Annotated in this window: 51 protein-coding genes and 1 pseudogene (1 of these 52 running past the window's edge); 40 read left to right on the top strand and 12 right to left on the bottom strand. The window is 42.9% G+C overall.

Annotated elements, in window-relative coordinates:
- On the bottom strand, positions 1 to 624 hold the 5' portion of the coding sequence (locus ACI4L0_RS10610; protein ID WP_439800145.1) for a 2-hydroxyacid dehydrogenase. 384 nt of this gene lie to the left of the window's left edge; only the first 624 of its 1,008 coding nucleotides appear in the window; the start codon lies at positions 622 to 624; its stop codon lies beyond the left edge, outside the window.
- A 231-nt stretch (positions 625 to 855) separates the two neighbouring features.
- On the opposite strand from ACI4L0_RS10610, the gene ACI4L0_RS10605 reads away from it, so the two are divergent.
- The 12 genes from ACI4L0_RS10605 to rho all read left to right on the top strand — a co-directional run bounded on the left by ACI4L0_RS10605 (position 856) and on the right by rho (position 13,920).
- Complete coding sequence (locus ACI4L0_RS10605; RefSeq protein WP_439800144.1) at positions 856 to 1,461, top strand: flavin reductase; 606 nt, start codon at positions 856 to 858, stop codon at positions 1,459 to 1,461.
- 312 nt (positions 1,462 to 1,773) lie between these two features.
- Positions 1,774 to 3,456 carry a 2-isopropylmalate synthase gene (locus ACI4L0_RS10600; protein ID WP_439800143.1) on the top strand — a complete coding sequence of 561 codons (1,683 nt, stop codon included), beginning with the start codon at positions 1,774 to 1,776 and terminating at the stop codon, positions 3,454 to 3,456.
- A 187-nt stretch (positions 3,457 to 3,643) separates the two neighbouring features.
- A complete protein-coding gene (locus tag ACI4L0_RS10595) occupies positions 3,644 to 4,957 on the top strand; it encodes an MATE family efflux transporter (protein ID WP_439800142.1) in 1,314 nt (437 codons plus the stop codon).
- 181 nt (positions 4,958 to 5,138) lie between these two features.
- Positions 5,139 to 5,630 carry a hypothetical protein gene (locus ACI4L0_RS10590; RefSeq protein ID WP_439800141.1) on the top strand — a complete coding sequence of 164 codons (492 nt, stop codon included), beginning with the start codon at positions 5,139 to 5,141 and terminating at the stop codon, positions 5,628 to 5,630.
- Positions 5,631 to 5,637: 7 nt separating this feature from the next.
- Positions 5,638 to 7,098: an SPOR domain-containing protein gene (locus tag ACI4L0_RS10585; RefSeq protein ID WP_439800140.1), complete on the top strand. Its 1,461-nt coding sequence runs from the start codon at positions 5,638 to 5,640 to the stop codon at positions 7,096 to 7,098.
- A 381-nt stretch (positions 7,099 to 7,479) separates the two neighbouring features.
- The gene (locus ACI4L0_RS10580) at positions 7,480 to 9,411 is read left to right on the top strand and encodes a glycosyl hydrolase 53 family protein (protein WP_439800139.1); all 1,932 of its coding nucleotides are present in this window, start codon (positions 7,480 to 7,482) and stop codon (positions 9,409 to 9,411) included.
- A gap of 27 nt (positions 9,412 to 9,438) precedes the next feature.
- Positions 9,439 to 10,203, top strand: coding sequence for a lysophospholipid acyltransferase family protein (locus ACI4L0_RS10575; RefSeq protein ID WP_439800138.1), 765 nt, complete (start codon positions 9,439 to 9,441; stop codon positions 10,201 to 10,203).
- Between the two features lie 208 nt (positions 10,204 to 10,411).
- A complete protein-coding gene (locus ACI4L0_RS10570; protein WP_013701598.1) occupies positions 10,412 to 10,585 on the top strand; it encodes a hypothetical protein in 174 nt (57 codons plus the stop codon).
- A 46-nt stretch (positions 10,586 to 10,631) separates the two neighbouring features.
- Entirely contained in the window at positions 10,632 to 10,910 is a 279-nt protein-coding gene (rpsT, locus tag ACI4L0_RS10565) for a 30S ribosomal protein S20 (protein ID WP_439800137.1), read from the top strand.
- 108 nt (positions 10,911 to 11,018) lie between these two features.
- Positions 11,019 to 11,345 carry an HU family DNA-binding protein gene (locus ACI4L0_RS10560; protein ID WP_439800136.1) on the top strand — a complete coding sequence of 109 codons (327 nt, stop codon included), beginning with the start codon at positions 11,019 to 11,021 and terminating at the stop codon, positions 11,343 to 11,345.
- 23 nt (positions 11,346 to 11,368) lie between these two features.
- Positions 11,369 to 11,785, top strand: coding sequence for a bactofilin family protein (locus ACI4L0_RS10555; RefSeq protein ID WP_439800135.1), 417 nt, complete (start codon positions 11,369 to 11,371; stop codon positions 11,783 to 11,785).
- 368 nt (positions 11,786 to 12,153) lie between these two features.
- Entirely contained in the window at positions 12,154 to 13,920 is a 1,767-nt protein-coding gene (gene rho, locus ACI4L0_RS10550; RefSeq protein WP_439800134.1) for a transcription termination factor Rho, read from the top strand.
- Positions 13,921 to 14,031: 111 nt separating this feature from the next.
- Here rho and ACI4L0_RS10545 read toward each other — a convergent pair whose 3' ends face one another.
- Complete coding sequence (locus ACI4L0_RS10545) at positions 14,032 to 15,324, bottom strand: glucose-1-phosphate adenylyltransferase (RefSeq protein WP_439800133.1); 1,293 nt, start codon at positions 15,322 to 15,324, stop codon at positions 14,032 to 14,034.
- 470 nt (positions 15,325 to 15,794) lie between these two features.
- Here ACI4L0_RS10545 and eno point away from each other — a divergent pair, with 470 nt between their 5' ends.
- A complete protein-coding gene (gene eno / locus ACI4L0_RS10540; protein WP_439800132.1) occupies positions 15,795 to 17,090 on the top strand; it encodes a phosphopyruvate hydratase in 1,296 nt (431 codons plus the stop codon).
- A gap of 24 nt (positions 17,091 to 17,114) precedes the next feature.
- A complete protein-coding gene (locus ACI4L0_RS10535; protein WP_439800131.1) occupies positions 17,115 to 17,741 on the top strand; it encodes a class I SAM-dependent methyltransferase in 627 nt (208 codons plus the stop codon).
- Between the two features lie 31 nt (positions 17,742 to 17,772).
- Here ACI4L0_RS10535 and ACI4L0_RS10530 read toward each other — a convergent pair whose 3' ends face one another.
- Positions 17,773 to 18,552, bottom strand: a complete 780-nt coding sequence (locus ACI4L0_RS10530) for a ZIP family metal transporter (protein ID WP_439800130.1) — start codon at positions 18,550 to 18,552, stop codon at positions 17,773 to 17,775.
- Between the two features lie 235 nt (positions 18,553 to 18,787).
- Positions 18,788 to 20,233 (bottom strand): putative bifunctional diguanylate cyclase/phosphodiesterase, encoded by a 1,446-nt coding sequence (locus ACI4L0_RS10525; protein ID WP_439800129.1) that lies wholly within the window; start codon positions 20,231 to 20,233, stop codon positions 18,788 to 18,790.
- Positions 20,234 to 20,483: 250 nt separating this feature from the next.
- On the opposite strand from ACI4L0_RS10525, the gene flgF reads away from it, so the two are divergent.
- From flgF to ACI4L0_RS10435, 18 genes and pseudogenes are all read left to right on the top strand, one after another.
- The gene (gene flgF / locus ACI4L0_RS10520) at positions 20,484 to 21,284 is read left to right on the top strand and encodes a flagellar basal-body rod protein FlgF (RefSeq protein WP_439800128.1); all 801 of its coding nucleotides are present in this window, start codon (positions 20,484 to 20,486) and stop codon (positions 21,282 to 21,284) included.
- A 19-nt stretch (positions 21,285 to 21,303) separates the two neighbouring features.
- The gene (gene flgG, locus ACI4L0_RS10515; RefSeq protein WP_439800127.1) at positions 21,304 to 22,098 is read left to right on the top strand and encodes a flagellar basal-body rod protein FlgG; all 795 of its coding nucleotides are present in this window, start codon (positions 21,304 to 21,306) and stop codon (positions 22,096 to 22,098) included.
- A 261-nt stretch (positions 22,099 to 22,359) separates the two neighbouring features.
- Entirely contained in the window at positions 22,360 to 23,787 is a 1,428-nt protein-coding gene (locus ACI4L0_RS10510) for an ABC transporter permease (RefSeq protein WP_439800126.1), read from the top strand.
- Positions 23,784 to 25,073 (top strand): ABC transporter permease, encoded by a 1,290-nt coding sequence (locus ACI4L0_RS10505; RefSeq protein WP_439800125.1) that lies wholly within the window; start codon positions 23,784 to 23,786, stop codon positions 25,071 to 25,073. Before ACI4L0_RS10510 ends, ACI4L0_RS10505 begins: the two co-directional genes overlap by 4 nt.
- Before the next feature lie 115 nt (positions 25,074 to 25,188).
- Positions 25,189 to 25,971 (top strand): outer membrane lipoprotein-sorting protein, encoded by a 783-nt coding sequence (locus ACI4L0_RS10500; protein ID WP_439800124.1) that lies wholly within the window; start codon positions 25,189 to 25,191, stop codon positions 25,969 to 25,971.
- 2 nt (positions 25,972 to 25,973) lie between these two features.
- Complete coding sequence (locus tag ACI4L0_RS10495) at positions 25,974 to 27,269, top strand: hypothetical protein (RefSeq protein WP_439800123.1); 1,296 nt, start codon at positions 25,974 to 25,976, stop codon at positions 27,267 to 27,269.
- A 179-nt stretch (positions 27,270 to 27,448) separates the two neighbouring features.
- Positions 27,449 to 27,790, top strand: a complete 342-nt coding sequence (locus ACI4L0_RS10490; protein ID WP_439800122.1) for a hypothetical protein — start codon at positions 27,449 to 27,451, stop codon at positions 27,788 to 27,790.
- Positions 27,791 to 27,844: 54 nt separating this feature from the next.
- Positions 27,845 to 28,384 (top strand): hypothetical protein, encoded by a 540-nt coding sequence (locus ACI4L0_RS10485; protein ID WP_439800121.1) that lies wholly within the window; start codon positions 27,845 to 27,847, stop codon positions 28,382 to 28,384.
- Positions 28,385 to 28,529: 145 nt separating this feature from the next.
- Complete coding sequence (locus ACI4L0_RS10480; protein ID WP_439800120.1) at positions 28,530 to 29,570, top strand: aldose epimerase family protein; 1,041 nt, start codon at positions 28,530 to 28,532, stop codon at positions 29,568 to 29,570.
- Between the two features lie 39 nt (positions 29,571 to 29,609).
- Positions 29,610 to 30,215: pseudogene (locus tag ACI4L0_RS10475) on the top strand (V-type ATP synthase subunit E); the annotation flags it as partial.
- A 119-nt stretch (positions 30,216 to 30,334) separates the two neighbouring features.
- Entirely contained in the window at positions 30,335 to 30,883 is a 549-nt protein-coding gene (locus tag ACI4L0_RS10470) for a hypothetical protein (RefSeq protein WP_439800119.1), read from the top strand.
- A complete protein-coding gene (locus tag ACI4L0_RS10465; RefSeq protein ID WP_439800118.1) occupies positions 30,880 to 32,649 on the top strand; it encodes a V-type ATP synthase subunit A in 1,770 nt (589 codons plus the stop codon). Before ACI4L0_RS10470 ends, ACI4L0_RS10465 begins: the two co-directional genes overlap by 4 nt.
- Positions 32,649 to 33,944, top strand: a complete 1,296-nt coding sequence (locus ACI4L0_RS10460; protein WP_439800117.1) for a V-type ATP synthase subunit B — start codon at positions 32,649 to 32,651, stop codon at positions 33,942 to 33,944. The genes ACI4L0_RS10465 and ACI4L0_RS10460 overlap by 1 nt, the downstream gene beginning before the upstream one ends.
- A 23-nt stretch (positions 33,945 to 33,967) precedes the next feature.
- Positions 33,968 to 34,579, top strand: coding sequence for a V-type ATP synthase subunit D (locus ACI4L0_RS10455; protein WP_439800116.1), 612 nt, complete (start codon positions 33,968 to 33,970; stop codon positions 34,577 to 34,579).
- Complete coding sequence (locus ACI4L0_RS10450) at positions 34,579 to 36,510, top strand: V-type ATP synthase subunit I (RefSeq protein WP_439800115.1); 1,932 nt, start codon at positions 34,579 to 34,581, stop codon at positions 36,508 to 36,510. Before ACI4L0_RS10455 ends, ACI4L0_RS10450 begins: the two co-directional genes overlap by 1 nt.
- Before the next feature lie 70 nt (positions 36,511 to 36,580).
- Positions 36,581 to 37,003 (top strand): V-type ATP synthase subunit K, encoded by a 423-nt coding sequence (locus tag ACI4L0_RS10445; protein WP_439800114.1) that lies wholly within the window; start codon positions 36,581 to 36,583, stop codon positions 37,001 to 37,003.
- Positions 37,004 to 37,243: 240 nt separating this feature from the next.
- Entirely contained in the window at positions 37,244 to 38,341 is a 1,098-nt protein-coding gene (gene ispG / locus ACI4L0_RS10440; protein ID WP_439800113.1) for a flavodoxin-dependent (E)-4-hydroxy-3-methylbut-2-enyl-diphosphate synthase, read from the top strand.
- Between the two features lie 4 nt (positions 38,342 to 38,345).
- Positions 38,346 to 39,452, top strand: a complete 1,107-nt coding sequence (locus tag ACI4L0_RS10435; RefSeq protein WP_439800112.1) for a tetratricopeptide repeat protein — start codon at positions 38,346 to 38,348, stop codon at positions 39,450 to 39,452.
- Positions 39,453 to 39,465: 13 nt separating this feature from the next.
- Here ACI4L0_RS10435 and ACI4L0_RS10430 read toward each other — a convergent pair whose 3' ends face one another.
- The 8 genes from ACI4L0_RS10430 to ACI4L0_RS10395 all read right to left on the bottom strand — a co-directional run bounded on the left by ACI4L0_RS10430 (position 39,466) and on the right by ACI4L0_RS10395 (position 51,798).
- A complete protein-coding gene (locus ACI4L0_RS10430; RefSeq protein WP_439800111.1) occupies positions 39,466 to 41,082 on the bottom strand; it encodes a hypothetical protein in 1,617 nt (538 codons plus the stop codon).
- Between the two features lie 3 nt (positions 41,083 to 41,085).
- Positions 41,086 to 42,525, bottom strand: a complete 1,440-nt coding sequence (gene wbaP, locus ACI4L0_RS10425; protein WP_439800110.1) for an undecaprenyl-phosphate galactose phosphotransferase WbaP — start codon at positions 42,523 to 42,525, stop codon at positions 41,086 to 41,088.
- A gap of 131 nt (positions 42,526 to 42,656) precedes the next feature.
- The gene (locus tag ACI4L0_RS10420; RefSeq protein WP_439800109.1) at positions 42,657 to 43,679 is read right to left on the bottom strand and encodes a glycosyltransferase family 4 protein; all 1,023 of its coding nucleotides are present in this window, start codon (positions 43,677 to 43,679) and stop codon (positions 42,657 to 42,659) included.
- Positions 43,676 to 46,375: a membrane protein insertase YidC gene (yidC, locus tag ACI4L0_RS10415; RefSeq protein ID WP_439800108.1), complete on the bottom strand. Its 2,700-nt coding sequence runs from the start codon at positions 46,373 to 46,375 to the stop codon at positions 43,676 to 43,678. Before yidC ends, ACI4L0_RS10420 begins: the two co-directional genes overlap by 4 nt.
- Entirely contained in the window at positions 46,368 to 47,024 is a 657-nt protein-coding gene (gene rdgB / locus ACI4L0_RS10410) for an RdgB/HAM1 family non-canonical purine NTP pyrophosphatase (RefSeq protein ID WP_439800107.1), read from the bottom strand. The genes yidC and rdgB overlap by 8 nt, the downstream gene beginning before the upstream one ends.
- 46 nt (positions 47,025 to 47,070) lie before the next feature.
- Complete coding sequence (locus ACI4L0_RS10405) at positions 47,071 to 47,985, bottom strand: hypothetical protein (RefSeq protein WP_439800106.1); 915 nt, start codon at positions 47,983 to 47,985, stop codon at positions 47,071 to 47,073.
- 445 nt (positions 47,986 to 48,430) lie between these two features.
- Complete coding sequence (locus ACI4L0_RS10400) at positions 48,431 to 49,471, bottom strand: IS30 family transposase (RefSeq protein WP_439800105.1); 1,041 nt, start codon at positions 49,469 to 49,471, stop codon at positions 48,431 to 48,433.
- A 272-nt stretch (positions 49,472 to 49,743) separates the two neighbouring features.
- Positions 49,744 to 51,798, bottom strand: coding sequence for a DNA topoisomerase (locus tag ACI4L0_RS10395; RefSeq protein WP_439800104.1), 2,055 nt, complete (start codon positions 51,796 to 51,798; stop codon positions 49,744 to 49,746).
- Between the two features lie 518 nt (positions 51,799 to 52,316).
- On the opposite strand from ACI4L0_RS10395, the gene ACI4L0_RS10390 reads away from it, so the two are divergent.
- From ACI4L0_RS10390 to ACI4L0_RS10355, 8 genes are all read left to right on the top strand, one after another.
- Positions 52,317 to 52,865, top strand: coding sequence for a hypothetical protein (locus ACI4L0_RS10390; RefSeq protein ID WP_439800103.1), 549 nt, complete (start codon positions 52,317 to 52,319; stop codon positions 52,863 to 52,865).
- Positions 52,862 to 53,065, top strand: a complete 204-nt coding sequence (locus ACI4L0_RS10385; RefSeq protein WP_439800102.1) for a hypothetical protein — start codon at positions 52,862 to 52,864, stop codon at positions 53,063 to 53,065. The genes ACI4L0_RS10390 and ACI4L0_RS10385 overlap by 4 nt, the downstream gene beginning before the upstream one ends.
- A 103-nt stretch (positions 53,066 to 53,168) precedes the next feature.
- Positions 53,169 to 53,423, top strand: coding sequence for a DUF6290 family protein (locus ACI4L0_RS10380; protein ID WP_439800101.1), 255 nt, complete (start codon positions 53,169 to 53,171; stop codon positions 53,421 to 53,423).
- On the top strand, positions 53,420 to 53,680 hold the full coding sequence (locus tag ACI4L0_RS10375) for a type II toxin-antitoxin system RelE family toxin (RefSeq protein ID WP_439800100.1): 261 nt from the start codon (positions 53,420 to 53,422) through the stop codon (positions 53,678 to 53,680). The genes ACI4L0_RS10380 and ACI4L0_RS10375 overlap by 4 nt, the downstream gene beginning before the upstream one ends.
- Before the next feature lie 479 nt (positions 53,681 to 54,159).
- The gene (locus ACI4L0_RS10370) at positions 54,160 to 54,687 is read left to right on the top strand and encodes an ImmA/IrrE family metallo-endopeptidase (protein WP_439800099.1); all 528 of its coding nucleotides are present in this window, start codon (positions 54,160 to 54,162) and stop codon (positions 54,685 to 54,687) included.
- Complete coding sequence (locus tag ACI4L0_RS10365) at positions 54,668 to 55,642, top strand: hypothetical protein (RefSeq protein WP_439800098.1); 975 nt, start codon at positions 54,668 to 54,670, stop codon at positions 55,640 to 55,642. The genes ACI4L0_RS10370 and ACI4L0_RS10365 overlap by 20 nt, the downstream gene beginning before the upstream one ends.
- Before the next feature lie 10 nt (positions 55,643 to 55,652).
- On the top strand, positions 55,653 to 56,831 hold the full coding sequence (locus tag ACI4L0_RS10360; protein WP_439800097.1) for a hypothetical protein: 1,179 nt from the start codon (positions 55,653 to 55,655) through the stop codon (positions 56,829 to 56,831).
- 116 nt (positions 56,832 to 56,947) lie between these two features.
- Complete coding sequence (locus tag ACI4L0_RS10355) at positions 56,948 to 57,577, top strand: type IV secretion system protein (protein ID WP_439800096.1); 630 nt, start codon at positions 56,948 to 56,950, stop codon at positions 57,575 to 57,577.
- The last annotated feature ends 94 nt before the right edge of the window (positions 57,578 to 57,671 follow it).

The raw sequence follows: 57,671 nt of genomic DNA, 5'->3' as shown, positions 1-57,671 counted from the left end.
TGTGATTACATCGCTTTTCTGGAACAGCTCGATTAGCGGAATATATTTGAATCCCTTTTGATCTGCCCACTCATTATCAGGGTATGCGTCGTACATGATGATATTCATTCCGATGCCGGCCAGACATTCAGCCATGACCTTTCCTATTTTTCCTGTTCCTATTACGCCTGCTGTAAGACCGTTCAAGTCCCGGCCTGTCAGTCCGCTGAGCATGAAATTTCCTGAGCGGGTTCTAAGATATGCCTGGGGAATTTTCCGTGTGAGCGCAAGCAATATGGCAAGCGCGTGTTCTGCCACTGAATGTGGAGAGTATGAAGGAACTCTTGCAATTTTTATTCCGGCTTCTCTTGCGCTGTCAAGGTCAACATTGTTGAATCCTGCGCAGCGGAGGGCTATCATTTTTACACCGCATTTTTTTAGTGTGGCTATAACCGCTTTGTTAAGAGTGTCATTTACAAAAGTGCAGACCACATCGTATCCGGCTGCGGTCAATGCTGTTTTTTCTGTCAGATGAAAATCAAAGAAATCGATTGAAAATAAAAAATTCTTGTTCTGCTCTGAAAAAGACTCTTTGTCGTAGCTGCAGGCATCATAAAAAGCAATCTTGGTTTTTCCTGTTTCCATAAAAATCCTCCTGTCTGAAATTTCATTAATCCGCCTTTGAAAAATTATTGAAAGAAAATTTTTTAGGCGCCATTTTAAATATACTCATTTTTCAGGTGCAATGCATGATTTTGATTTTTTTATTTTCCGGGAATTTGCAAATTTTCATGATTTTTATTAGTATGAAGAGTGATTGCAGGACAATGCGAATTCGGATTTCCCTGTGTTTCTTAAAAAAAATTGGAGGCTTTTATGGATTCAAAGACTATGTTTAATTTAACTTATGGACTTTTTATTTTGACTGCAAGAAACGGCTCAAAGGATAACGGCTGCATTGTAAATACTGTGGGGCAGGTTACTTCACAGCCTAACAGAATTTCACTTGCGCTCAACAAAAGTAATTACACGCATGACATGATTATGCAGACAAAGGAATTCAATGTTTCCATTCTGTCTGAAAATTCAAAATTCGAAACATACAAGCACTGGGGATTTCAGAGCGGAAAGGATACTGATAAGATGCAGGCGGTTTCGTTTAAGAGATCTGACAACGGGCTTGTTTATATTCTTGAAGAAACAAATGCATTCCTGAGTGCAAAAGTTGTTTCTTCTGTCGACCTGGGAACGCACACTCTTTTTATTGCTGATGTTACTGACGGAGCAGTGCTGTCTGATGCTCCTTCTGCAACCTATTCATTTTATCAGAAAAATATCAAGCCGCGGCCTTCTTCAGCTGAAAAGAAAAAGGGATTTATCTGCACTGTATGCGGTTATATTTATGAAGGCGAAACGCTCCCTGATGATTTTATATGCCCGGTGTGCAAGCATCCCGCTTCTGATTTCAAGCCGATTGAATAACGGGAGCTAAAAAAGGTCTGTTGAAAAAACTCGGAATTATCCAAAATGCCTCTGATAAAGAAATCCGTGACAGAAAAAAAATTCATTTTACGGAATGTTTTCAGCAGTGCGAAGTTTAAAAACTGTTTTGCTGATGCATTGACATTGATGCTCTGTTTACGGTACAGTCTATCTATATGAAAAGAAAGCTTCTTCTACTAGCACTTGGTTTCTCATTTTTATGCCGGACTGACGGTTGCTGGTAGGCTGCTATGCTGTAAATCACAGACCTGTCGTTTGGCGGCAGGTCTTTTTTTTTCAAGAGAGGTGAATATGAAAACAAGTATGAATCCGATGGGAAAATACGCCCGCGTGGGTGATATTGATTTTCCTGAAAGAAAATGGCCTTCGAATAAAATAACAAAGGCTCCTGTATGGTGTTCTGTTGACCTCAGGGACGGCAACCAGGCACTTGTGAATCCCATGGGAATTGACACAAAGCTTGCTTTTTTTGATTTGCTCGTAAAGCTTGGGTTCAAGGAAATTGAAGTTGGATTTCCGGCTTCAAGCGACACCGAATATGAATTCATCCGCCGCCTGATTGAGGAAGACCATATTCCCGATGACGTTACCATTCAGGTTCTTTGCCAGGCCAGGGAGGCTCTTGTGCGAAAGACAATGGAGTCGCTCAAAGGCTGCAAACAGGCGATTTTCCATATCTATAATTCAACTTCACCGGCGCAGAGAAAATATACATTCGGAAAATCAAAGGAAGAAATAAAGAAGATTGCAGTTGACGGAGTTAAGTGCATAAAATCATGCCTTTCAGAAGAGGACCGCCGCAGAATCCGCCTTGAATATTCGCCGGAAAGCTTTTCTCACACTGAAATAGATTTTGCGATTGAAATCTGCGAGGCTGTGAAAAATGAATGGGGCTGCTCTCCGGACAGCAAGGTTATTTTGAATCTTCCTACAACGGTTGAGTGCTACACGCCTAATGTATATGCCGATGCGGTGGAGTATTTTTCGCGGCATATTTCCGGCCGGGAAAATGTAATTATAAGCACGCACTGCCACAATGACAGGGGAACTGGAGTTGCGTCCTGCGAGCTTGCTCTTCTTGCCGGAGCGGACAGAGTTGAAGGCTGTCTCTTTGGAAACGGTGAGCGCACGGGCAACCTTGATATTGTAAATGTTGCGCTCAATATGTTCAGCCAGGGAATTGATCCTTGCCTTGATTTCCATGATGTTCAGAGCATCGGGGAGCTTTATACAAAATTTACGGAAATGGAAATAAATCCGCGCACTCCCTATGTCGGAGAGCTTGTGTTTACAGCTTTCAGCGGAAGCCATCAGGACGCTATCAGAAAGGGAATGGCAGCCCGCGCCGGTATGCCTGCAAATGCGCTTTGGGATGTTCCTTACATTCTTATTGATCCGCATGACATCGGCAGACAGTACGAAGGCATAATCAGAATAAACAGCCAGTCTGGAAAGGGCGGAGCGGCATATATTCTTGAGCAGGACTATGGAATTTCCCTTCCAAAGGCAATGCACCCGGAGCTTGGAGCGCTTATAAAGGCCGCTGCGGACAAGGCTCAGCGTGAGCTTGGCAAGGAAGAAATATACAATCTTTTTGTAAGCAACTGGCTTGAGGCAAAAGGCAAGCTGGCGATAATAGACCTCGCGGAAACTCACCTTGAGGGAAAGGAAAGCTCTGAGTCCACTTCATGCCGCGCTGTTGTCGAATGGGAAGGCAAGCGTTATTCAATAGGAAAAACCGGAAACGGTCCGCTTGATGCGTTTGCAGGCGCGCTTTCTGAAACTCCGGCTCCGAAATTCAGCATAACGGCTTTTCATGAGCACAGTATCGGCACTGGAAACGATACTTCCGCAGTTGCGTACGTGCAGATTACCTGTGAGGACGGAAAACAGTACTGGGGAGCAGGAAGATCAACCAATGTCGGAAGGGCAGGCGTTGACGCTGTGGTAAGCGCATTGAACCAGATTCACTGACTTTTTGGACACTGAACAAGGCGAATGTCAGTTTCAGTGTTCATCCTAATGCTTTGAGCTTGCCCCGTAAAGTTTTGAATTTCCGGGGCAGTTTTTTGCGCTGGCGGATTTTCTTCCATTTGACAAACATCTTAAAAATGCATATATCTATTTGCAAATGACAAAGGATTTGACATCAGGAAGCCCCATGCGGCTTATTTTGGAATTTGCAGTTCCTGTTTTTTTAGGCTATCTGTTTCAGCAGTTTTACAACCTGGCTGATATTTTTATAGTGGGAAAATGTCTTGGCGTTTCTGCCCTTGCCTCGGTGGGCTCTACAGGCGCGGTTTGTTTTCTTATAATCGGCGGCTGCATGGGAATCTGCAATGGTTTTGCAATTCCTGTTTCTCAGATGTTCGGCGCAGGGGATTATTCTGAGATGCGCAAATTTATTTCAGGCGGAATTAAGCTTACTGTGTGCGCGGCGGCTGTTGTTACGGCGGTTACAGTTGTGTCCTGCAGGCCGCTTCTTGTTCTTATGAAGACTCCGGATGATATTTTCAGCGGCTCATACGGCTATCTTGTGATAATTCTTGCAGGAATTCCTGCTTCTCTTGCCTACAATCTGCTTGCGGCCGTTATCCGCTCTGTTGGGGACAGCCGGACTCCGCTTGTTTTTCTTGTGGTTTCCTCCGTCTTGAATATTGCGCTGGATCTTTTCTTTATTCTTGCGCTTGGGCTTGGAGTAGAAGGGGCTGCTCTTGCGACTGTGGTTTCGCAGTCGGTTTCCAGTATTGCCTGTCTTCTTTTTATTCTGAAAAATTATCCTGTGCTTCATCTTTCCCGCGAGGACTGGAAGACTTCCGCGCGCCATCTTTATATTCTGCTTTCCATGGGAATTCCGATGGGGCTCCAGTATTCCATTACGGCTGTCGGAAGCGTTCTGCTTCAGTCTGCTGTGAATGCGCTTGGCTCTGCGGCTGTTGCCTCTGTTTCGGCGGCTAGCAAAATTTCGATTTTCTTCTGCTGTCCTTTTGATGCAATGGGAACCACAATGGCGACCTATGCCGGGCAGAATACAGGTGCGCACCGGTTTTCAAGGCTGAATCCGGGGCTTTTCAGCTGCGGTTTGCTGGGACTTGTGTATTCGGCGGCGGCGTTTATGGTTATGCTTGTGTTCGGGCGGAGGCTTGGAATGATTCTTGTGGATGCTGGGAAGACTGAAATTCTTGCCAATGTCTATAAATTCCTTGTTGCGAACAGCGCGTTTTATTTTCCTCTTGCGCTTGTAAATATTGTGCGCTTTATGATCCAGGGAATGGGCTTTACGCGGCTTGCGCTTTTTGCCGGGCTTTTTGAACTTGCGGGGCGCGGAATGTTCGGGCTGTTTTTTGTGCCGCTGTTCGGATATACCGCCGCATGTTTTGCTTCTCCCTCTGCATGGATTCTTGCCGACTGCTTTTTGATTCCCGCCTATTTTTTCTGTAGAAAACGCCTTGAGTCTTCATCCTTCAAGTCATGATTTTTTTGTCTTTTTCAGTATAAGGGAAGCGCAGAGAATGAAGTTTCTGGAGCTTCCCATAAAATGCTTAACCCATTGAAGAAAAAAGCCGATGAATAATTGAGAGCGCGGTTTTCAGTTTTCTAAGAAAGTGCTGATTAACACTCAAAAGAGATTAATTGCCATAAAAGAGGTTTTTCCTATGGGTTTCAAAAGGATAGCATTGCTGTTCATCTTGTCTTGTGCTGTGTTCTGCGCTGAGGCGCTTTCTGTTGCATTTCAGGTTGTACAGCACGGGGATCCTGAAATCCGCAGTTCTTCTTTTACCATAGAAGACAGCATGTTTGATTTTTTCTTTGGAAAGGGAATCATTGTTTCAAATTCTCCTCCCGTTGTTTCCGATGCGGAAGAGAAGGATGCTTCGTTTTTCAAAAAATCTATGCAGGAAGCATGGGAAGGCGGCGTTGATTATTTTGTGGAGATGACGGTGTTTTTCACTCCGCAGAATTCAACAAATCCGGATTCAGACCAGCTTGCGAACATAGGCTCCGTTTCATGGAGGCTTGTTCATGTAGGCTCTGGCTCGGCTCTCGGCAGCGGAAAGAAAAATCCTCATGCCGGAAAAAATTATGCAGGGCTTTCTGATTTTATCTCTGACATAGCAGACGATATATATAGAATCATCCGTAGGTAGGGGACGTATGAAAAAAATTTTATCTGGAATTTTAATTTTATTGTTTTCAGTTTCTCTTTTTGCCGAGCCGCAGGGAGCTGTGGAGGGCATTATTGAGGTTGCCGGCAAAGACGATCTTCCGGCGGGATATTTTGGAAAAACCGCTGGCTATCTTCCGGGAGACAGCGTTTCAATAACAAATCCTAAGACAGGAATCACTTTGCAGATTCTGAATCTTGGAACTTTGGATGCATCCGACGGAATCGCAGTTCTTATTTCAGAGGAATCCGCAAAAAGCCTTGGAATTGAGCGCAATTCTGGAGTAAGGGTAAAGCTTGCCCCTCGCTCGGGATTTTTTGATGAAACCGTGTCGGGAAGCGCAGTGCTTGATGAAAAAACTTTGCCTGCTGAAAATGCTCCTGCCGCTGCTGTGCCAGCTGAAGTTGTGTCCGCCGAACCGGATGTGTCTGCCGCCGCAGCTCCAGAAGCACCTGTTGAAGCGCCGGCTGTTTCCGTTGCTGGAATTCCTCTGTTTGATGACGGGGACTCAGAAAATGCGCCGGATGAGATTCCTGATGAAGAGCCGCTGGAAAGCGCACAAGAAGCCGAGGCTGATTTTTCAACTGAACCAGAGCCTGAAATTGTTCCATTACAGGAAGATTCCACTGACGATTCTGTGATTGAAGATATTGAAGATTATGAGGTTATGGACGAACCTTGCGAAGAAAATACAGAGCCGGAAGATTCCGCCGAGCCGCTTGAGGATTATGAAAGCGTTGAGGATGGATTCCTTGAGTCAAAGAATGCAGTTGAGCAGCCGTCTCCTGCTGAGGAAAGCGAAGCTGAAGCTGTGCTTTCAGAAGAACTTTCACCTGTAGAAGAAGAAGCCGAGGCTGAAGAATTCCAGGACGAAGAGCCTGCTTGTGCAGAAGAAGATGATGAATTAGAATCCGAAGAATTTGAGGCAGAGGAAGTTTCGCCTGTAGAAGAAGAATCGCTTTCTGTAGAGGAGACTTCTCCTGTGGAAGATGTTTCAGAAGTGGAAGAAGTCGAGGAAGTTAAGGACGTAGAGGAAGTTGAAGAAACTGTTTCTGGCAGCGATGAATATGCTCCGATTATCCTTGTTCCGTCCGAGCCTGAAGCTCCAACGCCTGTCGAGCCTTCCAAGGAGCAGGTTGTGGAAATTGTTCCTGTTGAAGTAAGCCCTGTGCAGTCTGCTGTTGAATATCCTGTGAACATCAGGGACTATGTAAAGGCTTCGGAATCAGAACTTTCAAAGGGATGTTACTATGTTCAGATTGCAACAATGAGCAGTGACAAGAATATAGAAAAGCTTATTGTAAAGTATTCTAAATATCCTGTTGTGCTTATTCCGGCCGGAAAAAATTACCGTGTTCTTATAGGACCGCTTTCCGTTGATGAATACGGCGCAGTTCTTGCAAGGTTCAAGGATTTCGGCTTCAAGGATGCCTTTGTAAAGAAATTTTAACAGCAGAGCGTTTTCTAGTTCTTTATAGTTTTTGAATAGACTGTTCAATAGGCAGCGTTTTTCTGGAAGTTTTCAGATTCGCGCTTGGCTTATTGAGCAGTTTTTTGTTTTAAAAAGAATTTGCCTTATGGAATTTTATGATGTATAATATTTAATCAACTCGTGTTGATTTTTATTTGCGGTCTTTTTCCGCGCTTTGGAGGCTTTATGAATTCTTTGTGTAGAAATTTTTTTATTTGTGCTGAGGGCTTGATATCCCGCTGCTTGCATCGAAATCCGGCTGCGATACCTTCTAAGAATCAACATACTTCGCTGCTTGAGGTGAGGTTGTTGATTTCGCTGTTATGCTGCTTTTGTTTTTTTTCGGTTGGCTGCGGAGCTTTGGGCGGCAAGAATGAAAAAATAACAGTTCTTCCTGTGGAAAATCTTGCGGAAGATTTTATAATGGGCGCAGATGTGTCATCGATGATTTCAGTGGAAAAAGCCGGCGGAGTTTTTTATGATTCCAAGGGAAAAAAACAGGATCTTCTTAATCTGCTGAAAAGCGGCGGTGTGAACTGTGTCAGAGTGCGTGTCTGGAATGAGCCGTTTGACAAAAACGGAAATGGATACGGCGGCGGAAACTGTACCGTTGAAACTGCCGTGGAAATCGGAAAAAGGGCAGCGGCAGCCGGCCTTGATGTTTTGATTGATTTTCATTATTCAGATTTCTGGGCGGATCCAAACAAGCAGTCTGCTCCGAAGGCATGGAAGGATTTTTCGCTTGACCAGAAAAAATCTGCGGTGTCTTCTTTTACTTTGGAAAGCCTTCAGGCTTTGAAAAACGCCGGTGTAAATGTAAAAATGGTTCAGGTGGGAAATGAAATTAATAATGGAATCTGCGGCGAAATTTATGACGATGCTGTCTGCGCTCTGGTAAAGGCCGGATGTGACGCTGTTCGCTCGTTTGACAGCGGAATTCAGATTGCCGTTCACTATACTGATCCTCTTTCGGACGGCTATCTTGAAAAAAAGGCTTCGATGCTTGAAAAGTACAAGGTTGACTATGACATTTTTGCAACTTCCTATTATCCGTTCTGGCACGGAGATGTTGACAAGCTTTCTGTTGTGCTGAAAAAACTTTCAAATATATATGGTAAAAAAGTCATGGTCGCGGAAACTTCATATCCTTTCACGGACGAAGACGGGGACGGCTTTGGAAATGTTGTTTCTTCAATGTCAAGCAACCAGGAATTCCGCTATCCTATTTCAGTTGAAGGTCAGGCTGTTGCGGTCAGGGATGTGATTGCGGCTGTTGCTTCGGTAAAGAAGGGCGTGGGCGTGTTTTACTGGGAGCCTGCCTGGATTCCTGTGAAAAAATATGATCCGGCTGCTCCTGGCGCCGCCGATGTTCTTGCGGAAAATGCGCGATCCTGGGAAAAATTTGGCTGCGGATGGGCAAGTTCGTTTGCCGCGGAATATGACAGGGAAGTCGGCTCCGGAATGAACGGCGGAACATGGGATAATCAGGCGCTCTTTGATTTTGACGGAAAAGCCCTTGAGTCGCTGAATGTGTTCAAATATGCGCGGACAGGCTCCAGGGGAAAACTCGGTATAATACGCATTGAATCTCCGTCTGTTGAATTCGCATTCGGAAAACAGGGCGCGCTTCCTGGTACTGTCAGTGTTCTCTACAATAACGGCGAAGTAAAAAACGAGAGCGTTGAATGGGATGAAAAATCCGCCTCTGCTGTCATGCAGAATCCTTCGTTCGGAGAGTATGAAGTTTCCGGCAGGCTGAAAAACGGCACTCCTGTTTTATGCACTGTCCGGGTTACGGCAAGCAATTTCCTTGTCAACGGCAGCTTTGAAACTTCCGACCTGACAGGCTGGACTGTGGAAAACAAAATTGGCGCCGGGGAGCCTAAGGTTGACAGGAACAGCCAGAATGCAAGGGACGGCCTGTGCTATTTTACTGCATGGGATTCCAGCGGCTACGAATTCGATATTTCACAGAAAGTTGAAAATCTTTCATGCGGAAAATACAAGTGCTTTGCAAGCTTTGAGGGCACCGGAGTAAAAAATCCGAGCGGAACAGTTTTCAAGGTGAGCATATCAGGCAGGGACGGCTCTGTGAGGGAATTTTCAGCTGATGTGCAAATTCCGAATGTATGGAAAAAATTTTTCAGGGCAGAGCTTCCTGAGTTCGAGTTTACTGCGGAGGACGAGTCCATTACGGTGTCAGCGCATATAAAGGCTGAATTCGATGCCGCTGGAGGCGCGAACGGAGCGTGGATTGTGATGGACGACGTGAATCTTCTGCTTGTTGAATAATAGAAAAACCCTTGGTATAATCAGGCCATGCTTAGTTTTATTACACTTTTGTTTTGTCTTGGAGAAATCGCATTTCCTGCGCTCATGCTTTGCCTTGTCTATCCGTTCAGCAAAAGGGCTGCGCTTTTCTGGTCTGATTATATCACCTGCCACTGCGCAAGGGTTGTCTTTGCCCTGCTTGGATTTTACAGGAAATTCCGTCTTCTGGAAGATAAGAAAAGTCTGGAAAATCTTCCTCCGCAGTTTGTCGTGATTTCAAACCATCAGAGTCTTTTTGACATTGTGGTTTATCTGCGTTTTTTCGGCGGAAAAAAGGCAAGGTTCGTTGCAAAGGATACACTCGGCTGTGTTCCGATGGTAGGAAAAATGCTGAAGTCCCAGGGGCATTGCATGATTCCCCGCCACGGAAGTCCGTCTGTCGCGATGTTGTCGATAGATTCCTTTTCAGGACGTGTTCTTTCAGGCGGAAAAACGCCCATTATTTTTCCTGAGGGAACAAGAACCCGCGATGGAAATGTAGGGCAGTTCTATGCGGCCGGATTCAGGCGGCTTGTGGAAGGAACATCGCTTCCTGTTGCGGTCTGCGCGCTTGATGGCGGCTGGCAGATTTCAAGGCTTGATTCCCTGTTCAAAAATCTCCACAGAGGCTCTTACCGCGTGAAGGTTCTTAAAGTTTTTCCTTTTCCTTCAACAAAGGACGAGCAGAAGAATGTGCTGGAGGAAGCCAGGGAATTGATAAAAAATCAGCTTGATGAATGGAGAAAGCTTCCGCCGTCTTCTGATGCTGTTTAGTCCTGTTTTTTGGGAAAAGTTGCCTTTTATTTTGCCAAGAATCTAGGTTCTGTTCTTGACATACAAATATTAAATTGTGTATATTTTTAGAACATATAAAGAAATCTGTGGTTTTTCCAATGTCTGTTGATTTTGAATTGCCGCTGTTTCAAATAAAAAATAAGCTTCCTTTTCTTTGGAGGCTAAAAATCTATTATGGAGGAAGATAATGGCCGGAGCCAGTAAGAACTCTCGTACAACTGTTGCAACACAGAAATTTATTTGCCCAGATTGCGGCGGTGAAATTGTAATGAAGACGTTTTTTGAAAACGGAAAGCTTAAGAATCTTGCGGAATGTCAGAAGTGCAAGCGCATTGAACGCAGACCAAAAGATTTTAAATAAAATTAAATTAATGTTATTTTCATAGGAAATTATACGGAGGTATCCTGTGTCAGTAAAGAAAACATCTGCAGAAAAGAGACATGCTCAGAGCGAAGTCCGCAGAATGCGCAACAAGGCTGTAAAGTCTAGAATTCATACAAGCCTTAAAAAATATATGGAAGCTGTCTTGAAAAAGGATCAGCCGCTTGCCCAGGAAAAACTCAAGGTTCTTCATTCTGAACTTGACAATGCATACCGCAAGGGTGTTATAAAACTTAATGCATGTGCTCGTAAAAAGAGCCGTATGGCTGTTCTTTATAATGTAACTTTTGCAGCAGCAAAATAAATTAAAAAGGGAACTGTCTAATAGCTTTGTATTTAACTGTGTCCTGGATTTTCTCGGGATTATACTGAACAGTTTTTTTTAGGCGGTTCCTTTTATTATGGTATTGGAATGTCTTCAAAAAAAGTCACAAAAAACGATTTGCTGGAAGCTGTTTATCAAAATACAAAATGTGAAAAATTTGTAGTTCAATCTATAGTTGAAAATCTTTTTGATCAAATGAAAATATGTTTGAAGGAAGGGGATACTATAGAATTACGAGGTTTTGGAACTTTTGAACCTAGACTCCGCAAAGGAAGGCAGAATGCCCGTAATCCAAAGACAGGCCAGCAGCTTTCAGTTGCTCCACACTATGTTGTTGCTTTCCGCTCTGGACAGGAATTAAAAAGAGCGCTGTGGGATTTGCCTGTAAATGAATCATTCAATAAGACAAACTAAGTTTTTATGCAAGAGGTGTGCTGATGTCTAAATTTACTGCTGGAAATATAACAGTGTTCGGCCAGGAGACTGAATTTGACGGTGTGCTGAGTTTTTCAGATAATCTTGTGGTTACTGGAAAATTTCATGGAACTATACAGGCATCAGGAAATCTTGAAATTGAAAAGACCGCGGTTTGTGATATTGACAGAATGATTGCAAATTCGATTGTTGTTTCAGGAAAAATAACAGGAGACATAGAAGCCAAAGACCGCATAGAGCTTTGCGCTGGAAGCAGGGTTCACGGAGACCTGAAAGCAGCAAGACTTCGTATTTCTGATGGGGTAGAATTTGAAGGGAAAATTTCCATGCTGAAGGAAATACCGTCTTCTGATGTTTTTTCTGCCGCTTCGGATGAATATAAAAATTCTTTGATTATGCAGTCGAACGAAGCAAGGTAATTCTTGTTTTAGACTTATCTGAGGTTTCATTGAAAATATAAAAGTTTAATTTCATTGACAAAGACATTGTATTGAGATTAAAATAAAGAAATGTTTGAAATAATTCGCTGAATTCCGCGGTTTATTTTGTTTTGCAGTTTGCGTTGCAGGCTTGCCTATTTCGTTTTTATTTTTCTGAAAAAAAGAACATTCCTGAATTTTTCCCTGTGAGGGTTTTTATATAATCGCTGAAAGTTTTATTATTTTCAGCCGGAACATAAAATCAAAAAAACATTGCAGTTTTGTATACGGGAACTTATTTTGCAGTGCCTGTATTAAAAATGTCATATCCCATCTGTTTGGGGATTTCAAATTTTTTGGAGTAATCTATGGCAATTATTAAACGCCGTAATTCAGACGAGACAGCGGATTCCTTGGCGGAAGAAGCTGTGTCTCAGCTTGAAGGAAATGAAAATCCGGAGTCTGCGGATTCAGATGAGCCAAAGAGCCAGCCGAAAGTGAGGCGCCGGCGTGTTGTGAAAAAAACTTCTGAGCCGGAAAAGGATGATTCGGAAAATGCAGAGCAGTCTTCTGTGTCATTGCCGCCGGAAAGCGAGTCTTCTTCTGCGGATTCCTCTGCCGCTTTGGATAGTTCTGAGCAGCATTCTTCCTACGAGCAGGGCAGCGGATCCCAGGAAGAGCATTATTCCCGTCCGCGCTATGACAATACCAGAAGATGGAACGGAAACGGAAGATACGGAAACCGCCGCTATAACAACCGCTACAATAACACCAGTTACGAAAGAAATCTTCAGGCCAGGCTTGAAGCCGTTCAGGCCGCGCAGAAAATAGAAAATCCTGAAGAGTATGAGTCCAAACCCCGCCTTTTAATAAATGACCTTACCAAAAAAAGTATGCCAGAGCTTAGAGAACTTGGTGTTCAATATGGAATTTCCGCAGACGAAATGGCGCCGATGAAAAAACAGGATTTGATTTTTTCAATACTCAGGGCGCATACTGACCACGGCGGAATAATTTTTGCTTCTGGCGCGCTTGAAATTTTGCCGGATGGCTATGGTTTTTTGCGGAGTCCGCAGAATTCTTATCTTCCAGGGCCGGATGATATTTATATTTCTCCGAGCCAGATTCGCCTGTTCAATTTAAAGACGGGCGATACGATTTATGGCCAGACCAGAAGCCCCAAGGAAGGTGAAAAATTCTTTGCGCTTTTGAGGATTGAAACTGTAAATTTTGAAGATCCCTATGTTGCCCAGACACGTGTTCCTTTTGAAAATCTTACGCCGCTTTATCCAAATGAAAAGCTTCGCCTTGAAACTGTTTCAACTGAACTGAGCACCAGAATTGTTGATCTTTTTGTTCCTATTGGAAAAGGCCAGCGTCTTTTGATTGTAGCTCCTCCAAAGGCTGGAAAAACAACCTTGATGCAGAAAATTGCAAATGCGATAACGGTTAATAATCCTGAAGTCTATCTTATTGTTCTTCTTATCGATGAGCGTCCCGAGGAAGTTACAGAAATGGAGCGTTCCATAAGGGCCGAAGTTATTTCTTCGACATTTGACGAGCAGGCCACCCGCCATGTTCAGGTTGCTGAAATGGTTCTGGAAAAAGCAAAGAGGCTTGTTGAGCATAAGCGCGACGTTGTTATTTTCCTTGATTCTATAACACGTCTTGCACGCGCATATAACCAGACAGTTCCTACTTCCGGAAAAGTTCTCTCCGGCGGTGTTGATTCGAATGCTCTCCATAAGCCTAAGCGTTTTTTTGGCGCCGCGCGTAATGTCGAGGAGGGCGGTTCCCTTACAATAATTTCAACTTCGCTCATTGAAACAGGAAGCCGCATGGATGAAGTTATATTCGAGGAATTCAAGGGAACTGGAAACAGCGAGATAGACCTTGACAGAAAGCTTGCCGAGCGGAGGCTTTTTCCTGCAATCAATATCAAAAAGTCCGGCACAAGAAAAGAGGAGCTTCTTCTTTCCGAGGCAGAGCTTCAGAGAATGTGGATTCTGCGAAAGGTTCTTAATCCTATGGATGATGCTGACATGCTTGAGCTTATACGTGATAAAATGCGGAAAACCAAGGATAATGAGGCATTCCTTGCTTCAATGAATCCTGGCGGAATGTCAGAAGAATAAAAAAAACACGGCCTGCAAAATGTCTTTTCAAGGCATCTTTGCAAAGCCGCGCGCCTGAAATGCACCCTGAGGTTTTTCAGGGCAGTCATTCGGATTGCTTGCACCGCATTTTTAGATTACTGTTCCATCCGGAATTACAGCGCCTTTTCTTATAACAATGATTCCGTCTGAACTGTAGAACAGCCCGTGGTCACCGTCTTCATAAGTTTTTCCATTGATGTTTATACAGCAGTTGTCTCCGATATGGGCATTTTTATCGATGATAGCCTTGTTTATCTTGCAGTTCTTTCCGATTCCAAGGTTTGGAACTTTCTTTTTTCTGTTTTCTGCCTTTTCTTCTTCAGTCTCGTAAAAGTCTGCTCCCATCATTACAACGCCGTTCAAATCGCATCCTTCATTTATTATAGAGCGGATTCCTATAACTGATTTTTGGAGCCTTGAGTATTCAATGACGCATCCTTCGCTTGCAAGTGTGGCTGTCATGTTTGCATTGTTGATTTTGCTCGGAGGAAGATTGCGCATCTGTGTGTAGATAGGCTTGTCCTCCTCATAGAGGTTGAAATTTGGAACAGGATTTGTGAGGTCAAGCGTGGCTTCATAGAACGAGCGGATTGTTCCGATGTCTTCCCAGTAGTCATTGAAGATATAGCTGTTCACCTGCTTTGACTTGATTGCCATTGGAATAATTTCCTTTCCAAAGTCAGTCTTGTCGTTGTCCAGAAGCTCTTCCATTGTAGAGGCATTAAAAATATAAATACCCATGGATGCAAGGTATTCAAGGCTGGCAGGAAGATCTCCTCTTGACTTCTCAGGGATTTTCCATGCGTCAATATTCTGATCCTTGGCTGGCTTTTCCATGAATGCCGTAATTCTGCTGGAGTCATCAACCTGCATGATTCCAAATCCGGAGGCATCTCTTCTGTTGACAGCCTTTGCGGCTATTGTGATTTCAGCTCCGCTTTCAATATGCTTTGTCATGAAATCCTTGAGGTTCATTTTATAAAGCTGGTCGCCGGAAAGAATTATGTAATGGGTGGGATGCTGAACTCTGAAATGACCGAAATTTTTCCGCACAGCATCCGCAGTTCCTTCATACCATCCTGAATGTTCAAGTGTCTGCTCCGCCGCGAGAATTTCTACAAAGCCGCCTGAAAAACGGTCGAAGTTGTATGAATTGTTTATGTGCAGATGGAGCGAGGCTGAGTTGAACTGTGTAAGAAGATATATTTTTTTGTAACCGGAATTTATACAATTTGAAATCGGAATATCGACAATTCTATATTTTCCGCCGAAAGGAACAGCAGGCTTGGAGCGTTCCTTTGTAAGTGGGTATAGGCGTGTTCCCTTTCCGCCGCCCAGGATGATTGCAAGAACTCTTGGTTCTTCAGTGTTTTTTAAAGCCATATTGTTAAATTCCTCCGCTTGTTAAAACTTGAGATGTGTTTTCAATAATTATAAATCAGTTTTTGAATTTTGCAACAAAATATCTTAATTTCCTTATATATTTGGGCCTTGAAATTCTTTTGCGCTGATTTTTTGTTTTTTTTCTATTTTTCTCTTGTGCTTTTTTGCAGAAAACTGTATATTGGTTTTAGTTAGTTATTGCTAACCAGTGTATTTCAGTTTGCCTTTTTCCAGAATGTCGGACTGCTGAAAACCGGCGTTCTGGAAATTTTTCAAACAGAATGTTTTGCAATATTCCAGAAAATGCGAAAACTGCATCCAGCGTTTTATTGTTCTGCAGAAAATCTTTGAATTATCAAAGTTATTTTCATATCTTATAAGTATCGGGTTTTTAGGGAAGTGTGAGATAAAGTCTGCTGAAATGGCGCGGCTTTTATCTGCTTCTTCTTGATTTTTTATGGGAGGTTAGGATGAATTATCTTGAAATTGAAAAAATCACCGGACGGGAAATTATTGATTCCCGCGGAAATCCTACTGTTGAGGCGGAAGTCCGCTTGTCAGATGGAACGATCGGTCGCGGCGCGGCTCCAAGCGGTGCTTCTACCGGTGAATTTGAGGCGCTTGAACTTCGCGACGGCGATAAAGGCCGTTTCGGCGGAAAGGGCGTTTCAAAGGCAGTGAACAACATAAACAGCGTAATCTGCAAGACACTTTCGGGAATGAACGCTTCTGATATTTACGCAGTTGACGCGGCGATGATTCATGCAGACGGAACAAAAGACAAATCGAATCTCGGTGCAAATGCGATTCTTGCGGTGTCTATTGCGGCTGCAAGGGCGGCATCGATTTCGCTCGATATTCCCCTGTACCGTTTTTTGGGCGGAGCAAATGCAAACAGGCTTCCGGTTCCGATGATGAATATTCTGAACGGAGGGGCGCACGCGGCGAATACAGTTGATGTTCAGGAATTTATGATTATGCCGGCAGGCGCGCAAAGCTTTAGGGAAGGGCTTCGCTGGTGCACAGAAGTTTTCCATTCCTTGGGCGCGATTTTGAAAAGCAAGGGGCTTTCAACTGGTGTGGGAGACGAGGGCGGATTTGCTCCTGACCTTGCGAGCGACGAAGAGGCGATTGAGTTCATTCTTGAGGCAATACAGAAAGCCGGCTATAAACCGGGCAGTGATTTTGTCCTCGCTATGGATGCCGCTTCAAGTGAATGGAAGACAGTGAAAAAAGGCGAGTATCTGCTTCCCAAGGCAAAAAAGATATTCACTTCCGCGGAGCTTGTGGCGCACTGGAAAACACTCTGCGGAAAATATCCGATTTATTCGATTGAGGACGGACTTGACGAGGAAGACTGGGACGGCTGGAAGCTTATGACGGCGGAACTCGGAAACAAAGTGCAGCTTGTAGGCGACGACCTTTTTGTAACCAACACTGAGCGGCTCAAAAAGGGAATTGACGGAGGCTGCGGAAATTCAATTCTCATCAAGCTGAATCAAATCGGCTCAGTTTCGGAAACACTTGAAGCAATAAAAATGGCTCACAGCGCAGGGTATACGGCGATAGCTTCCCACCGCTCGGGAGAAACGGAGGATACTACAATCGCAGACCTTGCAGTCGCCCTGAACACCTGCCAGATAAAAACAGGCGCGCCGAGCCGGAGCGAGCGTGTTGCAAAATACAACCAGCTTCTCCGCATAGAAGAGGAGCTTGGCGCAAGCGCAGTTTATCCTGGATTCAGCGCATTCAAATTCAAGAAATAAAATCAGGGCAGAGGCAAACTGAAAATGCAGTCAGAAAATACAAACAAATGCTTCTGGCAGCGTTTTGCAAAACTGTATGCGCCGTTTATGAAAAAAAACAGCGGCACATACAGCGCAATCAGCAAAAAAATCGCGCCGTACATAACTGAAGACAAGACTGTGCTTGAACTTGCATGCGGCACAGGACAGCTGACTTTTCTACTGGCGGAACATTCCGGCTCGTGGAAAGCCACCGATTATTCAGAGAATATGATTGCAGAAATAAAAAAGCTTGCCTCTGCCCGGCTGGCGAATGCAACATTTGAAGTGCAGGATGCAACGGATTTGCATTATGCGGACAGTCAGTTTGACGTTGTTCTTATTGCCAATACGCTTCATATTATGCCGCAGCCAGAAAAAGCATTGAGGGAAATTTTCCGTGTTCTAAAGGACGGTGGAATTCTTCTTGCTCCGACATTCGTCTATGAAAAAGGAAGTTCGAATTTTCAAATTCTCGTTATGGAAAAAATCGGATTTAAAACATATCACAAATGGTCAGCAGAGGAATTGTGCGCCGCAGTTTCTTCAGGCGGATTTGAAGTTATTTCATGCGATGTCATAAAAGGGAAGCCGCTTTCAGAGTGTGTGCTTGTTGCTGCAAAAAAAATATGAAAAATCCCGTACGATTTGATATATAAAAATCTTATCCGAGCGCAACGTCAAGTACCATCATCAGGCTGAACCCTGCCATAAAAAGAATAGTTCCCCAGTTGGAATGTTCTCCCTCTGACATTTCCGGAATAAGCTCCTCGATGACGACGTAAATCATTGCTCCGGCGGCAAAACTTAAAAGATACGGAAGCACGGGAATAATCAGCGTAGAAAGAAGAATGGTAAGAAGTCCTGCAATCGGCTCTACAATGCCGGAAAGAACGCCGTACCAGCACGCTTTTCCTCTGGAAAGACCTTTTGAGCGGAGCGGCATAGAGATAATCGCGCCTTCAGGAAAATTCTGGATTGCAATTCCAAGCGCAAGTGCAAGCGCGCCTGCCTCCGTAATATCCGCCGAACCGGAAGCCCAGCCTGCATACAGTACGCCTACAGCCATTCCTTCCGGGATATTGTGGAGCGTTACGGCAAGAACCATCATCGTTGTTTTTTTCAGCTGGCTTTTCGGACCTTCCACCGTTTCGTCAAGGTGCATATGCGGCGTTACAACGTCAAGAAGAAGCAGAAACAGCATTCCTAAACAGAAACCTGTAACGGCAGGAATAAATGCAAGCCGCCCCATATCAGAGGCAGAATTCATAGACGGAATAAGAAGACTCCACACAGATGCAGCGACCATAACGCCGGCCGCAAATCCGGTAAGCATTTTCTGGATTTTTACATCCAGTTCCTTTTTCATAAAAAAAACAAGCGCAGAGCCGAGCGCAGTTCCCAAAAACGGAATTAAAAGACCTTTTGCAATAATCAGATTCATATTATTTCCCTGTTGTTTTATTTGTAGTATAAAGTCAAGCCGGCGGTTCGTTCAAGAGAAGAACTGAATGTTACTCCGATGCAAAAATGAAATTTTTTTGATTTTTATGTTATTGTATAATAAGGAATTAGGTTGCCTGCCTATGCAAAAATTCATAAACTGTCTGTCTGCACGCTGCAAACAGTGCTGATTTCTGAATTTTGAAACTGCATAAATTTTTTTTGCTTTATTTATACTATGCGTTTTTTCTTATATTTTCATCGTGTGTTTGCTTGTTTTTGGTCTGTTCGGCTTCTAGAAATTCCTTGAACTGATTTTCTCTCATCGGCTTTGCATAGTAAAATCCCTGTGCAATGTCGCAGCCGCTTGTCTTGAGCATTTCGCACTGGTCTCTTGTTTCAACACCTTCTGCCACTGTGGTGATGTTCAGCTTTTTGGCCATTTCAATTACAGATGATATTATTATGCGCTCCTTTGAGCTTTTTCCGTCTTCCTGTGAAGAAAGGAATTCTTTGTCGAGCTTTATAACATCGGCCGGCATATCCTTCAAAAGATTCAGGGATGAATAGCCTGCTCCAAAATCATCCACCGAAACAGAGAAGCCTGCTTTTTTGATTTCGTTCATCACCTTTACAAGACGGGCAGGGTTGTCCACCATAATCCGCTCTGTAAGCTCCACTTCAATTTTGTTTTCGCCTATATCGTGCTGCCGTGAAATTTGCTTTAGCTCCTCAATGAGATTCGGGGTGTAAAGATTGCATCTGCTCAGGTTGAATGAAACTGTCAGCGGCTGGCTGCTTGTGATTCCGGCTCTGCTGCACTCTTCAAGGAACAGGCATACTCGCCTCAGCACGAATTTGTCGATTTTCTCTATAAAACCGTTGTTTTCGAACAGCGGTATGAATTTTTCCGGGGAAAGGAATCCCTTGCGCGGATTGTTCCATCTTATAAGTGCTTCTGCTCCTATGACAGTTTCGTCCTCAAATCTGAATTTCGGCTGGTAGAAGACTTCGAATTCCATATTCTCGAATGCGGCTTCCATGGAAAGCGTTATTTCCCTGTTCCAGTTGTGGCTGTCCTTGAGCGCGCTTGTGTATTCAATGACTCTGTGCGTGGCAAAACGGTTCTTGTAAAGCTTCTGCGCCAGGTTCGCTTTATCGATCATTGACTCTATGTCGTCGTCCGGGCTTTCTATGCGGTATATGCTCGCGCTGAAATTGAACTGGTACTTCGGCGGAATGTATTCCTTCAGAAGCTCGTCCACTTCTGTCATGTTGTAGACACGCTCTTCTATGTCCCAGAAGAATTCCATTCCCTTCAGCAGAAAAACAAAATTGTCCGCGTAGAATCTGCACACAAATTCGCCCTTTCTGCAGCAGGAGGCAAAATGCTTTCCCAGAATCTTGAGTATTTTGTTACCGCACAGAATTCCGTATGTGTCATTTATAATTCTGAAGTTGTCGGCGTTGAGCGAAAGAATCATGTATTCGTCTTTTACTGCGCCTTTGAGGGCTTTTCTTGCTGCATGCTCAAATCGGCTGTATGCAGGAAGCCCTGTTATATTGTCGTGCTCTATGATGTAGCTTTTTTTGTGGAGGATAAGGAGAAGGAGCGCTATTACAAACAGAATCAGCGTGGTGAAAAAAATAAAAGCCATCGCAGTAAAGCTTAGTGTGTGCATTGTTATACTCCCGCAAAAAAAATTATGTGCAACAGAATTCCGCCCTGAAAAACGGAAGCTTCCATACTTTTTTAATGTTCTAAAAAGTCTTTTGAGCTTTTTTAGAAGCACTTTTAGATGTTTTTTCAGTATAAACTGCAATCAGCCAAAAAACAAGAAAAATATCTCATTTTTATGTCCCGGTTTGCTGTCCCGGGGAATTCGGTTAATTTTTTTTTGCAGATGCCGATAAGTTAACTGAGGTTATGTTATGATTAGAGGCTGGTATATCGGAGCAAGCGGAATGAATGCCCAGCAGAACAGGCTGGATACGATTTCAAACAATCTTGCCAATGTGGACACGACAGGTTTTAAAAAGGACATTCCTGTCAGCAAGGAATTCAGCGAGCTTCTTCTTAGGCGGACTGCGGCTGACGGTGTGTACAAGACTCCGTTCGGTTCCGCTGATGTCGCTCCTATAATAGGAAGCATCGGGCTTGGCGTTGAAACAAACGAGCTTTACACTGATTTTTCCCAGGGCTCTTTCAAGTCCACTGATACAAAGACTGATCTTGCTCTTGGAGGCGAAGGCTTTTTTGCCGTTCAGACTCCGGCGGGCGAGCGGTATACACGCAACGGAAATTTCCACCTCGGCAAAGAGGGAATTCTTCTTACAAAGGAAGGCTATCCTGTGCTTGGGGAAAACGGGCCTCTTCATCTTCCCGATGATAAATTTTTTGTGAATCAGGACGGAATGGTTTATACAAGCGAAGATAACCAGCTTGTGGACAGAATAAAGGTTGTGCGCTTTGAAAACGAGAGATACCTGAAAAAGCAGGGCTCTTCGCTCTGGAATTCAAACAGCATTTCAGGCGAGGCATACATTGCAGAGGGAGATGAGCGTCCGCGTTTTTTGCAGGGATATACAGAAGCGAGCAATGTCAATGTTGTAAATGAAATGGTTCAGATGATAGAAGTGAACCGCGCCTACGAAGCTAACCAGAAGGCTGTGCAGACAGAAGACAGCATGATGGATACGCTGTGGTCAAAGGTTGTTACAGTAAACCGCTAAAATCCGGAGGAAATAGCAGATGGTAAGAAGTTTATGGAATGCCGCCACAGGAATGAACGGCCAGCAGATGAATATTGATACAATCTCAAACAATCTTTCAAACGTCAATACAACCGGCTTCAAGCAGCACCGCGCGGAATTTGAGGATTTGCTTTATCAGAACGTGAAGCTTGCTGGAACACCGGCAACAGAGGACACAGTGACTCCCGTTGGTCATCAGATGGGAAGCGGTGTCAAGGTTGGAGCTACACAGAGGATAATGACACAGGGCTCTCTTCAGGCTACCGGAGTTGACACGGATATTGCTGTTGTGGGAGACGGATTTTTCCGTGTTCAGCAGTATGATGGAAGCTGGGCATATACAAGGGACGGCTCGTTCAAGGTTGACTCGACCGGACAGCTTGTTACTGCTAACGGTCTTCGCGTGATGCCTGAGATAATTCTTCCTGAAGGCTTTCAGCTTGAAACGCTTTCAATTTCTGACGGCGGACGCGTGAATGTCAAGGTGAACGGCGAGCTTGAGCCTGTGGAAGTCGGACAGCTTGAACTGTACCGTTTCCCGAATGCGGTCGGACTTGAAAATACCGGCGACAACCTCTACAAGGTTACAAACGCTTCCGGTGAGCCTATTGCAGGTCGCCCCGGAATAGACGGAATGGGCATTACAAAGCACAAGTTCCTTGAAATGAGCAATGTTTCTGTCGTGAACGAAATGGTTCAGATGATTGTTGCCCAGCGCGCCTACGAGTTCAATTCAAAGGCTATTCAGACAAGCGACAATATGCTTCAGACCGCAGCAGGGCTGAAACGCTAGTTTGCCGTTAGTCTTTTCAATTATTCCTTGAAGTCCGGTTTTTGTGGTCTGCCGCAGAAGCCGGATTTTTTTTAGGCGCAGAAAATTCTGGCGGGGAAAGCGCAAGCAGGGAATTTTCCGGCGGAACATTGAATTATGAGCTGAAATCTGCTATAATGCTAAATCCAAGGAATCGATTGGCAGTCTGGATTTCAAGACATTCAGATTTCAAAGGTTGCCTTGAGCCTGTTTTTCAGGAGATTTTTCTGCCCGGGATTAAATATGCTGTTCTATTTGGCTTTTAAGAATATCATATCGCGAAAAAGCTCATTTGTTATTATTCTTTTTATTTCTTTTTCTATCATGCTTATGGCAGTTATAAATTCTGTGTTTGACAGCACGGAAAACGGTATTGAAAATGTTTTTTCCGGCAGCTTTACAGGCGATGTCGCCGTTGTTCCGATAACAGATGTTCCTATGAGCCTTTTCGGGGACGAAACTCCGGTGACTGGAACTTTTACCAGAATACCTTCTCTTATTCCCTTTGATAAAATTTCAGAGTGTCTGAATTCCTTTCCTGAAATAAAAATGGCTGTTCCGCAGGTGACAGGCACAGGCTCAATGGAATTTAACGGAAATAGAATTCCCGTCTGGATTTTTGGAGTGCCGGCGGAAACCTATATGGAATGTATGTCATCTATAAAAATATGCAGGGGAGAACCTTTTGCGGCGGGCGAGCGCGGTATTATGCTTTCAAAAAAGCATGCGGATGAGCTTGGGGCTGATATAGGGGACACTGTGCAGTTTCTTATTGCGGACGGTCCTGCTTTTAGAATTCGAGCCGCTGAAGTTTCGTGCATTTATGACTATGCGGTTGAAAATTCCACTTTGGATAGAATTGTTCTTGCGGATGCATTTACAGTGCGCTCTCTTATGGATATGTCGGATTCTGTTTCCGATTCAGCGTTTATCGATGTGGAAAAAAAGGATCTCCTTGACGAGGATTTGGATATAGATAAGCTTTTTGACGAGGCGGAGGATGTGGGTGCCGTGGTTTCACAGCCTGATTCCGAAAGCGAGCTTTTTGAGGAAGAAACTTCTCAGCCTGCTGATATTGAAAGCTCTTCATGGAATTTTTTTACGTGCAGGCTTTCTCCTGATGAAAATCCACGCGCTGTTGCAAAAAAACTGAATTCTGTTTTTAGGAAAAATTTCTGGCCTGCAAGAGCTGTTTTATGGAGAACTGCGGCTGGAAATTCTGCGCTGTATTTGTATTGGATGAGAGTGATTTTTAATGCCGGGGTGATTGTGATTCTTTTTGCGGGATTTATAATTATAAATAACACTCTTGTGGTCAATGTTCTAAATAGAACGCATGAAATTGGAACACTCAGGGCGCAGGGTGCTTCCAGAAAATTTGTTTCTGTCCAGTGCATGGCGGAAACATTTATGCTTACTATAACGGCAGGAATTATCGGGTGCCTTTTGGGTGCTGTCTGTACATTTGTATTGTCTTCTATGAATATTGAATTCACCAATATATTTTTAATACAGCTCTTTGGAACATCCCGGCTTGAAGTTTCTGTTTCATCTTTGACTATGTGCCGCTCCATGCTTCTTTCTGTGCTTCTGGGGCTTTTGGGCTGGATTTATCCTGTCAGGACGGCGCTGAAGGTAAGCCCTGTTCAGGCTATGCAGGGGGGTGTATGATAAATTTTGCCGGGCTTTCTATCCGTTCGCTTTTGTTCAGATGGCGGCAGTATATATCGCTGTTCATTGTATGCGCTGTAGGAGCAGGTATCTCGCTTTTTTCCTATTTTCTTGTAAACGGAATGTTGTCTTCCCTTGAGATGAAGGCGAAAATTTATTATGGAGGCAACTACCAGTTTGTGGGCGGCAACAGGGCGCTTGAATTTTATGACTGTCGGGAGGTCTGCGAAAAGCTTTCCGCCTCTTTTCCCGAGGGAACTGTTATTGCGCCTCGCTTTGATTATGATGCAAAGCTTTCTTCGTTTTATTATGAAGGTGTTGAAGTTCGGCAGAGAATAATAAAGGGAGTTGATTTTGATACAGAGCGGGAGCTGTTTTCCAAATTTAATTATGTTGCAGGCGATGCTTCTGAAATTGCCGGAACAAACGGAGTTTTGATTTCAGAGAAAATAGCTTCCATGCTGGAGGTTTCCATCGGGGATTCCATTTCATTTATGATGCGCACTGGCATTGGATATATAAATACAGTCCAGCTTGTTGTGAAGGGAATTTTCAGGGATTCGAGCGTGTTTGGAACATACACTTCCTATGTCGATATTGATTTTTTGAGGAATACGTACTGCGCCCCGAAATACTATGCGAACAGAATAGGCATATTTTTCCCTGATTCTTCTCCGCGTCCGAAAGATGCAGAAAAATACCAGGCGATCCTTGAAAAGGAATTTACAATGTATCCGCTTGTTTCTGACAAGTATGATTTTTACAATGACCTTTTTGCTGGAAAATTCAAAGGGCCTGTTTATTCGCTTGTTGTGCTTGCTGCCAATATGCAGGATATTGCCTTTATTGTGGATGCGATGAAATTTATAACGTTCTTTGTTATTTCAGCGCTTGTTGTTATTATTGTTGTTGGAATAAGCAGCACCTACAGGGTCATTGTGATGAAGCGTATAAATGAAATAGGTGTCTATAAGGCTATTGGAATGAATCGTAGCTCGCTGGTTCTTCTTCTTTTGAGCGAATCTTTTTTTCTGCTCTTTTCAGGCTGTGCGTGCGGCTGGGTGCTTTGCATGCTGTTTGAATTTGTGCTGGGACGCTTTTCATTTTCGTTTATTCCGGCATTTGATATTTTTCTGACAAACGGATATATTGTTCCTGTACATTCTGTTTCAGGCGCGGCGGTGATTTTTATGGTTATAATTTTCACGACGGTTACTGCGGTTCTTTTTTCTCTGCGTGAAGCTGTTAGAATCACTCCTGTACAGGCATTGACTGTGACGGAATGATTTTTGTTTTCGCTGTTTTTTGTGTTTCTATGAAATAAGGAACAGCAAATTTTCCATAGCGGAAAACGGGCTGCTGTTTTAAGCTGCCTTGAATTTTTATTTTTATGGAAGGATTATGAAAATTTTTGGTAGAATTTTTTTCGTGCTTTTTGCTGTTGCAGGTTTTTCTGCTTCAGCGTTTTCTCCCGAGGAGCTTCTGAAACAGGCTCAGGACAGTACTGCTTTTTTTGACACGGATTTCAAGGGATTTTATTCAGTGGTATATGAAAAGCCCGGTGAAGGGAAAAATATAACCGAGGCCATTATGTATCGCCGCGATACTGAGTCTAAGTGGACAATTCTTATTACAGGCCCTGCAAAAGAGAGGGGAAAGGGATATCTACAGTATGACGGCAATATATGGTTTTATGATCCTGCTGACCACCGTTTTACATTTACCAGCGCGCGCGATAAATTCCAGAATACAAACGCAAACAATTCGGATTTTGCTCCGCAGTTTTATCATAGGGATTATACGATAGAAAGTTATTCAGAGGTTATGCTCGGAAAACTTGACTGTGTTATGTTTGTTTTGAAGGCAAAGGTTTTGAATGTGGATTATCCTGAGCTTCATCTGTGGGTCACAAAAAATGACGGCCTTGTCCGCAAAAAAGAGGACTACAGCCTTTCAGGGCAGAAGCTTAGAACCACAGTCATTCCGTCATATCAGATTATTTCGTCCGGCAGAAACTACTATGTTCCAGTGAAAATGCTTATAACGGATAATTTCCGCGGAAAGAAAATCGGAGATAAGATTCAGTTTGAGCGCACGCAGATTACAATTACAAACATAACATTTGAGCGCCAGGACAATTCAGTCTATACAAAGCCGTATCTTGAAATGATGAGCGGAAAATAGAAATGCGCCGGATTTTGATAGCTGCCTTTTTACTCGCTGCGCTTTCACCTGTCTTTGCACAGGAAACTGACAGTGATTTTTTTGATGATGATGCTATTTTCTTTGATGCTGAGGATATCGCTGTCGAGCAGTCTGATGCCTCTGATTATGTTGCATCCAAGCAGTCTATAAAAGTTGGAAATTCCGAGTATTTTATTCCGCTGAAGTTTACGGGGCATCTTGATTCTAATTTTGGATTCTACGGCACGAGGAACAAGCAGGGTACTGAAGACGACGGTTTTAAAGAGTCTGTTTATTTTGATTTTGCCAACTATATTTATTTTATGGCCCGTCTGGATAAGACACTTGCAGTCCATGGAACCACCAGTGTGAAGTTTCCTCCTAAAAAAGATTCTATAAATCTTGATGAGCTTTATTTTGACTATCTTATCTGGGATTGCATTTATGTTACTGCCGGAAAAAAGACAACGTCATGGGGATACACAAGGCTTTTCAGCGGAGAAAATTCCTACAGCCTTTATACAGACAAGGACTATGATAAGCTTACCGAGGAAGAAAAGGCGGAAATCCGCGCGAAGATTGAATCACAGGGCTATCTTTACACCGATATTTTAAGCGACAGTTCAGATTCCATGTCAGGTATTTTGCGCATTCCGTTTTGGATGGGAAATTTCTCGGCGGTTGTCTTGTATTCGGGGACTTCCACGGAGCCTGGGGCTGATGAAATTTCCATGGCCGGTTCTATGGAGTTTACTGTTTTTCATTCCAGCATTAATTTTTTTGGAAGAAAGGATCCGAAGACAGCTGCCGGTGTTACTCCGCTTACAATGGGCGCGGAAATTAAGAAGACAATTTTTGGCACAGATCTCTACATGCAGGGAATAGGGCGGATTTCCGATGACCGCAGTGATGTTTCAAAATGTGTTTTTACAGGGGGATTTTACCGCCTTTGGGACGGCCACGACCCTAATTTCGGCATAAATCTTGAATTTCAGGATTCCTACAACCGGGAATTGAACAAAAACAGCTGTAGGCTTTATCTTGATATGGGCTTGAAGCGGCTCGGAAGAAGAAAAGACTTGAAACTTGGACTTCAGTGGCAGCATATCATAAAAAGCGAGACTGAAGATGATAAAAGCGGCATTGTGAATTTTGGCGTGATAAAATCCGGAACTTTCCCTAACGCTGAATGGAAAACGGGAATCGAAGTCCGCTATCATCAGGTTGACTTGAATTATGAAAATAGAATTTATAAAGTAAGGCTCGGAAGTTCAATTCAAGTGAAAATGGACTACTAGCAATGCCACGCGCTTTCGTTTTATTGTTGATTTTCTGAAAAAATCTTTGTATTATAAAAGAAAAATGCGCCTCTGAAAGCCTGTTTTCAAGGGGGCGTAAGATGCGTTTTGTCTGTTGTCCTGGAATTTTCTGCTCACGGAAATTTCAGTGGTTTGAATTTTAAAAGTGCGGGGTGTGTATGGCTGTTCAGCCGATAGATCTTTCTACTATTTATTCTCAGATGGACAAGATGGGTCAGATGAATGCTTCGCTGGTTCAGAATGCAAATATGGCGAACAGGCAGCATCTGGAAAAAACTGCCCAGCAGCAGAGCCAGAAAGCTCAGACAGTGACGGAGACTTCCCAGAGCGATGAGTCCTCAAAAATAAAGGCTGATGTCAGCCAGGGCGGCGGCGCAGGGCAGGGGCTTTTGCAGAATGAAGGAAAGACTTCCGAGTCCCCCTCAGAAGCTGTCCAGAAGCCGAGAGTCTATGAAATCAAGGATCCGAATCTGGGTCGCCATATCGATGTAAAAAGCTGAAGAAAAATGTCTTTACTGTTGACGGCAGTTTGTTTTGTTTTTTTCAATATTCTCATGTGGCTTATTTTTTTAATGAAATTCAATGCCTTTTTTTCCACGGATAAAATTATTGATGAAACAAATGAAAAGGTAAAGGACTTGATAAAGAGCATAAATTCTAATGCTGCAAGAAGCATAGAGCTGATTGATGACCGCATAAAGCAGCTGAAGTCAGTTTCTGCAGAGGCGGAGCGGAGAATCGGGGTGTTAAAAAGAGAACTTTCGCTTGCAGAAAAGTCAAAGTCCTTTCAGAAAAAAATAAATTCTGTGACATCGCTCAAGAATTCTGATATACAGGGTGATTTGTTTTTCACTGAAAAGGCAAGGACTGAGCTTGGAATAAAGCCTTCTTCTCCGCCTTCTGGCGAAGTTGAGCTCCGAAAAATTCCTGTTGTTGAGCCTGAGCTTTTTATGGCGGAAAATCCCATTGTGCCGGAAAAGGATTTCAAGACCAAGGTTCGGGAGCTTCGCGCGTTAGGAATTCCCGCGGATGAAATAGCCAGAAAAACAGGCCGCAGCATTCAGGAAGTGAAGCTTGTAATTGAAATTTTGTGAGTTTCTGCTAAAAAAAATCTTCTGCTTGTTGCGGCGCGGAGCATGGTTCTGAAAGCTGCATTTTTCAGGGACTTTCTATAAAAATATATTCAAAAGCATTTTTTTTTTCTTGAATTTTAAAAAGAATGGGAGTATATTTTTATATATGAATAATTTAAAGTTAAAAAAAGTAAAGTTTGGAACCTTGTACGATGGAAGAAAGGTTCATTTATATACTGTTTCAAATGGCTCGATGAGTTTTTCCGCGATTGACTACGGATGTACTGTTACAAGTATTCTTCTTCCTTCTAAATCCGGCGGAAAAATAGATGCGCTTCTGGGGTGTTCTACTCTGGAAGGCTATGCTTCAAGTTCCAGCAGTTTTGGAACAGTTGTCGGCCGCTTTGCAAACAGAATAGGAAATGCTGCTTTTTCACTGAATGGAACAACTTATCACCTTGATAAAAACGACGGTGAAAATTGCCTTCATAGCGGTTTTGATCGTTATGAAAAAAAACTGTGGAATGCAAAAAAAGTTCGCACTGAAAACGGGCTTGGAATAGAGTTTTCACGCCTGAGTCCTGCCGGTGAACAGGGAATGCCTGGAAATCTTAAAATAAAGGTCACTTATACTTTGAACGAAGATAATGAGCTGACCATGGATTATTCTGCAAAAACTGATGCTCCTACTCCTGTAAATCTTACAAACCATGCATATTTTAATCTAAGAGGATATGACGGCGGTTCTATTGAAGGCCATGAGCTTAAACTTGCCTGTTCAAAATTTGTCGAGGTTGACAGCCATCTTATTCCGACCGGTGCTCTTTGTTCTGTTGATGATAAAAAAGCGTTTGATTTTAGAGTTCCCAAGCTTATTGGAAAAGATATAAAGGAAACAGGCTCTGGATATGATCACGCTTATTGCATAGATTCATACAATGGAAAGCTTGTTGAATTTGCTGTTTTAAAGGATCCAGAAAGCGGAAGAACTATGACTGTTTCCACGACACTGCCTGCCTGTCAGGTTTATACTGCCAATTTTGTTGATGGCCTTGGAAAAAATGGCTTTGTCCATCATGCCCATGATGCTGTCTGCTTGGAAACAGAAGCCTATCCGGATTCTCCGAATCATGATAATTTTCCGAGCTGCATAGTAACTCCTGAAAAGCCGTATCATGAAACTACGGTTTATAAATTTGGTTTTTAGCTTTCAGCATAAAATAGAAATTATAGTAAAGAGGTTGTGATGGACATTCAATTACAGGAATTAATCGAAAAAATCAAAAAGGACGGCGTTTCAAGTGCAGAGACTGCTGCCCGCAAGATTATTGCCGATGCGGAAAAAACTGCTGCTTCAATTATAAGCGATGCGGAGGTTAAAGCTGACAGCATAATCAAAACTGCAAGAGCTGAAACTGAGCGCATGGAAAAAGCCAGTGAGGATGCCATTGCACAGGCAGGACGGAATCTTATTATTTCATTCCGTGATGGAATAAACCGTGAGCTTTCTGCTATTGTAAATGCCGAAACTGAAAAAGCCATGGACAAGGATCTTCTGAAAAAGTTGATTCCCGAGACTATAAAGGCTTGGGCTGCTAATCCTGATGCAGAAGATGTTTCTGTGCTTTTGCCTGCAAAGGACTTGAAGGCTCTGGATTCAGTTTTAAAGACAGCCTTGAAAGCAAAAATTTCAAAGGGGCTTGAAATCAAGAGCGATGCTTCAATTTCCGCAGGCTTTAGAATCGGCTCAAAAAACGGAGCTGCTTTCTATGATTTCAGCGCGGAGGAAGTTGCGGCTTTGTTCAGCGCCTATTTGAATCCAAAAACAACAGAACTCATGAAAAAAGCTGCGGCCGGAATTCCTTCAGAAGAGCCTGTTCAGCCCGCTGTAGAAGAAAAGCAGCCTGCTTCAAGAGGAAGAAAACCTGCTGCACCAAAAACACGTGCGAGAACTAAAAAGGAAACAAAATAGTGGAACATCTCTATTATTTGGTTGCACAGCTTCCGGCAATTTCTGTAAATGATGATAGTTCTCAAAAACTTCCGCTTACGGTTTCGTATTTTAAGGATTTATGCTGCCGTTTTATGACCGAAAAGTCTGCAAAGCTTGCTGAAAGCCTTTCTTTGGAGCCTTCTGTAGAGCCAGTCGCTTCAGGTTCAAAATTCCTTGATGCCTGGTATGAAAAAGAAAGGGCGCTTCGGCTTGCTTTGGCTCAGATCCGGGCCTTGAAAATGAAAAAGGACATAAAGGAGCTTCCTTCGGTAACTGACGGAGAGTCTGTTCAGGCTGCGCGCACTGCTGCTGGAATGGACAGCCCTTTGGCGGCGGAGCAGTATCTTAATCAGTACCGTCTTGGAGTTTTGGACAGAATTATGCCTATGGACAGTTTTTCAGCTGATGCGGTTTATTGCTATGGACTGAGGCTGATGCTTGCCGAGCGGATGAAGAAGTTTAACAGAGATGAAGGCCTGGCTTCTTACCATAAAATTTATGATGAAATTCTTGGAGAAAAGAAATGACTGATACAAAAGGCAAAGTTGTTGCTGTCAATGGAAATATGGTTTCTGTTGAATTCGATGGAAAGGTATCTCTCAATGAAGTAGGCTACGTTAAAGTTGGCGGCAAAAGCCTCAAAGGAGAAGTTATCCGTATCCGCGGAAATACAGCACAGATGCAGATTTATGAAATGACAAACGGCATCTCAACAGACTGCGCTGTTGAATTTACAGGCGATTTGCTGAGCGTGGAAGTTGGACCTGGACTTCTGGGGCAGGTTTATGATGGCTTGCAGAATCCTCTTCCTCTTCTTGCTGAAAAATCCGGATATTTCCTTGAGCGCGGTGTTTATTTGCCGGCTCTGGACGAAAACAGAAAATGGGAATTCACTCCTACAGCAAAAGTAGGCGACAAGGTTTTGGCGGGCGACAGCATTGGAACTGTTCCCGAGGGGCCTTTTACTCATAAGATTCTTGTTCCGTTTGGTCTGCTCGGTTCGTATACTGTAAAAAAGATTGTAAAGGCCGGCGAATATAAAATTCATGATACTGTTGCAACTCTTGCTGATGAAAAGGGAAAATCTGTAAATATCAGCATGAGCTTTAAGTGGCCTGTAAAGCGTGCCGTAAACTGCTATGCGGAGCGTCTTAGCCCTGATGAGCCTATGGTTACAAAGGTTCGCCTTATTGATACATTCTTCCCTGTTGCGAAGGGAGGAACATATTGTATACCTGGACCTTTTGGCGCAGGAAAGACAGTGCTTCAGCATACTACAAGCCGCAATGCGGATGTTGATATTGTAATAATTGCAGCCTGCGGTGAGCGTGCAGGTGAAGTTGTTGAAACGCTTACTGAATTTCCTGAACTGAAGGATCCTCGTACAGGCCGTTCTCTCATGGAGCGTACAATTATAATCTGTAATACTTCTTCCATGCCGGTTGCTTCCCGCGAAGCTTCGTGCTATACAGGTGTAACTCTTGCGGAGTATTACAGGCAGATGGGGCTCAATGTTCTTCTGCTTGCGGATTCTACTTCCAGATGGGCGCAGGCCATGCGTGAAATGTCTGGACGTCTTGAGGAAATTCCGGGCGAAGAAGCTTTCCCTGCATATCTGGAGTCTACAATCGCTTCATTCTATGAGCGCGCTGGAATTGTAAAGCTTCGTGACGGCAATGTGGGTTCTGTTACGATCGGTGGAACTGTTTCACCGGCCGGAGGAAACTTTGAAGAGCCGGTAACGCAGGCAACATTGAAAGTTGTAGGTGCTTTCCATGGTTTGAGCCGCGAAAGATCTGATGCCCGCCGCTATCCTTCTATAGATCCTCTTGATTCATGGTCAAAGTATAAGTCCACAATCGGACAGAATCTGGTTGAATATGCCCGCTCTGTATATAAGAGGGGTGCAGAAGTAAATCAGATGATGAAGGTTGTTGGCGAGGAAGGAACAAGCCTTTCAGACTTTGTCATCTATTTGAAGAGCGAATTCCTTGATGCGGTTTATATGCAGCAGGACAGTTTTGATGAAATTGAAGGAGCATCCTCTGTTGAGCGCCAGAAATATGTTTTCAATAAGATTGTTGAAATTCTCGGCTCTGAATTTGACTTTGAGGAAAAGGATGATGCCCGTAATTTCTTTAATGCGCTGAGACAGAATTTCATTGATATGAACTACAAGGAGTTTAAGAGCTCAGGTTTTTCAAGCGCGGAAAAAGTCATAGAAGAAACTTTGGCTTCTAAAAATGCTCGTGTGTCAGATGATGTGAAAGAGCTGCTCAAGGACGGTGAATAATGAATAAAGTATATAGCAAAATCGAAAGCATAAACGGAAGCGTTATTACTGTAAAGGCAAAAGGCGTAAAGCTCAATGAGCTGGCCGAAATCAATACTCGCTTCGGCAAATCGCTTGCAGAAGTAAATAAAATTGACGGCGACACTGTTTCCCTTCAGGTTTTTGCAGGCGGACGCGGTGTTGCAACCAATGACCAGATTCGTTTTTTGGGACACGAAATGCGTGTTTCTTTCAGCGAAAATCTTCTTGGTCGAATTTTCAATGGTTCTGCGGAACCTCGCGACCACGGTCCTGCATTGGCTGAAAATCTTGTTGCAATCGGAGGTCCTTCTGTAAACCCTGCAAAGCGTATCAACCCTAACAGAATGATGCGCACGAACATTCCGATGATTGATGTTTTCAATACGCTTGTTGTGAGCCAGAAAATTCCTATATTTTCAATTTCAGGTGAACCGTACAACCAGCTTTTGGCGCGCATTGCAATGCAGGCGCAGGCGGATGTCATTGTTCTTGGCGGAATGGGCTTGAAATATGATGACTACCTTTATTTCAAGAAGACTCTTGAGGAAGGCGGCGCATTGAGCAAGACTGTTATGTTTGTTCATACTGCGGCTGATCCGACTGTTGAATGTATAAAGATTCCTGATTTGTCTCTTGCGGTTGCAGAGCAGTTTGCTCTTCAGGGAAAAGATGTTCTTGTTTTGCTTACTGATATGACAAACTTTGCGGATTCAATGAAGGAAATCGCTATTACACAGGAGCAGGTTCCTTCTAACCGCGGATATCCGGGAGATTTGTATTCCCAGCTTGCCAGCCGCTATGAAAAGGCCGTTGACTTTGCTGATTCAGGCTCTATAACTGTTCTTGCTGTTACAACAATGCCTGGAGATGACGTTACTCATCCTGTTCCTGATAACACAGGCTATATTACAGAAGGCCAGTATTATCTAAAAGGCGGACACATTGAGCCGTTTGGTTCTCTTTCTCGACTGAAGCAGCAGGTTAACAGCAAAACCCGCAAGGATCACCGTTCTCTTATGGATTCAATGATCCGTCTTTATTCCCAGTACAAGGATACACTTGAAAAGAAGTCCATGGGCTTTATTATGAGCTCCTGGGATGAAAAGCTTTTGAAATACGGAGAGCTGTTCGAGTCTGAAATGATGGATCTTACAGTGAATATTCCTCTTGAAGAAGCATTGGATAATGGATGGAAAATTCTTGCAGAGTGTTTCGACAAGGCAGAAACTGGTTTGAAGTCTGAATTGATAGAGCAGTTCTGGCCAAAAAACTGAGCTTGAACAGATAAGGATTTATTATGGCAAAATTGAAACTGACTAAAAATGAGCAGAAGACTCAGAAAGATGCGTTGAAAATGTATCAGCGTTATCTTCCTACGCTTACACTCAAAAAGCAGCAGCTGCAGTCAGAAATCCGCGCCATAGACGAAAAAGCAAAATCTGTCCGGGCTGAAAAAAAGGCTTTGGAAGAGGATTTTGAAAAATGGATTTCAGTTTTCGGTGAAAAAGATGCCTTCAAGCCTGAAATGGTTACTGTAAAGAATATCAAGAAAGGCTGGGGAAATATTGCCGGTGTAAAAATTCCTATTTACGAAGGCGCAGATTTTGGCCGCGGAGACTACAGTTTGTATTCTACACCGCTTTGGATAGATATGGCTGCAGATAGAATGGAAAAGGCGCTTGAACTTGACCTTGAGGCGGAGGTGCTTGATGAGCAGGTTCGTCTGCTTTCAAAGGAGCTCCGGACAACAACACAGCGTGTAAATCTGTTTGAAAAAGTAAAAATTCCGGAAACAAAGGCTAATATTAAGCGTATTGGAATTTTTCTTGGTGACGAGCAGGTTAATGCTGTTGTGCGCTCAAAAATTTCCAAGAAGAAGCTTCAGGCTGATGCAGAGGAGGTTGAATAATGGCTATTGTACAGATGAAAAAAGTCTCCTTGGTTATTCTTGATTCAACCAGAAAAACTTCCTTGGAGCAGCTTAGAAAAGCAGGTGTTCTTCATCTGGAAGCAGTTGAAGGCGAAAGCCAGACTCTTTCCAGCTTCAGGGAATCTGCCGCTGAGACAGAAAAGGCTCTTTCAATCCTTGACGAAGTAAAGGACACAAAGAAAAAGTCTGCTTCTGTTTCAGAAATGCTTGAAAAAGATGCCGCCCGTGAAAAAGCTAAGGAAATAATTGCTTTAAGTGACAGGAAAAAGTCGCTTTTTGATATTATTTCCCAGAATAAAAATGAGATTGCACGTCTTGAAAAATGGGGAAGCGTAGACCCTGCTGAATTCCAGGCGCTGGCTGAAAAGGGAATCTTTTTGTATATGTATGAGATTCCTTCCGATAAGTATTCTTTGATACCTGAGGATTGCCGAACAGTTCTTGTGAATTCTGCTGATAAAATTTCAAGATTTTTGTATAAGTCTGATGCTGCGCTTGAGGAGCGGCCGGCCGGAATTCCTGCAGAGGCTTATGCTGTGCAGCTTCCTGAATGTTCTACTGCCCAGATGGAAAAGAATATCTTGGATGCTGAGCAGGAAATTTTATCGATTGATAAAAAAATTTCTGAAGAAAAGAAATTCCGCGGTGCATTGCTTGCTTATAAAAAATTGCTGGCTGCAGATATTGAATTTGAGAATATTTACAGCGGCATGAATTCTGAAGCTTCCAATGAACAGGCTGCCAGCGAGGGTTCAAAACTGGCATGGCTTACAGGTTATGTTCCTGTGACTTCCATGAAAAAATTCAAGAATCTTTGCGCGGAAAATGGCTGGGCTTTTGTGGCTTCAGATCCTGCGGATGATGATCCTGTTCCTACAATGTTAAAGAACAACAAATTGGTGGAGCTGATTTATCCTCTCACGAGTTTTCTTGATGTTACTCCGGGGTATCATGAATATGATATTTCAGGCTGGTTCCTGCTGTTCTTCTGTATTTTCTTTGCAATGATATTTGGAGATGCAGGATACGGTGCTTTGGTTTGTCTGATTTCATTTATAATGATGGCGAAGGGAGCTAAAAAAGGCGGCTCATTCTCTTCTGTGAATGTGCTTGTCTTTTTGCTGGGATTCTGCACGATGTGCTGGGGTGTCCTGACCTGCACTTGGTTTGGAATAGAGCCAGAGCGTTTGCCTAAATGTCTGGTGGATTTGTCTTTTGCTCCTATTTCACCTGCAAAGGTTGGTACCGATGCCTCTAATACTAATCAGCAGATTTTCTGTTTTATTCTTGCAATTATTCAGCTGAGCATTGCTCATATAAAGGGAATTTTCCGTTGCAGGAAGAGTTTGAGGTTTCTTGGCGAATTAGGTTCTCTGCTTGAGTTGTGGGGCATGTACTATGTTGTTATGGACATGGTAGTTGACGCTGTGAAATATCCGCTTGGAATAACCGAGGAAACCTTGTATTTCTTTGGTGTCGGCTGGCTTCCTGTTCCGTATATTGCCCTTGGCTTGCTTTTTGTAGGCTTTGTGCTGAATTTCATCTTTTCCAATTATGAAGGCAGCATCAAGGATTCTATTCTTGAAAGCCTGAAGAATATAATCAGTGTTCTTTTGGGTGTTGTAAATGTATTTAGCGATATTGTTTCGTATATCCGTTTGTGGGCAGTTGCGCTTGCTGGAGCGGCTATAAGCAGTACCGTAAATACAATGGCCGGCCCTATGCTTGGAAAAATGATTATGGTTGGATTTGGAGTAGTGCTGTTGTGCTTTGGACATGGTCTGAATATTATTCTGAATCTTTTGTCTGTTATTGTTCATGGTGTTCGCCTGAATACGCTTGAATTCAGCCAGCATCTTGGAATGACTTGGAGCGGAATAAAATATTCTCCGTTCCATGAGGAAAAATAAAACTTGAATTATGGCAGTTTCTGCCTTAAAAATTTAGATTTGCAACGCATATTTGCGTAAAGGAGTATTTATGAATTGGGGAATGATTGGTGCTGGTATTGTAATGGGTATTGCTGCAATGGGAAGCGCAATTGGTATTGGAATTGCCGGTCAGGGTGCAATCGGAGCTTGGAAGCGTTGCTATTTGAACAATAAGCCTGCTCCATTTTTGCTGGTTGTTTTTGCCGGTGCTCCGCTTACACAGACAATCTATGGATTTCTTCTTATGAACACAATGATAACTTCTGATGCTGACCCGTTGTTCCGCCTTGGTCTTGGACTTGCCTGCGGTCTTTCAATGTGTATGTCTGCTATTGCACAGGGAAAAGCCGGCGCTGCTGGTTCAGATGCTTTGGCTGAAACAGGAAAGGGCTTTACAAACTATATCATGGTTGTAGGTCTTTGCGAAACAATCGCCTTGTTCTCTATGGTATTCGGAATGATTGTCTGCTAAGTAAAACAGTGAGCAATGAAAATCAAAAAAACTTTAGTTTTCAAAAACTTCAGTTTTCAATGATTTTCTGGCTTCCAGTTTCTTTAAGCTAAACAGCACATCAGGGCATCTGCGGGCAGTTCCCCAGGTGCCTTTTTTTGTGAAGCGGGAAAATCCTTTTATATTATCTGTTTCTAAAAACTCATTTCCTCTGATACCTTCGAGGTTCACATATATATTTCAATATGCTATAATTATTTCATGGAAAATACATTTAAAATCCCACGCGTTATTCATATAGGCGGAAAAAACGGAATTCGTAAAATAGATATTGGCGGAAGCAATCCTGTTACAGTGCAGACAATGTGGAAGGAGCCGATAATCGCTCTGGACACAAAGGCTGTTGATTCCATTGCAGTCCGCATTTCTGCCCTGAAATCTCTTGGCTGCGACATAGTGCGTTTCGCAGTTCCTGATATGGAAAGCGCACATTCTTTGTGTGCAATCGCATCAAGCACTGATGTTCCTCTTGTTGCTGACATACATTTTGACTATAGACTTGCCTTGGAATGTTTGAAGGGCAATGTTTCTGTTATCAGAATAAATCCCGGCAATATCGGAAGCATTGACCGGACGAGGGCTGTTGTGGAAGCCTGCATGGAAAAGGATGTTGCTATAAGAATCGGTGTAAACAGCGGATCGCTGCCGAAGGACTTGCAGGAAAAAGTCCTGAATTCTGAAATTACAAGATCGGAGGCCTTGTCTGAAGCCGCTTTGAGAGAGGCTGAAGTTTTTGATTCCCTTGGCTTTACGAATTTTGCAGTCAGCATGAAGGCTTCAAGTGTTCAGGAAACAATCGATGCCAATGAAGCCTTTGCGCGCCGCTCTGATATTCCCCTGCATATCGGAGTGACAGAGGCCGGTCCTCTGATTACAGGAGTTGTAAAATCCACGATGGCTTTTTCCCATTTGCTCAAGGAAGGAATCGGCTCTACAATAAGGGTGAGCCTTTCTTCTTCCCCTGAAAACGAAGTTATTGCAGGCCGTGAAATTCTTCATGAATGTGGCCTTAGAAAAGGGGGAGTTACCCTTGTGAGCTGTCCCCGCTGCGGCCGGCAGGGATTTGATGTGCATTCTTTTATGGACAGATGGCAGAACCGGCTTCTTTCTCTTGACAGGAACATCACTGTTGCGGTTATGGGCTGCATAGTCAACGGTCCGGGCGAAGGAAAAAATGCAGATGTTGGAATTGCCGGCGGCGGCGGAAAATGCATAATATTCAAAAAGGGAAAAATAGTGCAAACAATTGACGAAAAAGATGCCGATATAGAGTTTGAGAAAATCCTGGAGAATCTTTAGTCAAATGAAAAATTCTTTTATAAAATTTCTTTCCGCCTTTTATTTTCTGCTTTTTTTTGCATGGGAAATTTCTGCGGCTCCTAAAAAAACGCCGAGAGGGCAGGAGGACTGGCGTTCACTGCAAAAGGCTAAAACTGCGTTTGAGGCAAATGATTTTGGCGCTGCGGTCAGGCTTGCAGAGCAGGCTAGGGAGCTGCGGATAAAAACTGCCCAGTGGCAGACCCATGTGCTTGATGAGAGCTTGAAAAATTCAAAAGTCCGCCGGGCAGGTGATTCTATTGAGCGTGTCCTTCCGATTTTAAAAGAACTGAATTTTTCAGACGCCATTGGAATTGTTTCAGAGTATGTGGAAAGATATGGCGCTGATTTTTTTTCCAAGAGCTATTCAAATCTTATTGCCTTTGTGGCAGAGCGCGAGCATTATCCAGAAGCGGATTTTCTTCTGGGAAAAATATACAGACTTGAGGGAGAATACAATGCGGCCTTGAATTATATGAAAAATGCATATAATTATGCTGTAAATCTTGATGTTCCTCTTGAGAAATTTGATATACTTTATGAGCTTGCTGGGCTTTACAGAGATTTGGGAAATTTTGATGAATATGAAAAATATCTCCTTGTGATTGCCAGCGAAGATTCTGTGTTTACAAGCAAGGGCTATGTTGAAGCACTTCTTCATGTTGTGAATTCAGATGCGCCGGACAGCCTCGAGAAATTTTTTCTTCTGTACCGGTGTGATGATCCTGTCGGGCTGAAAGCTTTTGCGGATCTTGGCAAGCTGTACATGGAGGAGAATGAAATAGAACGGGCGCTGAAATTCAATGCATTTGCTTCTATTGTTGCTGTGACAAAAATAGAAAATGTCCTGTCGCAGAGAACAAACGGATTCAGATACAGTGATTTTAGAAATCTGCTTTCACTGTGCTCTGCTCACGATGATATTGTGGAGTGGGGAATAAAGAACAATGTCTGGGAACTGTTCTGCTGTCTTGCGGATTCCGCCGCTGTTTCAGGAAAAATTCAGTTTTCGACTTCGCTTTTTAGAATTCTTTCAGAAACTTCTCCTGTTGACTACTGGAAAAATTATGCCTCTGAAAGAATAATCCGCTAGGAAAAGACTGATTCTAGAACTGAAGTCCTAAACCAAAGTAAGCTTCCCATGCTTTTCCGCGTCTCCATGAACTGTCAAAGTCCATGTGTCCGTCAAGGATTTTCTTTGAAAGGTCTACTCCAAGGCTTGCTCTTACTACAAAGCTTTTCCATTTTTCAGGATAAACCAGGGCTTCAAGTCCTCCTGTGTAAATTCCTTCCTTATAGTCAAGATTTGAGCCTGTTCCCCTGTTTTTTATAAGACCCACATCGAAGAATGGACTCAGCTGGAATTCAAAATTCAAGTACTTAAACATCTTATGCGGCAGGAATGCGATGGCTTTTACAAATCCCGGCTTTGTGTCATAGCTTCCAAAAAGGGCATAGCTCCAGTCGAGCCAGCGGACTGTGACAATGTGAATAGGCATATCAAAATTGAAGACAATCGCTGCCGGTGTTTTTAAAGCATAGTTGTCCTCGTCAACTTCATAGTCGTTGAATTTCTGCTTGTCAGGTGCGCCTCTCAGATATTCACCGATGGAAAATTTTGTATTATAGCCTGCAAATCCGTTTATGTTTGCCGCAAAACCTACATACTTAAAGCTCTTGAACAGCTGGAGATTCGCTTCAACGGACGGAACAATTTTTTTATCAATAGTATCTTCCTTTATGTCCCAGCCCATGTACTGCGAGGCTGAAAATGAATAGCCTGTTCTGAAGTTATTTTCTCCGACCCAGTTGACATTGTCAAAGCTTACTGTCTGGCCTGGCTTTATCATCGGTGTCTGGTTCAAGTCTTCATTTTTGCTGCTTATGCCGTCTTTGTCCCAGTTATATATAAAGTTGACTGAGGGAGTGTAGGTAACTTCAGTGGTGTTCCCGATATAGCCGATTGAAAACGGAACCGATATTGTTGCATCTTCTATAAAATATAAGTCATCATCATATTTTTCATAGTCAAGGTCTTTTACTATTGACTGTGTGAAATTGAATTTTATTTTATGCTCCCCGATTGGAACCGCAACCGTTATGCCTGTTGCATAGCTGTATTCAGGATTGCTTTCATCCACTGTCCATTTGAATTCAAAGCTGTTGCTCCAGGTGTTTTCTGTGATTCCAATGTCAAAAGGATAATCATAGGAAAAATTGAATCCCGTTGTTACCTTGGAATAGTTGTCAGGCTCATCGTCATCGCCGAAATTCAAATTCAAGTCAATATCCAGAGCGTTCATAAGTCCAAGAAAGTTGTTATCCTTGAGCTTGAGCTTTACTTCAATACCTGAGTTTGTGTCAAGTGACGGCTTTGGAAAAATAATCATTGAATGGGAATCGTCAAAAGTGTATTCTGCCTCAACAAGGCTTATTCCGTCTTCTGTGATTTCGGATATTTTATATGAATACTCGATGTCTTCTATAAGACGGGTGTTTTCAATATTCTGATATATGTCATGAAGATATTTTTCAAGCTCATCCTTTGACTTGAAAATTTTCTTATAGTTTATATCGGAAATATTTTTCCTAAGCGCATTTTCCTGGGTTTTTCCCTTTGAAATAAAATCGACCTTGCTGATTTTATATAATTCTTCCTGTGCAAATACTGATGTGCATGACAGCGCGAAAACAAAAATAAACTTCTTTATATTCCTATTCATAAATCAATAGGCTCCTTTGCCTCTTATAACAACTCCGATTGTTTTTATTAATATCCATATATCAAGCCATACAGACCAGTTTTGAATATAATATGTGTCCAGGTTGATTCTTTCTTCGTAGCCAGTGTCGCTTCTGCCGGAAATCTGCCACATTCCGCTTAGTCCTGGCTTTACGGAAAGCACATAATCCGAGTATTTTCCGTATTTTATAAGTTCCGCTTCTGTTACAGGGCGTGGACCTACCAAAGACATTTCTCCCACAAAAATATTCCACAGCTGCGGAATTTCGTCCAGGCTGGTTTTTCTGAGGAATTTTCCGAACTTTGTTACACGGGGATCATCCGTGAACTTGCGGTCTTTTTCCCATTCTTCAGCCCGTACAGGATCGTTTTTTAGAATTTCAGCAAGTTTTTTGTCGGCATCAATGCACATCGAGCGGAATTTCCAGCATTTCAGGACTGTATGATTTTTTCCGACCCTTTTGTGTCCGTAAAACACAGGCCCCGGGGAAGTTATCTTTATTGCTATGGCTATAATGATTGTCAGGGGAACGGCAATAGGAGCGGCGCACAGACAGGCAAGAATGTCTATTGACCTTTTTATAAACATTGCGCTTTTCTTTGTAAGATAATTTGTTGAAGAAAAAGCGAGAATTCCGCCGAAATCCTTCATGTGCAGCGACATAGTTGTGTTCAGCTGCTCGCGCGGAACTCTTATCAGATAGCGGTAATAAGTCTGAAGTTCTTCAATGTTCTTGTTAAAGCCGCAGAGAATAGCGACTTTTATATTTGTTTTTTTTATAATCTCTAGAAGCCCGGGGGACTGTTTCACCACTTTTATTCCCATGAATTCTTCGGAAGCTGGATCTTCATCTGTTATAATCAGAACCGGTTTGTACCCGAGATTTTTCTTTTTCAGAAGCCGCTCCACAATCAGATTTGCCCTGTCGCCCTTGCTGTAAATAATCGCAGGAACTCCCCACCATGAGAATTTCCCAAAAAATCTTCTGCTAAGTTCACGTCCAAGCGGAAGAAGAATTGTGGCAAACGGCCATGAAATGATAAGAGCTGCTGTGATGGGAATTACATCCCTTGTGGACTTTATTGTTGTAAGAGCAAAGGCTTCGCCTATGAGAATAAAAAACGAGGCTGTGGAAAAGCGCTTTACTTCGTCCTCCGGAGCCAGAAGAATTCCAGGGTAAAGCCCGCTTGCATAAAAAATCACAGAAATTCCAGGCAAAAAAATTGAATACTTAAAAAAAGATCTGAAATTTATACATGAAGGATCTATTGCATTTATAATAAAAAATCCTATGCAAGTTGAAATCATAAAAATAAAGGCATCTATGAAACCCAGTGATATTCCTGAAACAAAAGAACTTGTGTATTTGTATTGAGATTTAAGATTATTTTCCAACTCTTCCGCATTGATATTAGAAATCATAACATTGTTCAATATATCTTAAAAAATATAAATTGTCTATTGTTATACAAGAAAACGCACTATTTTCTTAATATTTCATCTAAAATACATTTCTGAAGGCTTGTATGTGGTATTTTTTACTAAAAATTTTCCTAAAGATTCTCTAAAATCAATTCCGCGGTTTTCTTATAGGAATATTTTTGTGGAATTTCTCCAATCTGGCTTTTATCATAGAAGGCTTCCTTTATTTTTGCACATAAATCGCTGCTGTCTTCTGATCTGAAAAAAACAACGGGAAAATCCCTGTAAATTTCCCTGAACACAGGAATGTCGGAAATAATAGCTTTTGTTCCGCATGAAAGAGCCTGAAGCGGCGGAATTCCGAATCCCTCGTACAATGACGGCTGCACTAAAAGCCTTGCGCGGCTCAGCAGCAGAAGAAGCTTTTCGTTTTCCACAAAGCCTGTGAATTCAACAGAATTTGGAAACTTCATGGAAAGCTCTTTTATTTTCTGGGGAACAACGCTGTCCTTTGTCCTGAAATTGTCCTGGGAGCCTGTAATTAAAAGGCGGGGCTTTTCAGAACCGTTTTCTGACTCCAGGAATTTTTCAAAGGCTTCAAGAAGCACAGAAAGTCCTTTGTGGCGCTTTATGTTTCCTATAAAAATTATAGTGCTGTCCTTTTTTACGGAAAGCCGCTTTCCTTCCATGTACGCAGGAAGTCCGTTGTAGACCACTGTGATTTTTTTTGTGCATTTTAAGGCTGACTTTATTCTTTCACGGCTGAAATTTGAAACCGTAAAAATTCCAGCTGACTTTTTTACCGCGCGCCTGTAGAAAAATTTTCTGCCTATTATTCCTGCTTTTCCGCAGAGACCTTTTACATCAAGGAAAACGATGTCGTGGATTGTTGAGAACACAGGAATTTTTATTCCCCCTGGAATATTGCAGTAGGGAGTAAAATAAACATCACATTCATTGATTTTTTTCAGAAGCCTGCCCGGAAAAAAGAAAAGCTCTCGCACTGAGAAAGTTTTTACATTGCACGGAAAGCCTTCTTCAGTTCCGAAGAGAAAAAGTTCATGTCCGCTTGATTTGAAATAGGGCAGGATTCCGTCAAGAAAAGTTCCTATTCCGCTTTTTCCGCTCATGCGGCAGTCAATGGCTATCTTCATTTTTCTCCCGCTCCTTTTTCCTTTGTGAACAGTGGTGCCCAGTTGCTGTTTTCAAAGATATTGTCGTGAACAGTAAACCATTCGTCCTGCGGAACCGGAAATTGTGTCTGCTTTCTTATGCGTGTACTCTGGGCGTTTGCAATCTGGATTTTTGCAAAGGCAGCCTTGTCTTCAATTTGGAACGGAAGGTCGGTAAAAGGATTTTTTGCATTCTCTATTATTCCTTTTGTGGCAAGATACGGAGTGTCTGCGTTTGTCATAAATGTCATATCTTCTTTTATAGGACCGCGCGAATTGAAGTCCTTTACAAGCAGACTGGCCACAACATTTGACTTTTTAAGCTTTGAGTCTTTTTCGTCCTGAAGCTCAGGAACAGAGATTGACGCTCCATGATCGGAAACAATTATAATTCTTGTATTGTCGTATACACCGATTTCCTTCAGATAATCAAAGAACACCTTGTACGTATTGAAAACAGCCATCATTGTTGTAAAATGCTTGTCTTTCGCGTATTTTCCTGTTCCAAAGTTAACGGCTTCATTATTTGACGGCAGGTAATCCGGATAGTTCAAAAGAATCGATTCGTGCACGGTTTCGTTGTCAATCATGATAAAACTGTCCTTGTCGGAATCTGCGTCCATGAGCTGCGGAAGGTAGTCAAGCTCGGAGTAGTTGTCTATAAAACGCGGAATTCCATCGTTGTACGAATCAAAGGCTGTCCAGTATTTGTTGTGGTAAACGCTTCTTCTGAGGAAAGGCGGAACCATTTTAAATAAGCTGAACCAGATAAAATTCCGCTTTATGCTTTTTGCAAGAAACTTCGTTTTTTGAATTCCGTGCTGCTGATACCAGAGATCTGAATATGTGCCTCTTGTTTCGGCTCTGTTTATATATTCGTAGCCTTTATACATATCTTCTATTGGATATTCAAGGTAATTTTCGTAAGGAAGCCCTGAAACTGTTGTGCTGAATCCTGCCTCGTGAAATACAATCGGCATGGTCAGCAGAGCCTGGTTGTGCTTTTCCTGAAGTGTCTGGTCTGCTCTGCGGTTTATTTCGTATGGTGTGAAACTGTAGCCTCCGAAAATTCCCGGAGTTCCGATCATTGTCAATTTGCCGAATGAAATGCAGTTCTTGTAAAATGTAAAGCCGTCGAATTTTTCCCTGAAATCAGGATTTTCCTCAAGGCACGGCTCTATAAAAGGCATTAAAAGCCTGTCCTGCATAATGACAATGACATTTTTTCCGGTTTTTGAAAGATGATATACAGGCTCGATTTCAGATTTTATAGACGGAGGCTCCATCTTAATGTATTCCGCGTTTATTTTTGTACAGTTTCTTAATGAATTCAAAAAAAGTGCCGTGGCGGCAATTCCAGCGCAGCAGTAAAGCACGGAAGGCTTTTTATTCAGCAGGAAAATAACTGCGGCTATGATTCCTGCGCCTAAGGCTATATTTGAAAGGAATGAAATCATTGTTGGCTTGAAAAGCTGCGGCTGCATGAAAATACATTCCGGCTGAATAGGCCCGTATGTTCCTGAAAATACAAAGGTATTTAAAAGGGCTATAAATGCCATTGCCGGAAAAATCACAGAAATTGTTTTTTTCACCTTCGCAGAGAAGAGCGCAAAAAAGCATCCCGGCCAGAACAAAAAGAATCCTGCTGCCTGAAAGAACGTGGCGAGCAAAAATACAAACGGGCTGGAATAGTCTTCCACGTAGCAGTATTGCTCCGGCTCGCTTTCCATGAGTGTAGAAGGAATCTGAAGCCCTGCAAGAAGCGCAAGCAAAATTGCCGGAGCAAGGAACAGAAAGAACCTGATTTTTTTGTTTGTATCGATACCGCAAAATGTGTTTTCAAGAATGTATGAAAGCCACCGCACCGCAAAAGGAGCTGCCGGAAGAAAGATTGAAAATGCAGCTACAAGAATTTTGAATTCAGTTTTTCTGTCCTGAAGAATTGTAAAGTCAAAGACAAGGAACAGCGCCGCAATAACACAGAGCAGCGCATAAAGAACTCTGCGCGGATTTTTCATCTTGTAAAAGATATTTTTCACAAGAGAAAAAACATTGTTCATTGTCCAGTATATGACAAGTCCTGACGGAGAATTGTAGAGCAGCAAAAGGAAAACGGAGGCGCAGCCGAAAATCTGCACTTTTTCATTGACTCCGTGTCCCTTGGAATAAAGCGCACCCGAAATACAGTTTATGAGTGTCATTGCAATAGGAAGCACGTTTATGCTGAACGAGCCCAGTTTGAGCGCACCGTCAGGAGAGCCGAAATCCTTTACAAACATAAAAGAAACGCCCTTCAGCGATTCAAGATGAGAAAGAAACTGGTAGGCAGCAATAAAAAACGGAATTTGAATCAGCAGGCTGAATGATGACCTTAGAGCCATTAGCGGATGGTAGTGATTCTGCCTGTAATAGGTGGAAAGAATCATATACTGCTCATCGCCCTTGAAAAATTTCTTGATCCGCTTTACTCCAGGCTTGAGCCGCTCCTGAAGATTCCGCTCCTTTTCCTGCCACTGCTCTGCAACCATATAGAGCGGAAGCGTGCACAGCGTAACAACAATGCTGAGCCCGATGACTGCAAGCCCGCAGTTCCTTGTTATTTCATTGAAAAGCGTAAAAAAGAATTCCAGAATCTGGATAATCGGCATGATTATTATATTGAAAAGAGCATTAAGCATTTTTTTCCTCTGCTGAAAGAATTTCATCCGCAATCTTTTTTAAAAGACGGGAAGCCTTGCCTCTGTGGCTTATTTCGTTTTTCTGCGCGGCTGTAAGCTCTGCGGCTGTCTTTTTAAGCTCAGGCAGATAAAAAATCGGGTCGTAGCCAAAGCCTCCGCTTCCTCTTGCATCTTCTGCCCTGCTGATTATCTGGCCTTCCATCGTTTCCTGCACAACAAAAAGCCTGTCGCCGCCCATGTAAAGAACCATTGAGCAGGTGTAGTGCGCCGCCCTGGTCTGGGATTTTCCTGCTGAAATGGAATCCGTTATCTGCTGTATTAAAAAACTGTTCTGCTCGCTCTGGCTGATTTTTTTTCCGTCCGGTCTTCCGCGCATAAATTCCGGTCCTGCATAGCGCGATGAAAAAATTCCCGGCGCTCCGTCAAGTGCATCCGCGCAGATTCCGGAATCGTCTGCTAAAACTGGGGAATGGACAATTTCCCATAGCGCCTTTGCCTTTATCAGGCTGTTTTCATAAAAAGTCGAGCCTGTTTCCTCCGGGTCAAAGGCTATTCCCTCGTCTTTTGGAATAACAATGGTATGCTCTGGAAAAAGCTGCGACACCTCGCGTTTTTTATTTTCGTTTCCGGTTGCAAGATATATTTTCATTCCAAGAGAATACCATTTTAGAAGATTGTTGTCGAGTGAAACTGTTTTACTGCTCGCTGTCGGAAAGAATTTTTTTTGCCCTGGAAACAAGGGAAGCGACTTTCCGAGGCGGCATTGAAAGAAGCTTTCCCACCGTGATATTCGATGGAACCGGCAGCTGTCTTGAGAGCTCTTCAAGCGAGCGTTTCCATCTTTTATCGTGGGACTCATACAGCCGCTTTTCATGTTCCGTTCCCAGTTCTCCTTTTTTTTCATTCTGCATGGAAATTTTTTTTCTGTGCAGATAGGCGAAATTTCTTTTCATAAGAAGACTCTGCATTCGCTTTTCCTTTTTTTCGAGCGACTCCCTTGCCTGCATAATCATTCTGCTGAGCCTTTCCTTGCTGTATCCTGTCGCCGCGCAGACTTTTTCCAGAAGCGGGTCTGTCATTGAAAAGCATGATTTGAGCGCAAGCACAAGGCAAAGCTCCCTCATGAATTTTTCTCCGTCCTTTTTTGTCCGGGGTGCGAACTCCCTGCGTTCCGGCGAATATCCAAGATTTTTTCTTGCAAGCTCAGAAAGCTGTTCTGTTGTCAGATTGTCTTCGCAGTATTCCGCTTCATCTTCAGACCAAAGCGCGCAGGATTCTTCAACAGCCATGGATTCGCATACTGATTTTCGCTCCGAAGCTATGAACATTTTTTTTGACCGCCATGCCGATGAAAACTGAAGCACATTTGTAATGTAGGTTGAAAAATCGCTTATCTGCGGATTGTACTTTTTTATGACGTGGATAAAATGCTCCGCCATGTAAATCAGAAAATCCGAAAATTCATCCTCGTTCATTTTTCCCAGCCCCAGCTCGTATTTGCGCCTGAATGTGAATTCCATCAGCCTGTTTTTTATTTCCCTTTCATCCGCTGTTTTTTCTCTGAATGCCTTCCATATTTCCCGGGCTTCATCTTGCATTTTCTTTCCCATTTTTTTCTCCCATAAAAAAGTTTTGGGGTAGATAAAATCCGCGCCGTCTTTAGCGTTTTTTTATCTTACGCTCCATGAAATTGTTTTTGCTTCGCTTCTGAAATCTGCAGCTTTTAGAAGCGCCTGAAAAAGAAAATGCATTATTTGTGCCAATATAAATTTCTGCTGAAATGTCGTTTGTTTGATTTATCCTGGCTTTTCTGCTGTTTTTTTCCTTAGAAAATAACTGCGGCCTGTTATTTTTTTTAGAAAAACATAGCAGTCAGAATTTCAACTCTGAAAAAACTGAAAGCAGTATTGAAAGAAAAAAGCAGCGGATATTTTTCAGTTCAATAAAAAGCCGATTTTGATTTCTGCGGATGTTGGCATTTACTGATAAATTAAAAAAGCTAAAAGAAATTTTCAAAAATTGCAATATCAAGTTGCAATATTTTTTGATTTTTTTTCAAAGTTTGTAGATTAAGTCCAGCTGCTCATTAAAAACTTCTGACGGAGTTCTGTATCCTAGTCTTTTTCTTGGAAGTCCGTTTATCAGGTCTTCGTATTGCTCCAGCTCCTCCTCTGTTATTTTATTGATGGTTGCTCCTTTTTTTACATATCTTCTTAATATCCTGTTGTGCCTTTCGTTTATTCCACGTTCATATGATGAATATGGATGTGCGAAGTAGACTTTTGTTTTTCCTGTCTTTTCTGTTTCTGCAAGAGAGGCAAATTCTAATCCCCTGTCGGTCGTGAGTGTGATGAATATCTTATCTGCCTCTGAGCCAAATTCTGTTTTTATCTGGCTGATTTTTGAATTTACGGCGCCGGCCATTTTCGCAGGAATTTTCCGCGTCATGTAGAAATCCGTGAGTCTCTCGACAAGAGTCAGGACAACTGCGTTTCTGCCTTTCTTTTTTCCGACAACTGTATCAAGCTCCCAATGCCCGAATGTCTTTCTTTCCGCAACTTCCGCAGGTCTTTTCTCGATGCTTGTCCCCAGCCGCATTTTTCCTGCTCTCATTTTCTTCCCATGCTTCTTTCTCTTCAAGCTTTCCGGCAGGTCTATGACTTTCACATTTAAAAGCCCCTTGTGAATCCAGTTGTATATTGTCTTTGTGCATACAGAATCCTCATCTGTAAATTTTTTTTCCAGCCTTAATCTTCCGACAGCCGCGTCTACCGACCATTGTTTTAAGGGGCTTGAAAAACTGCTTTCCACGCAGTATATGAATTTTCCGCAGGCTGGGAATTTTCCTGTCCGGTGGCATTTCGCGCGGTTCCGCTCATAGGTTGTCTGGCCTGTTTCCGCACGGTATCCCCGGCGTCTTCTTCCGGACATCTCCCTGGAGCCTCTTCTTATTTCGTTTTTGACAGTGTTGTAGGCGCAGCCTATCTCCCTCGCAATTGAGTATACGGTGCGTCCGTCCTTCAGCCTGAGCTGGATAAGCGTCCGCTCGCATATTGAAAGATGCTTGTTTTTGACATGTTCAAGAGTATATTTCATTTGGCAGATTCCTCTTCGGACTATAACATGCCCCTCAAGAAAGCCGGATTTATTATTTTCTTTGTGTTCTTGGAGCTTTATGTTGTAGTCTTTTGCGTTTAAATAAGCATAATAACTTTGATATGTCAAACTGTTTTTTCAAGATGAAATAAAGGCTTGTGGAAAACTTTAACCGCGCCTATGCGCGGACGGCATTCAGTGTGCCTTTAAGTTTCCCACAAGCCTGGACTTAAAATCGGCACGTGCCGGCCTTGCCGCGCCGCTTTAATTGGTTAAAACTCAAACTTAATCTGTCTGTTTTCATCCAGTAGAAATTTGCAGTCAAACTGCCTGCCGGCCTTGTTTGTGCAGTGCTTTGTTCCGGTCTTTCCTCCGTCGCAGAGCTTTATGACATCTTTTTCTGTGAGCTTTGCTCCAGCGATAGTTTCCCATAGCACGAACTTGCAGCCTTCTTTGTATCCTGTGCAGTACCAGTTTGCTTTTCCGCGCCTGATTCCCTTTCCGCAGGCGGGGCATACGGCGGTTGTTGCGGCGGCCGCAGGAATTTCAATCCTGGCTTCCCTGGAGACTGACTCGCGGACGAATGTCTTTATGTCCGAAAGAAACTTGCCCGGGTTCTCATCGAGTCGCTCTTCCCATGACGTTGTCTCTGAGATGTTGGCGAGGCTTTTTATCGCGGAGCCTCTTACAGCGTTTAGCAGGGAGGCGCCCAATGGAGTGCAGACAATGTTTTTCTTTTCCATGGCGATATATCCGTATTTTATGAGCTTCGGAATGAAGGTGTGTCTTGTAGCGGCGGTTCCAAGCCCGGCCAGCTTTCTTCTTGTCTCATCCTGAACCGACACGTGTCGGTCTTCCTGCCTTGGATTTTCCATGAACGACAGGATGCTCGCCTCGTTGAAATGCGCCGGCGGCTTTGTCCATTTTTCCTTTGTCTCGACAGAGGAAAGAACAAGGCTGCTCCAGTCTATATTTTCCAGGGATTGCTCAGGTTTCCCTGTCTCCTCATTTTCATCCCAGCATGTCTCAAAATCCTTGTACCCGGAATTTGTTATTCTCTTGCCTGTGATTTTAAAGTTGTAGCCGCCGGCTTGAAGTATGCAGGTCTGTTTCTCGTACTCACAGGGAGGAAGAAAGGCAAGCGTAAAGCGGTTGTAAATCATCCAGTATATGTCTTTTTGCTCCTCGCCCGCGTTTTCCGGCAAGGCTTTTAGTGGTATTATCGCATGGTGCGCCTCGAGCTTTGAGTCGTTGAAGACTCTCTTGTTTTTTAAGGAAATGTCTGAGGCTGACAGGACTTTTTTCAGCCTTTCTGAGCAGCTGGGCTCAAGCTGGCCGGAGTCTATGAGACTGCCAAATATTTTCCGACACAAGTCAACGTTTCCGCTTCCCATGACTCTTGACGGTGTCCTTGGATAGGAGACGCATTTCAGTTTCTCATACAATGACTGGATTATTTTAAGCGTCTTGTCCGCTGAGTACCCGAAGTGCCTGAAGGCATCCTTCTGCGCCGCGTTGAGATTGTATAGCTGCGGCGGATTCTCAGTTTTTCTTTCAGTCCTGCTGTCCTTTAGCCTTGCCTGCTTCCCGATGCAGGCGGCCAGTTTCTCATGGCGTGAATTGTCATTGAAGCCGGTCTCCCCGTTCTCAAAATAGATTCCATGGATTTCTGTGCCGCCACGTGCCGGACGGAAAACTCCGTAATGCTCAAAGTATTTCTCGCTCTTGAAATTCCTGATTGCATTGCACCGCTGCTCTATGGCTGAAAGAACTGCGGTCTGGACTCTTCCCACAACGAGCCTTGCTCCTGCCTGGCGCGTGATGTACCGGCAGAAATTCATCCCGACGAGCCAGTCTGATTTCTGTCTGGCGAACCCCTGCTCCGAAAGAAGGTCATAGTCATGCAGCGGCCTCGCGCTCCTGATTCCGTCCTGTATGACTTCCTTTGTAAGAGCCTGCGAGACCCAGAATCTTTTTATGCGCGAGAAATCCGTGATTCCAGCGGCGGCCAGGCATTCACGGGCAATTATCTCGCCCTCCCGGTCTGCGTCGGTCGCAATCAGGATTGAGTCCGACCTGTGGGCTTTCAGCCTTGAGATTACAAGACGCGCCTGTTTCTCAAGCGGCGGATTTATCCTGTAGTCAAACTGTGATGGAATTATCGGAAAGACGTTCCCGTAATGAGACGGCTCCTCCAGGGCGAAAAGATGGCCGATGCAGTTTGTGATTTCATCTTTGCCGCTCTGGTAGGTTCCGCCGGAGAACCTGAATCCGAGGGCTGAGGCGAAGTCTTTTGCAACTGAGGGCTTTTCCGTGAGAATTAGCATTTTGAACTCCTAGGGCGGGCAGAAGTTCGTTTTCCTTTATAGACTGATGCTCTGAATTTTTCAAGGGCGATGGAAATCCGCTGCTGCTGCTTAAACCGACACGTGTCGGTTCATTTTGGAAAACAGGCAGTTTTTCCATTAAAGTCGTGCTTTTTAAGTCATTAAAAGAATTTTCAAAAAAAGAGCCGTTATTGAAAAGAGATGAAATGAGCAAAAGAGAAAAAAGAGTAACTCTTGGACGCAAGATAAAGGTTTGTACTACAAGCCGTGCTATTTCGTTTCCAGTTCTGGAATTGTATGTGTTACGCGAGTTTTCTGTGTAATGCGGCTTTCTATTTTCTTCCTTATTATGGATGTATTACGAAAGGTTTCTTCTGTTTTTATATCGAAAATTCAGAAATTTATATTCTTGAATTAAATATTTAGATGTTGACAATATGTTTCTATAATGACATATTTGTTATGTCATTGGCGGAAAACGGAAACGTATGTACTTCTCGAGAAAGAAAAAAATCTTAATGGCTCAAATGATAAAAGGCTCGGCGAACCTTCTGTGCAGGATTTCCCTTGATGCAGGCTGGTGCGGACCGCAGGAGGTTTTGGAGATGTCGGACATGATGTTCCGCGCCTGGCGGGCTTGGAGCAGCGGCCGCTGGACCTCATTCAGCAGAAATTATTCCGGCATCCTTAGGAAATTCTATGTTGCTTATGACAGCGCAAGCGGAATGTGCAGGCCGCAGTTCTGTCTTCTGGCTCTGGCTAAGGGCGGCTGTAAAAACGAAGAATGGCGGATTAGGAAAAAAATATATTCAAGCTGGTGCTCTGCCTGGTGCGGCGCAGTGAGGAATTTCTCTGATGTCAGCGTGAGCGTTGAATTTCTTGACAAGGAAGAGTCAATGGAGGCTGTCGAGCGGTTATGCACCCTGAGCCTTTTTGAAAGCCATTCCTCAGATGATGAGATAGCTGGAATTGAAAAGCAGGTGGGACAAAGCCACCGGACATTTTCAGCTTGCGGCGTGTTCAGAAAAGCACTGAACCGACACGTGTCGGTCGGGGAGAAAAAATGAAAGTGAGGCCGTTCGGGATAAAAGACTTGGTTATAGTCATATCTGTGGCTCTTGTTTGGCTTGCTGGCCAGCTGCTGATGAAAAAATATCGGATAGTCTGTGTGAGCAATAGAAATCTGACTGAGCATATGTCATACAATGCGAGACAGGCGGCAAAGCTTGCTGCGGCAGGAATAAAGAGGGGATGGTCTATTGCTTAAAAGTTATTCTTGATTTTTTTATGTAATAATGTTATTACAATTAATAAAAAGATTATTTTATAATGATTGATTATGCCCAGTAATAGAGAAGCAAGGAGGAATTATGCAAGCCGTTAGAAATTCAAAAGTCATGAGCTTGAGTTTTCAGCCTGATATTTTTAACCGCATTACAGCTTATTGCGCAGAGCGTGGATGCACCCGTAGTTGGTTTATGAGCAAAGCCGCGGAGTTGTTTCTTGATGATTGTCTTGAAGATAAAGATGATTACGAAGCTGCCGCTGCCGCTTGGACTGCTTATGAAAAAACAGGGAAGAAAGCGCATTCCGCAGAAGAAGTCTTTTCTAAGGCTGGTCTATGACAGTTGTTTTCACGGAAAAGGCGGAAAAACAGTTCTTAAAGCTAGATCGATCCATTCAACAGCAAATTCAAAAATTTATTTTGCGATTGCAGGATTTGGAAAATCCTCGAAGCTGCGGAAAGGCTCTTGTAGGAAACTTTGTCGGTTTTTGGCGTTACCGCGTTGGAGACTACAGGCTTCTTTGCAGAATTCTTGATGAAGAGCTTGTGATTACACTTGTCGAGGTAGGACACAGAAAAGAGGTCTATGACAGGTAGCGTTTTAGAAACATTCAAGAATAATCTTTCAGCTAGCTCCTGCTGCATTCTTAATTTTGAAAATTTTGTTCTGTTATTCATGTTTATATCTGCAGGATAAAATCGTTGTGCTCTAAACCGACACGTGTCGGTCGTGCCTCAATCAATTTTGCCAGGATAATATCATGTGAAATAGAATTTGCAAGTGGAAACTTCTGTTTCTATAATAACAGAAATAGTAATAATTGAGCGTACAGGCTGAAAAATATTACTGATTCTAATGACATGGATTAAGCATCGCAAAGGCAGGAATCAAGTGACGTTGGAGGCGATTGAGGCATAAGTTTTGTTAATGGTGTGAATTTTACAGATGGATTCATTTCTGAAAACAGGAGACTCTGCCGAAGAGTTTGTTCTTAATGGTTGAAAGATGCTGCAGCTTATTTTTCTACGGTTTTATGACAAGGTGAAAAAATATATTAGATATTAGGAGGAACTGCATGACATATGAACGAAGGCAGGTTATTGAAAAGCTTGCTGAATCTATTAGAAAGAATTTTAATATTGTAACTCCTATCGAAATAGAAACTGTTGTTGAAATGCTTCATGGAGAATTGAAGCCAATTACTTTTGAAGATTCAACAATATCAGGAAGAATACAAAAAATAAATAATACCTTTGAGATATCATATAATGCGGAACATACGGAGATGCGTTCGAGGTTTACTATTGCGCATGAATTAGGTCATCTGTTTTTGCATATGGGTTTTATTATAAACCCGGAAAAATGGAATTCGATAGATGAGTACTATGATTCTCCAAAATACAGGCAGGGATATTCAGAAGAAGAGTATGAGGCAAATCAATTTGCAGGCGCCTTTTTAATGCCTGCTAAAGAATATAGAGATTTTGTAAATGAACACAAAAAAGACAATGCAATAAAGATTGACTTGATAGCGAATCATTTTGATGTTTCATTTGATGCTGCATTAACTAGAGGTAAATGGCTTGGAATCTTTGCTTGGTGATAAAAATATTTTACAAGATTTTTCTAAATCAGATGTTGATATTTTAAACGGAGAAAATACTTCACCTGACAAAGGAATTTATATATTTTTTTCATTTGATTTGGTTGGTTCGACAAATTTGAAGACGAAAGAGCCTGATTGCTGGCCTAGCATAATATTTAAATTCTATGAATTGATATATAATGAACTAAAGGAAAAAATACCTCAAGTTGTTGTATGGAAGTATTTAGGGGATGAGGTTTTGCTATATGTGTCTTTAGATGAAATTGAGACAGATGATATCATATATAATATTCCTGATACTGCTTTTTATATCCAATTGAAAGTTTCTAAAGACATAAAGGAAATATTCGATTCATTAAATATTTCTGGAATTTTTGATATAAAATCTACTTTATGGATTGCTGGTATAAGAAACATAGAGTCAAAATCCATATCACAGAGCACTGAAGAATCCTGTAATTCTGATTATATATATAGAAATATGAAAATGCCTCTGACTACAGGAAATGGATTATCAACGGACTTTCTTGGACCGGATATGGATATAGGTTTTAGAATTTCAAAATTTGCATACCACCATAAAGTAACACTTAGCGCAGACTTTGCATATTTGTTATTTCGCATGAAAAAGCCTAAAAAATCGAAAAATATAGATGATAAGTTAAAAATAGTTTCTTTTGAAATTTTAAAGGGTGTTTGGGATAATAAATACTATCCAATTATTTGGTATTATCCTAATTGGAAATGTGTTGAAAAAGATTTTTTATATGCAGATCATAAAGAAAATGATATAGTTGATAGAGTTTTGTCTAATAGAATTTATCCTATTAACGAATTAGAAAGAATTTATGATGAATTAAAAAGTACTGATAGAATTGAAGATTTTATAGAGAAATGTGTGGAAAGAAAACCTTCAAATGAAAAGAGAATTATATCTGCACAAACTTTGTAATTAACATCCCATGAAATCCCATTCAATAAAAGATATTTTCTCCAACCGCCCGACTAAAGAGCGTTATGAGGAAGACCTTTACAAGATAATAAAAACTCCGTACAAGAAAGACGACATGCGGCGGATTTCAAAGCTGCTTGAGGCACGGCCGACACGTGTCGGTCGTGATGACGGCGGAAGAAGAAGCGGCGCGCTGTTTTCAGGCTCCGCAAGCCGGAAAGACCAGCGCGTCATGTTCAAGGTGTCGCACAGCTCTTCAATGCAGGCGCATGACAAGTATCTTTCAGCCTACCTGCCGCAGGAGGATAAGAGCGAGGTCATTGAAAAGCCCGGTCTTTTCGGCACAGCTTCATCTGAATATGAGGCGGCGGAAGTTCCGGAGCATTTCAAATTTATAATTTCCCCTGAAAACCAGAATGTGAACCTGAAAGTCCTGGCTTCTGAGTTCATAAGGCGCGTTGAGGCTATGACAGGCTACAGTCTCTTGTGGCGTGGAGCGGTTCACACTGACACAGCCCACCGCCATGCCCATGTCTGCATAAACGGAAAAGACAGGAATGGGAAGCGTGTTTATTTCCAGCCGGAGATGATTAAGCGGACCATGAGGGAAACCCTGTCATATATCGCGACACAGCTGGCCGGAGAGAGGACTGAGCAGGAAATTCTTGCGGCGCAGAAGAATCTTGTTGTCGCAAGACGCTGGACAAGGCTTGATGAGGAGCTTGAAAAATATCCTGGAAAAATAAGTCTCCGTCTTCTAAGCCCTGATATGCAGAACCGCCTCGCCTTTCTTTCGGAGATGAACCTTGCTGACAGAAAAGCCGGATTCTACGAGCTTAAGGCTGGATGGAAGGATGTTCTTGCCGCGGCCGGACGCTACAACACATTCCTTGACGAGTACCGGAAATCAGGCGGAACGCTTTCCCTTTATGCAGGCGGCGGAATCAGAGGAACTGTCGAGAAGGTCATCTCGTTTGACAAGGATGAAAGCTGGAACGATGCCCTTGTAATAAAGAGCGGGGAATCCCTTGTGTATGTTCCCGTCTGGCAGCTGAGGAAAGACGGCCTGCTGGGGAAGACAGTCGAGATAAAGGACGGAAACAGAAGCCTCTCGCGTCAAGTAAAGGACTCGGGCATCCGTGTTGTGGGCAGCCGGAGAGGCAGAGAAAAGTCCGGCAGGCGTGAATAAATTTTCTTTATTACAAGTATTTAATTAATTATGTAATAAAATCAATATTGACTGTAGAGCAAAAAATTTGTAATCTGTAGCAAAAGTATCTGCCCGCCCTTTCTTGGAGATACTTTATGAGTACAAAACAATATCCTCCCGCCGGGAAAGTCCAGACACCGTTCTATCCGCAGCTTGTGCACTTTGACTGGATTACAGGACAGATACGCAGGGAAAACCATATCCTGCGGATTGTGGCAGTTATTTCCTGCCTTGCGTTCTTCCTTTCAATCGGGATAAGCCTGTATGCTGTCGCGCAGCCTGACTCTATTCCTGTGATTGTCACGATGAATGACTTCGGGCAGGCGTCCTATGTCGGCCCGGTGTCGCGGAAAAACTATCAGGACTTCAATGTTCCGGAAGTGGCAGTCCAGTATCAGGTGAAGGATTTTCTGAATCTCTACCACACGCTCTCAACCGACAAGACGGTTATGAAAAAGTCTGTCAGCAAAATCTACCACATCTTGACTTCCACAACAGCGTCAAAATATTCAGCCCTTGTAAAAGAAGAGAAGCCCTTTGAGTATTTCGGCTCGCGCACAAGGGAAGTTCTTTTCCAGACCGAGCCGCTGAAACTCTCCAGGGATTCCTACCAGATTGACTATCAGGTTCTGACACGGCAGGTCTCAGGTTCTGTAGTGAGCAATATAGCCTATCGCGCAGTCATAAGCGTTAAGACACTGCAGCCGAGCGATGACGAGACATAAAGGATAATCCGCTTGGAATATACATAACCGCATTTGACATGAAGGAGGCATGATAAAAAGGTAAACGAACAAGCGGTAATGTGATACGCTGAAG

Source organism: Treponema sp. (assembly GCF_051883275.1).
In the GTDB taxonomy this organism is placed as follows: domain Bacteria; phylum Spirochaetota; class Spirochaetia; order Treponematales; family Treponemataceae; genus Treponema_D.
Note: the sequence above shows the minus strand (reverse complement) of the source record. Positions and strands in the feature narration are given on the sequence as shown.

What these genes read in the sequence shown, in the direction of transcription:
- ACI4L0_RS10525 (WP_439800129.1), bottom strand. Translation starts at nt 20,233, where the DNA reads ATGCACACACTAAGCTTTACTGCGATGGCTTTTATTTTTTTCACCACG.
- ACI4L0_RS10380 (WP_439800101.1), top strand. Translation starts at nt 53,169, where the DNA reads ATGCAAGCCGTTAGAAATTCAAAAGTCATGAGCTTGAGTTTTCAGCCT.
- wbaP (WP_439800110.1), bottom strand. Translation starts at nt 42,525, where the DNA reads ATGATTTCTAATATCAATGCGGAAGAGTTGGAAAATAATCTTAAATCT.
- yidC (WP_439800108.1), bottom strand. Translation starts at nt 46,375, where the DNA reads ATGCTTAATGCTCTTTTCAATATAATAATCATGCCGATTATCCAGATT.
- ACI4L0_RS10465 (WP_439800118.1), top strand. Translation starts at nt 30,880, where the DNA reads ATGACTGATACAAAAGGCAAAGTTGTTGCTGTCAATGGAAATATGGTT.
- ACI4L0_RS10490 (WP_439800122.1), top strand. Translation starts at nt 27,449, where the DNA reads ATGGCTGTTCAGCCGATAGATCTTTCTACTATTTATTCTCAGATGGAC.
- ACI4L0_RS10560 (WP_439800136.1), top strand. Translation starts at nt 11,019, where the DNA reads ATGTCTTCAAAAAAAGTCACAAAAAACGATTTGCTGGAAGCTGTTTAT.
- ACI4L0_RS10420 (WP_439800109.1), bottom strand. Translation starts at nt 43,679, where the DNA reads ATGAAGATAGCCATTGACTGCCGCATGAGCGGAAAAAGCGGAATAGGA.
- ACI4L0_RS10395 (WP_439800104.1), bottom strand. Translation starts at nt 51,798, where the DNA reads ATGCTAATTCTCACGGAAAAGCCCTCAGTTGCAAAAGACTTCGCCTCA.
- ACI4L0_RS10575 (WP_439800138.1), top strand. Translation starts at nt 9,439, where the DNA reads ATGCTTAGTTTTATTACACTTTTGTTTTGTCTTGGAGAAATCGCATTT.
- ACI4L0_RS10600 (WP_439800143.1), top strand. Translation starts at nt 1,774, where the DNA reads ATGAAAACAAGTATGAATCCGATGGGAAAATACGCCCGCGTGGGTGAT.
- ACI4L0_RS10605 (WP_439800144.1), top strand. Translation starts at nt 856, where the DNA reads ATGGATTCAAAGACTATGTTTAATTTAACTTATGGACTTTTTATTTTG.
- ACI4L0_RS10390 (WP_439800103.1), top strand. Translation starts at nt 52,317, where the DNA reads ATGGCTCAAATGATAAAAGGCTCGGCGAACCTTCTGTGCAGGATTTCC.
- ACI4L0_RS10400 (WP_439800105.1), bottom strand. Translation starts at nt 49,471, where the DNA reads ATGAAATATACTCTTGAACATGTCAAAAACAAGCATCTTTCAATATGC.
- ACI4L0_RS10505 (WP_439800125.1), top strand. Translation starts at nt 23,784, where the DNA reads ATGATAAATTTTGCCGGGCTTTCTATCCGTTCGCTTTTGTTCAGATGG.
- flgF (WP_439800128.1), top strand. Translation starts at nt 20,484, where the DNA reads ATGATTAGAGGCTGGTATATCGGAGCAAGCGGAATGAATGCCCAGCAG.
- ACI4L0_RS10460 (WP_439800117.1), top strand. Translation starts at nt 32,649, where the DNA reads ATGAATAAAGTATATAGCAAAATCGAAAGCATAAACGGAAGCGTTATT.
- ACI4L0_RS10570 (WP_013701598.1), top strand. Translation starts at nt 10,412, where the DNA reads ATGGCCGGAGCCAGTAAGAACTCTCGTACAACTGTTGCAACACAGAAA.
- ACI4L0_RS10535 (WP_439800131.1), top strand. Translation starts at nt 17,115, where the DNA reads ATGCAGTCAGAAAATACAAACAAATGCTTCTGGCAGCGTTTTGCAAAA.
- ACI4L0_RS10500 (WP_439800124.1), top strand. Translation starts at nt 25,189, where the DNA reads ATGAAAATTTTTGGTAGAATTTTTTTCGTGCTTTTTGCTGTTGCAGGT.
- rho (WP_439800134.1), top strand. Translation starts at nt 12,154, where the DNA reads ATGGCAATTATTAAACGCCGTAATTCAGACGAGACAGCGGATTCCTTG.
- ispG (WP_439800113.1), top strand. Translation starts at nt 37,244, where the DNA reads ATGGAAAATACATTTAAAATCCCACGCGTTATTCATATAGGCGGAAAA.
- ACI4L0_RS10555 (WP_439800135.1), top strand. Translation starts at nt 11,369, where the DNA reads ATGTCTAAATTTACTGCTGGAAATATAACAGTGTTCGGCCAGGAGACT.
- ACI4L0_RS10385 (WP_439800102.1), top strand. Translation starts at nt 52,862, where the DNA reads ATGAAAGTGAGGCCGTTCGGGATAAAAGACTTGGTTATAGTCATATCT.
- ACI4L0_RS10435 (WP_439800112.1), top strand. Translation starts at nt 38,346, where the DNA reads ATGAAAAATTCTTTTATAAAATTTCTTTCCGCCTTTTATTTTCTGCTT.
- ACI4L0_RS10450 (WP_439800115.1), top strand. Translation starts at nt 34,579, where the DNA reads ATGGCTATTGTACAGATGAAAAAAGTCTCCTTGGTTATTCTTGATTCA.
- ACI4L0_RS10585 (WP_439800140.1), top strand. Translation starts at nt 5,638, where the DNA reads ATGAAAAAAATTTTATCTGGAATTTTAATTTTATTGTTTTCAGTTTCT.
- ACI4L0_RS10510 (WP_439800126.1), top strand. Translation starts at nt 22,360, where the DNA reads ATGCTGTTCTATTTGGCTTTTAAGAATATCATATCGCGAAAAAGCTCA.
- ACI4L0_RS10405 (WP_439800106.1), bottom strand. Translation starts at nt 47,985, where the DNA reads ATGGGAAAGAAAATGCAAGATGAAGCCCGGGAAATATGGAAGGCATTC.
- ACI4L0_RS10370 (WP_439800099.1), top strand. Translation starts at nt 54,160, where the DNA reads ATGACATATGAACGAAGGCAGGTTATTGAAAAGCTTGCTGAATCTATT.
- eno (WP_439800132.1), top strand. Translation starts at nt 15,795, where the DNA reads ATGAATTATCTTGAAATTGAAAAAATCACCGGACGGGAAATTATTGAT.
- ACI4L0_RS10375 (WP_439800100.1), top strand. Translation starts at nt 53,420, where the DNA reads ATGACAGTTGTTTTCACGGAAAAGGCGGAAAAACAGTTCTTAAAGCTA.
- ACI4L0_RS10485 (WP_439800121.1), top strand. Translation starts at nt 27,845, where the DNA reads ATGTGGCTTATTTTTTTAATGAAATTCAATGCCTTTTTTTCCACGGAT.
- ACI4L0_RS10360 (WP_439800097.1), top strand. Translation starts at nt 55,653, where the DNA reads ATGAAATCCCATTCAATAAAAGATATTTTCTCCAACCGCCCGACTAAA.
- ACI4L0_RS10590 (WP_439800141.1), top strand. Translation starts at nt 5,139, where the DNA reads ATGGGTTTCAAAAGGATAGCATTGCTGTTCATCTTGTCTTGTGCTGTG.
- ACI4L0_RS10495 (WP_439800123.1), top strand. Translation starts at nt 25,974, where the DNA reads ATGCGCCGGATTTTGATAGCTGCCTTTTTACTCGCTGCGCTTTCACCT.
- ACI4L0_RS10595 (WP_439800142.1), top strand. Translation starts at nt 3,644, where the DNA reads ATGCGGCTTATTTTGGAATTTGCAGTTCCTGTTTTTTTAGGCTATCTG.
- rdgB (WP_439800107.1), bottom strand. Translation starts at nt 47,024, where the DNA reads ATGAAAATATATCTTGCAACCGGAAACGAAAATAAAAAACGCGAGGTG.
- ACI4L0_RS10480 (WP_439800120.1), top strand. Translation starts at nt 28,530, where the DNA reads ATGAATAATTTAAAGTTAAAAAAAGTAAAGTTTGGAACCTTGTACGAT.
- flgG (WP_439800127.1), top strand. Translation starts at nt 21,304, where the DNA reads ATGGTAAGAAGTTTATGGAATGCCGCCACAGGAATGAACGGCCAGCAG.
- ACI4L0_RS10430 (WP_439800111.1), bottom strand. Translation starts at nt 41,082, where the DNA reads ATGAATAGGAATATAAAGAAGTTTATTTTTGTTTTCGCGCTGTCATGC.
- ACI4L0_RS10545 (WP_439800133.1), bottom strand. Translation starts at nt 15,324, where the DNA reads ATGGCTTTAAAAAACACTGAAGAACCAAGAGTTCTTGCAATCATCCTG.
- ACI4L0_RS10530 (WP_439800130.1), bottom strand. Translation starts at nt 18,552, where the DNA reads ATGAATCTGATTATTGCAAAAGGTCTTTTAATTCCGTTTTTGGGAACT.
- ACI4L0_RS10445 (WP_439800114.1), top strand. Translation starts at nt 36,581, where the DNA reads ATGAATTGGGGAATGATTGGTGCTGGTATTGTAATGGGTATTGCTGCA.
- ACI4L0_RS10355 (WP_439800096.1), top strand. Translation starts at nt 56,948, where the DNA reads ATGAGTACAAAACAATATCCTCCCGCCGGGAAAGTCCAGACACCGTTC.
- ACI4L0_RS10455 (WP_439800116.1), top strand. Translation starts at nt 33,968, where the DNA reads ATGGCAAAATTGAAACTGACTAAAAATGAGCAGAAGACTCAGAAAGAT.